This window comes from Natronobiforma cellulositropha (genome assembly GCF_025629245.1).
GTDB classification, from domain to species: Archaea; Halobacteriota; Halobacteria; order Halobacteriales; family Natrialbaceae; genus Natronobiforma; species Natronobiforma cellulositropha.
The window spans coordinates 1-57,671 of the sequence record NZ_JANZXN010000003.1; the positions used below are offsets into that span (position 1 = coordinate 1).

General features: G+C 65.9%; 38 protein-coding genes (1 of these 38 running past the window's edge). 11 read left to right on the plus strand and 27 right to left on the minus strand.

Going from position 1 to position 57,671, the window contains the following annotated elements:
• The 4 genes from N0B15_RS00140 to N0B15_RS00155 all read right to left on the minus strand — a co-directional run.
• On the minus strand, window positions 1–3,365 hold a 3,365-nt coding region (locus tag N0B15_RS00140; protein ID WP_263004920.1), incomplete at its 3' end, for a cellulase family glycosylhydrolase.
• Window positions 3,366–3,862: 497 nt separating this feature from the next.
• Window positions 3,863–5,788, minus strand: coding sequence for a glycoside hydrolase family 5 protein (locus N0B15_RS00145; protein WP_263004922.1), 1,926 nt, complete (start codon window positions 5,786–5,788; stop codon window positions 3,863–3,865).
• A 257-nt stretch (window positions 5,789–6,045) separates the two neighbouring features.
• On the minus strand, window positions 6,046–6,651 hold the full coding sequence (locus N0B15_RS00150; protein ID WP_263004924.1) for a hypothetical protein: 606 nt from the start codon (window positions 6,649–6,651) through the stop codon (window positions 6,046–6,048).
• Window positions 6,652–6,676: 25 nt separating this feature from the next.
• Window positions 6,677–8,179 (minus strand): glycoside hydrolase family 5 protein, encoded by a 1,503-nt coding sequence (locus N0B15_RS00155; protein ID WP_263004926.1) that lies wholly within the window; start codon window positions 8,177–8,179, stop codon window positions 6,677–6,679.
• A gap of 367 nt (window positions 8,180–8,546) precedes the next feature.
• Between N0B15_RS00155 and N0B15_RS00160 the strand changes: the two genes are divergently transcribed.
• Window positions 8,547–10,316, plus strand: coding sequence for a vanadium-dependent haloperoxidase (locus N0B15_RS00160; protein WP_263004928.1), 1,770 nt, complete (start codon window positions 8,547–8,549; stop codon window positions 10,314–10,316).
• Between the two features lie 70 nt (window positions 10,317–10,386).
• Here N0B15_RS00160 and N0B15_RS00165 read toward each other — a convergent pair whose 3' ends face one another.
• The 15 genes from N0B15_RS00165 to N0B15_RS00235 form a co-directional block, all read right to left on the minus strand.
• Window positions 10,387–12,093, minus strand: coding sequence for a hypothetical protein (locus N0B15_RS00165; RefSeq protein ID WP_263004930.1), 1,707 nt, complete (start codon window positions 12,091–12,093; stop codon window positions 10,387–10,389).
• 132 nt (window positions 12,094–12,225) lie between these two features.
• Window positions 12,226–12,990 carry a hypothetical protein gene (locus N0B15_RS00170; protein ID WP_263004932.1) on the minus strand — a complete coding sequence of 255 codons (765 nt, stop codon included), beginning with the start codon at window positions 12,988–12,990 and terminating at the stop codon, window positions 12,226–12,228.
• Window positions 12,991–13,200: 210 nt separating this feature from the next.
• Entirely contained in the window at window positions 13,201–15,228 is a 2,028-nt protein-coding gene (locus N0B15_RS00175) for a glycoside hydrolase family 9 protein (protein WP_263004934.1), read from the minus strand.
• A 68-nt stretch (window positions 15,229–15,296) separates the two neighbouring features.
• Window positions 15,297–17,702 carry a hypothetical protein gene (locus N0B15_RS00180; protein ID WP_263004936.1) on the minus strand — a complete coding sequence of 802 codons (2,406 nt, stop codon included), beginning with the start codon at window positions 17,700–17,702 and terminating at the stop codon, window positions 15,297–15,299.
• Between the two features lie 144 nt (window positions 17,703–17,846).
• Entirely contained in the window at window positions 17,847–19,445 is a 1,599-nt protein-coding gene (locus N0B15_RS00185; RefSeq protein WP_263004938.1) for a glycoside hydrolase family 5 protein, read from the minus strand.
• 155 nt (window positions 19,446–19,600) lie between these two features.
• Complete coding sequence (locus N0B15_RS00190) at window positions 19,601–21,061, minus strand: glycoside hydrolase family 18 protein (RefSeq protein WP_263004940.1); 1,461 nt, start codon at window positions 21,059–21,061, stop codon at window positions 19,601–19,603.
• 143 nt (window positions 21,062–21,204) lie between these two features.
• Window positions 21,205–22,734 (minus strand): glycoside hydrolase family 5 protein, encoded by a 1,530-nt coding sequence (locus N0B15_RS00195; protein ID WP_263004942.1) that lies wholly within the window; start codon window positions 22,732–22,734, stop codon window positions 21,205–21,207.
• Window positions 22,735–22,889: 155 nt separating this feature from the next.
• On the minus strand, window positions 22,890–24,632 hold the full coding sequence (locus tag N0B15_RS00200; RefSeq protein ID WP_263004943.1) for a glycoside hydrolase family 5 protein: 1,743 nt from the start codon (window positions 24,630–24,632) through the stop codon (window positions 22,890–22,892).
• A gap of 148 nt (window positions 24,633–24,780) precedes the next feature.
• On the minus strand, window positions 24,781–26,727 hold the full coding sequence (locus tag N0B15_RS00205) for a cellulase family glycosylhydrolase (protein WP_263004944.1): 1,947 nt from the start codon (window positions 26,725–26,727) through the stop codon (window positions 24,781–24,783).
• Window positions 26,728–26,922: 195 nt separating this feature from the next.
• Entirely contained in the window at window positions 26,923–29,445 is a 2,523-nt protein-coding gene (locus N0B15_RS00210) for a glycosyl hydrolase (RefSeq protein WP_263004945.1), read from the minus strand.
• Between the two features lie 218 nt (window positions 29,446–29,663).
• Window positions 29,664–30,218 (minus strand): hypothetical protein, encoded by a 555-nt coding sequence (locus N0B15_RS00215; RefSeq protein ID WP_263004946.1) that lies wholly within the window; start codon window positions 30,216–30,218, stop codon window positions 29,664–29,666.
• A gap of 388 nt (window positions 30,219–30,606) precedes the next feature.
• Window positions 30,607–32,706 (minus strand): glycoside hydrolase family 9 protein, encoded by a 2,100-nt coding sequence (locus N0B15_RS00220; RefSeq protein ID WP_263004947.1) that lies wholly within the window; start codon window positions 32,704–32,706, stop codon window positions 30,607–30,609.
• A gap of 221 nt (window positions 32,707–32,927) precedes the next feature.
• A complete protein-coding gene (locus N0B15_RS00225) occupies window positions 32,928–34,868 on the minus strand; it encodes a glycoside hydrolase family 9 protein (protein WP_263004948.1) in 1,941 nt (646 codons plus the stop codon).
• 167 nt (window positions 34,869–35,035) lie between these two features.
• Window positions 35,036–37,927 (minus strand): cellulase family glycosylhydrolase, encoded by a 2,892-nt coding sequence (locus N0B15_RS00230; RefSeq protein ID WP_263004949.1) that lies wholly within the window; start codon window positions 37,925–37,927, stop codon window positions 35,036–35,038.
• Window positions 37,928–38,172: 245 nt separating this feature from the next.
• Window positions 38,173–40,488, minus strand: a complete 2,316-nt coding sequence (locus N0B15_RS00235) for a PKD domain-containing protein (RefSeq protein ID WP_263004950.1) — start codon at window positions 40,486–40,488, stop codon at window positions 38,173–38,175.
• Between the two features lie 1,169 nt (window positions 40,489–41,657).
• Here N0B15_RS00235 and pepF point away from each other — a divergent pair.
• The 4 genes from pepF to N0B15_RS00255 all read left to right on the plus strand — a co-directional run bounded on the left by pepF (window position 41,658) and on the right by N0B15_RS00255 (window position 45,775).
• The gene (pepF, locus tag N0B15_RS00240) at window positions 41,658–43,448 is read left to right on the plus strand and encodes an oligoendopeptidase F (RefSeq protein ID WP_263004951.1); all 1,791 of its coding nucleotides are present in this window, start codon (window positions 41,658–41,660) and stop codon (window positions 43,446–43,448) included.
• 111 nt (window positions 43,449–43,559) lie between these two features.
• Window positions 43,560–44,789, plus strand: a complete 1,230-nt coding sequence (gene pan2, locus N0B15_RS00245; RefSeq protein ID WP_263004952.1) for a proteasome-activating nucleotidase Pan2 — start codon at window positions 43,560–43,562, stop codon at window positions 44,787–44,789.
• 45 nt (window positions 44,790–44,834) lie between these two features.
• A complete protein-coding gene (locus tag N0B15_RS00250) occupies window positions 44,835–45,314 on the plus strand; it encodes a pyruvoyl-dependent arginine decarboxylase (RefSeq protein WP_263004953.1) in 480 nt (159 codons plus the stop codon).
• Between the two features lie 68 nt (window positions 45,315–45,382).
• Window positions 45,383–45,775, plus strand: coding sequence for a DUF5811 family protein (locus tag N0B15_RS00255; RefSeq protein ID WP_263004954.1), 393 nt, complete (start codon window positions 45,383–45,385; stop codon window positions 45,773–45,775).
• Window positions 45,776–45,802: 27 nt separating this feature from the next.
• Here N0B15_RS00255 and N0B15_RS00260 read toward each other — a convergent pair whose 3' ends face one another.
• Window positions 45,803–47,110, minus strand: coding sequence for a serpin family protein (locus tag N0B15_RS00260; RefSeq protein WP_263004955.1), 1,308 nt, complete (start codon window positions 47,108–47,110; stop codon window positions 45,803–45,805).
• 104 nt (window positions 47,111–47,214) lie between these two features.
• Window positions 47,215–49,014 (minus strand): translation initiation factor IF-2, encoded by a 1,800-nt coding sequence (gene infB, locus N0B15_RS00265; protein ID WP_263004956.1) that lies wholly within the window; start codon window positions 49,012–49,014, stop codon window positions 47,215–47,217.
• A gap of 163 nt (window positions 49,015–49,177) precedes the next feature.
• Between infB and N0B15_RS00270 the strand changes: the two genes are divergently transcribed.
• Both N0B15_RS00270 and N0B15_RS00275 read left to right on the plus strand, forming a co-directional pair.
• Window positions 49,178–49,423 carry a PRC-barrel domain-containing protein gene (locus tag N0B15_RS00270; protein ID WP_263004957.1) on the plus strand — a complete coding sequence of 82 codons (246 nt, stop codon included), beginning with the start codon at window positions 49,178–49,180 and terminating at the stop codon, window positions 49,421–49,423.
• A gap of 3 nt (window positions 49,424–49,426) precedes the next feature.
• A complete protein-coding gene (locus N0B15_RS00275) occupies window positions 49,427–49,885 on the plus strand; it encodes an NOB1 family endonuclease (RefSeq protein WP_263004958.1) in 459 nt (152 codons plus the stop codon).
• A 97-nt stretch (window positions 49,886–49,982) separates the two neighbouring features.
• Here N0B15_RS00275 and N0B15_RS00280 read toward each other — a convergent pair whose 3' ends face one another.
• Window positions 49,983–51,119 carry a CPBP family intramembrane glutamic endopeptidase gene (locus N0B15_RS00280; RefSeq protein ID WP_263004959.1) on the minus strand — a complete coding sequence of 379 codons (1,137 nt, stop codon included), beginning with the start codon at window positions 51,117–51,119 and terminating at the stop codon, window positions 49,983–49,985.
• Window positions 51,120–51,176: 57 nt separating this feature from the next.
• Window positions 51,177–52,493, minus strand: coding sequence for a glucose-6-phosphate isomerase (locus N0B15_RS00285; RefSeq protein ID WP_263004960.1), 1,317 nt, complete (start codon window positions 52,491–52,493; stop codon window positions 51,177–51,179).
• A 108-nt stretch (window positions 52,494–52,601) separates the two neighbouring features.
• Between N0B15_RS00285 and N0B15_RS00290 the strand changes: the two genes are divergently transcribed.
• Together N0B15_RS00290 and N0B15_RS00295 are read left to right on the plus strand one after the other, a co-directional pair.
• On the plus strand, window positions 52,602–53,123 hold the full coding sequence (locus N0B15_RS00290; protein WP_263004961.1) for a DUF8056 family protein: 522 nt from the start codon (window positions 52,602–52,604) through the stop codon (window positions 53,121–53,123).
• Window positions 53,124–53,193: 70 nt separating this feature from the next.
• Window positions 53,194–53,673, plus strand: a complete 480-nt coding sequence (locus N0B15_RS00295) for a DUF5812 family protein (protein WP_263004962.1) — start codon at window positions 53,194–53,196, stop codon at window positions 53,671–53,673.
• On the opposite strand, the gene N0B15_RS00300 is transcribed toward N0B15_RS00295, so the two are convergent.
• Complete coding sequence (locus N0B15_RS00300) at window positions 53,670–54,035, minus strand: DUF7968 family protein (RefSeq protein WP_263004963.1); 366 nt, start codon at window positions 54,033–54,035, stop codon at window positions 53,670–53,672. The genes N0B15_RS00295 and N0B15_RS00300 overlap by 4 nt on opposite strands.
• Window positions 54,036–54,136: 101 nt before the next feature.
• Between N0B15_RS00300 and secF the strand changes: the two genes are divergently transcribed.
• Together secF and N0B15_RS00310 are read left to right on the plus strand one after the other, a co-directional pair.
• Window positions 54,137–55,018, plus strand: a complete 882-nt coding sequence (gene secF / locus N0B15_RS00305; protein ID WP_263004964.1) for a protein translocase subunit SecF — start codon at window positions 54,137–54,139, stop codon at window positions 55,016–55,018.
• The gene (locus N0B15_RS00310) at window positions 55,018–56,640 is read left to right on the plus strand and encodes a preprotein translocase subunit SecD (protein WP_263004965.1); all 1,623 of its coding nucleotides are present in this window, start codon (window positions 55,018–55,020) and stop codon (window positions 56,638–56,640) included. The genes secF and N0B15_RS00310 overlap by 1 nt, the downstream gene beginning before the upstream one ends.
• Window positions 56,641–56,671: 31 nt before the next feature.
• Here N0B15_RS00310 and rnhB read toward each other — a convergent pair whose 3' ends face one another.
• The 3 genes in view from rnhB to N0B15_RS00325 are tightly spaced (at most 40 nt apart) and all read right to left on the minus strand, a layout consistent with a single transcriptional unit that may run on beyond the window.
• Window positions 56,672–57,328, minus strand: coding sequence for a ribonuclease HII (gene rnhB / locus N0B15_RS00315; RefSeq protein ID WP_263004966.1), 657 nt, complete (start codon window positions 57,326–57,328; stop codon window positions 56,672–56,674).
• Window positions 57,329–57,368: 40 nt separating this feature from the next.
• Window positions 57,369–57,506 carry a hypothetical protein gene (locus N0B15_RS00320; RefSeq protein ID WP_263004967.1) on the minus strand — a complete coding sequence of 46 codons (138 nt, stop codon included), beginning with the start codon at window positions 57,504–57,506 and terminating at the stop codon, window positions 57,369–57,371.
• Window positions 57,507–57,534: 28 nt separating this feature from the next.
• Window positions 57,535–57,671, minus strand: partial view of an RNA-guided endonuclease InsQ/TnpB family protein gene (locus N0B15_RS00325; protein WP_263004968.1) — the 3' portion only. 1,129 nt of this gene lie beyond the right edge of the window; 137 of the gene's 1,266 nt are visible here — the last part of the coding sequence; its start codon lies beyond the right edge, outside the window — the gene reads right to left on this strand; it ends in the stop codon at window positions 57,535–57,537.

The following is a 57,671-nucleotide window of genomic DNA, read 5'->3' on the forward strand; positions in this document are numbered from 1 at the left end:
CCGTCCGCGACGCCGTCTAGGTCGATCGTCGCCAGGTGGATGTCGCTGACACTTCCCGTCAGCGTGCTCTCTAAGTCGACCGCCGAGATCTCCACCACCGAGCCGTCCGCCGCCACGTCGGTGGAGTCCAGTTCGAACTCGTCGCCGGCTGCGGCGCCAGTGATCTCCGCCACCGAACTGTCGACCGTTACGTCGACGCCGAACCCGGACAGGGCGTTCGGTGCGTGACCCAGCACCAACTCCGCCGTCGTCGAGTCACCGGCGTCGATCTCGTCGTCCGAGAGCGTCAGGTTCAGGCCGTCAACCGGCTCTGGCCCTGGGCCGTCGCCCTCGCCAACGGTGAGCGTTGCTGCACCACCAGTGATGTCCTTGAGAACACCATCGTCGTCCTTGATCGCGTCGACGGTCACGACGACGTCGGTGTCACCCTCGCTGACACCGTCGAGGTGAACGGTCGCGAGAGGGACATCTGCCGATCCCGCACCGACCGTGCTCGCGAAGTCAGCACCCTCGAGCGAAATCGAGGAACCGTCAGCCGAGACGGGGTGTGCGATGCTGATCTCGAACTCGGAGTCGATCTCCGCGCCGGTGATCTCGGCGACCGAGCTATCGACGTTGACGTCGATCTGGAAGCCGTTGAGACCGTTCGGAGCGTCGTCTACGATGATGTCCGCCGTGGTGGAGTCACCCTCGTCGATCTCGCTGTCTGCGAGGTCGACGGTGATGCCATCGCCCACTTCTGGAGGTTCGTCACCCGTCACCGAGAGCGAGGTTGAGGATCCCTCGACGTCCATCTCGGTACCGTCGGAGTCTTCGACCGAGTCCACGACGACCGTCACGTCGGTCGTGCCATCGGCGACACCTTCGATCTCCACACTACCGAGGAGAACGCTACTCAGCTCACCCTCGAGCTCGCTTTCTATATCGACCGCAGACAGCTCGATCGACGAGCCGTCTGCAGCGAGCTCCGTCAGGTCCATACCGAAGTTCGAATCGGCCGCCGCATCGACGACCTCCGCGACCGACGAGTCGACTTCCACGTCTACGCGGAAGCCCGACAGCCCGTTCGACGCTTCGTCGAGGATGAGGTGTGCCATCGTCGAGGAACCGGATTCGACTTCGACATCTTCGATATCGATAGTGATCGTCCCCTCCTCTTCCTCTTCCTCTTCCTCTTCCTCTTCGCCACCCTCGCCAACGACGAGCGAGGCGGAGCCACCGGTGACGTCCATCTCGCCACCCTCGGTGTCTTGGACCGAGTCGACGACGACCGAGATGCTGACGGTCGCATCGTCGGCACCTTCGATCTCGACGGTGCCGAGCGAAACGTCGCTCATGCTGTCCTCGAGCGTGCTCATGAGGTCGACCGCCGTCAGCTCGGCCGAAGAGCCGTCCGCAGCAATGTCGATACTGTCGAGTTCGAACTCGTCGTCGATGTCAGCGCTGACGATCGTCGCGCCCGAGCTGTCGAGTTCGACGTCCAGGCCGTAGCCGGAGAGACCGTTCGGCGCCTCTGCGAGGACGAGTTCGGCCTCGGTGATGTCGCCGACGGCGATCTCGTCCGACGAGAGGGTGATGGAGATGTCCTCGTCACCTTCCTCTTCCTCTTCTTCTTCCTCCTCTTCTTCTTCCTCTTCTTCCTCCTCTTCTTCCTCCTCTTCCTCTTCTTCCTCTTCGCCACCCTCGCCAACGACGAGCGAGGCGGAGCCGCCGGTGACGTCCATCTCGCCACCCTCGGTGTCTTGGACCGAGTCGACGACGACCGAGATGGAGACGGTCGCATCGTCGGCACCTTCGATCTCGACGGTGCCGAGCGAAACGTCGCTCATGCTGTCCTCGAGCGTGCTCATGAGGTCGACCGCCGTCAGCTCGGCCGAAGAGCCGTCCGCAGCAATGTCGATACTGTCGAGTTCGAACTCGTCGTCGATGTCAGCGCTGACGATCGTCGCGCCCGAGCTGTCGAGTTCGACGTTCAGGCCGTAGCCGGAGAGACCGTTCGGCGCCTCTGCGAGAACGAGTTCGGCCTCGGTGGTGTCGCCGACGGCGATCTCGTCCGACGAGAGGGTGATGGAGATGTCCTCGTCACCTTCCTCTTCGTCGTCATCGCCGTTCTCCGGCGGTGCGACGACGTCGCCCGCGGGGACCTTGTCGTCTTTGAGGTCCTCGAGCGTCTCGCGGATGTACTCGCCCATGTGGTCGTCGTAGTCACCGACGTCACGGCCGAGGAGGTCCCACTCACACGGGAGGTTGGGACAGTCGTCCGGAATCGGGTCCTCGTAGGGGTGCTCGACTTCGGTGCCCGAGCCCTGGAACGAGCGCTCGAACATCGACGGCAGCCACCAGATGTCTGCACACCAGGCGGTCCAGTGAATCCCGTCGCTGGACTCGAGGAAGTCCATGAAGGACTCACCGAAGCCAGAGGTAGTTCCGCTGAGGAGGTCCTGATCCTGGACTTCCCAGCCGAACTCGGTGACGAACATCGGGTACTCTTCGAAGACACCGCTGGTGCCTCCTTCGGCGTAGGATCCGGCCCACTCCTCTGCCTGACTCACGTCGTGGCCGGGGTAGATGTGGTAGGTGTAGACCAGGTTGTCACCCTCGAACGGCTCGAGGAGTGCGCCCTCGGGAACCTGAGACCAGCTGGGCGAACCGATGAGAATCAGGTTATCCGGTGCGTGCTCGCGGATCGTGTCGACCCACGGCTGTGCGTGTTCGACCCAGTCGTACCAGACCTCAGCAGCCCAGTCGACGGTGAGCGGGTCCTCCCAGATCCCAGGGTTGGTCGGCTCGTTGTACATCTCGTACATGACGTGGGACTCGTCGGCGTACCGGGGCGCGACGGTCTCCCAGAACATCTGGACCTCGTCGAAGAGTTCCGGCTGGTCCCACTCGAAGTCGCCCTCGCCCCAGTGGCGGTGGTAGTCGACGATGGCGTAGACGCCCTTCTCTTTACACTGCTCGATTACGGGGTCGAGGTGGTTCTCGAGGTAGTCCTCGAGTTCCGCCTCGGTGAACGCGCCCGCATCTGGCGGCCCGGCGATGTGGCCGGGCATGTGCTCGCCGATGTCGACCGGCTGCACAGGAATGCGGATCACGCGCGTGTACCAGCCGTCGCTGGCATCGGTGAGCATGTCGACGACCTGCTCTGTGTTCTTCCCGCGGACGGGGGCGAGGGTGTCCATGCGTTTCGGGTCGGCGATGTTGACCCCACGCAGTTTGACCGTGTTCCCCTCCGGGTCTTTGATCAGGTTACCATCGACGTGCAGCCAGGGCGTTGGAATACCCCCCTCGGCAGCGGCACTTCCCGACAGCCCCGCCGATAACCCCGTTGCGACCGCACCGGCACCGACTGCCGACGCCTTCATGAAGTTACGGCGCGACGTCGACGTGAGCCGTTGTCGTGTGTGGTCACTCGACTGTTCCTCTCGACCGGATTGCTTCCTATTATCGCTCATGTTTTGTCGAAGGCCCTCCGTCTGGAGCGCCACCTGTGAACACCGCGACCATGGCGCGTTAGTCAACGCGAATCGTGGACGTGCGCGTGGTGCAGTATACGCCTCTAATTAGAGACTACCTGCACATAAAATTTTTCATAATGGTATTACATAATATGAAGGGGTAGAGAGAAGAGAGGAGAACGGTCCGCGAAAAACCGAGACGACGTCAGCGTGTGGTCCCTGGGCGCTGGCGGCGGTGATGGTCCCGAGCTGCCGCACAGCACGCACACCGACTGACACGCCCCCACGGTCAGTGGTGTGCACGCCAACGAGGTCCGGTGGCGTTCACGTCAGACACTCGAGCGGAGTGCGCTCGAGGTCGTCCGGATCGATACGAGGTGCGTTCGGAGTGGAGTTTCCGACGCTTACAGCATCTCGAACAGCGCGACGACGTCGTTGAAGCCGACGCTGCCGTTGCCGCTGAAGTCGAAGTTGCTGGCGTTGCTCTGGACGACGTCGTTGTTGTGTTCCTCGAAGAACGTCACGACGTCGTTGAAGCCGACGTTGCCGTCGCCGGTGATGTCCTCGTAGAGACCGTCGCCCGAGAGGTCCTGGGCGTCCATGCCGTTGCCGTTGACGTCGAGACCGGATGGTGGTTCTGGTGGGGTGCCGTTGGGGTCCATCTCGTAGGCGTCGTCGTACTCCGACGGGACGGGGTCGTAGCCGATGTGGAGGCTGTTCTTGCTGTTGTCAGCGTCCGGGTACGGCGCGCTGCCGGGGTTCGGGTCGTCGCGGTCGCCCGCGAGGTCCTGGTTGAGGTCGTGCCACCACTGGCCGGGCGTGTGGTCGTTGAGGTGGTCCATCCAGTCGTCCGCACCGGGTGCGCCGGCGGCGCCGCCTGGGCCGGGGTCTCCGTGCGAGAAGAAGTTCGGCTCCCAGGTGTGGTCGAAACACCAGGTCTGTGGGTGGACATCGTAGTCGTAGAGGAAGTCCGTGTACTCGTCGATGAACGGCTGACAGTCGGCAGTGGCCGGGTCGTCGTTCTCCTCCGTGGTACAGTCCATCCACGGGGTGTCGACGAGGAGACCGCCGCCTTCGATCCAACCGAACTCGCTGAAGAAGATCGGCACGTGCTCGGAGGGCTGGCCGAAGTACTCCGAGAGCGGTCGGAGGTCGCCCTGCGTGTAGACGTGAGCCGTGTAACACATGTTCTCGGCTTCGAACTCGTTGAACGGTGCCCAGTAGGTGTACTGGCTCCAGCGCGGGTTCCCGATGGTGACGAGGTGGCCCGGGCCGTTGTCCTCTGCCGTGTCGACCCACGGCTGAGCGCGGTCGCGGAACAGGTCGTACCAGACCTTGTTGTCCGGGTTCGCGACGTCGAAATCACCTTCTGGGTCATCGATCAGTGACAGCTCACCGGCCGGACGGGTCGGCGAACCCCAGTCACCGCTGTAGGGTGCCGTCGGCTCGTTGTAGATGTCGAAGATGACGTTGTCCTCGCCCGCGTAGCGGTCGGCCATGACCTCCCAGAACGTGTGGAGTTCGTAGTCGAGCGCGTTGGAGACCTCTGCTGGCTCGGTGTAGAGCTCGTTACCATCTGCGGCGAGGGCCTCGACGAGACCCTGGTCTTCGGCTGCCGCGTGGATGTCGTCGACCTGGTCCTCACCGTGCCACATCGTGTCTCGCTCGCCACAGACTTCCGGGTGTCGCCAGTCGTAGTCGGGCGTGCTCGAGTCACAATTCCAGACGTCGCTGGGGACGCCGTGGTCTGCGTGCTCGGCCTGGTGGAAGATGGGGTAGTGACGGTGGTAGTCGATCATGACGTACGCGCCACGGTCCTGACCGGACTGGACGATGTCGTCCATGTAGTTCTGGCAGTACCACTCGACGTCGCTGGCGTCGAAGCCACCGGGCATGAGTGGACCCCAGTCGTCACCGTGGGGGACCTGGTGTGGTTCCGGGTCGTCGACGCCGGTCGCGACCTGCGTCGGCTCGACGGGGACACGGATACAGCGCTGGTACCAGCCCTCGCTCTCGTCGGTCGCAAGCTCGAACGTCTCGAGACCGGTCTGGCCACGCCACGTGCGGCTCTGCTTGGCGGGGTCTGCCGTGTTGGTCCCACGGAGGATGACTTCCTCACCCTGTGGGTCGACGATCTTGTTCCCGTCACGCGCCAGCGGCGCGATGGTGATGTTCTGCGCGCTCGCGGTGCCGGTCATACCCGCGGTGAAACCGGCCGCGACTGCCCCCGCAGCGGCGGTCGTCTTGAGGAAGCCACGTCGGGTCGATCCCGTACTTCCGTGGTTGCTCGACTGTCCTGCTCGGTCGTGTTGCCTGTTATTGTCGCTCATTGTTGCTCGAAGGCACTCCGCAGGGAATGCCACCTGTGAATACCGCCCCCATGCTACGCAGGCCGTCCGACGTAGGTGTGGTGGACGTGCGCGTGGCGCGGTACACAATGACTATTTACAGACTACCCACTAATAAAAATTTTCATAATCGGCTTATATTATAGTTCGGCTGTCAGCATGTGACAGTCGTAAAACCAATCGAAAGAGAAGGAGTGCGCGCTCGCGTCCGCAAGTGACACTCGTCGAGTGCCCACGCGTTAGCTTCGGTAGCGCGCGACCAGCCCGGCTACCACGAGCAGCGCCAGTCCACCGACGAGGACGCCGGTCTCGACCGCCAGCCCGTCGTCGTCGCCACCGGCCGACGCACTGGCACTCGAGCCCGTCACGGTCACCGAACCGTGGCCGGTCGCGGTGTCGAACACGTTGCCCTCGTCGTCCTCGATGGCGTTGACGGTGACCTCGAGCGTGCCGTCACCGGGGTCGACACCGCGGAGTTCGAGGGTCGCCAGGTGGACGGGGTCGTCGGTCGGACCGACGTCCCGATTGATGTCGACCGCGGTGAGTCCGACCTCGCTGCCGTCGTCGGCAATGGTGGCACCGCCGAGTCCGAAGACGTCGTCGACGGCCGCGTCCGTGATCTCGACGGCGCCGTCAGTCGAGACGTTGACGGTGAACCCGGAGAGACCGTTCGGTGCCTCCGAAATCGTGAGGTCGACCGTCGCGGTCCCATCGGGGTCGACGTCGGCGTCGCTCACCGAAATCGTCGGTGCGCCGTCGGCAGCAGCAGCAGGGAGGGTGCCGACGAGCGCGAGTGACGCGACGACGGCGAGTGCAACGGTGAGTGTGAGCAGTCGTGTATGCATACGTGTATGGTTAGTTCGTCTCATCTTAAATCATCTCGAAGAGGGCGACGACATCGTTGAATCCGACGCTCCCGTTGCCGCTGAAGTCGAAGTACTCGACGTTATTCTGGACGACCGTGCCGTCGTGTTCCTCGAAGAACGTCACCACGTCGTTGAAGCCGAACTGGCCGTCACCGGTGACGTCCTCGTAGAGACCGTCGCCGGTGAGGTCCTGGGCCGGGTTGCCGTCGCCGGTGACGTCGAGAACGGGGTCGTCCCCGTTTCCACCCTCGGCACCCGGCAGGTCGTCGTTTCGCTTCTCGTAGAGGTACTCCTGGACCCACTCGCCCCACTCGTTGCCGACCTCGTAGTCGCGGTCGACCATCGAGGGGTTCCACTCGAAGTCGAACACCCAGGCCGTCCAGTTGACGCTGTCGTACTCCTCGTAGAACTCGTAGAAGTCCTCGCCGTGTTCCTCTCTGGTGCCGACCAGATACGGCGCGCCGTCGTAGGGCTGGAAGCCGAACTCGGTCATGAACACCGGCACGTTCTCGGAGGTGTCGCCGAAGTAGGTCCCGAGCGGGCGGAGGTTGTCGTGGCTGTAGACGTGGCCCGCGTAGGCCAGGTTCTCGCCCTCGAACTCGTGTTTGTCCGCCCAGTAAGTGAACTGCGACCACCGCGGCGAGCCGATGATGATGATGTTCCGCTCGGCGTGTTCGCGGATCAGGTCGACCCAGGGCTGGGCCGTCTCGCGCCAGTAGAGGTAGTTCTCCTCGGTCTCCTCGCCGCGGACCGGCACGTCCGTCGTCGGGTCGTTCGCCGCCGGATACGGTGTCGTCGGCTCGTTGTACACCTCGTAGATGACGTGTGACTCGTCGGCGTACCGTGGCGCGACGACCTCCCAGAACAGCCGGATCTCCTCGTCTAACTCCGGGTCGTCCCAGTCCGGACCCTCGGGGTAGTGGCGGTGGTAGTCGGCGATGACGTACATCCCGATCTCTTTGCACTTCTCGACCGCCGGATCGATGTGCGTCTCGAGGTACTCGACTAACTGGGCTTCGTCGAAGGCGACCGGGTCGACCGCCCCCGCGCCGTGGTCGCCGATGTCCTGTGGCTGCATCGGCAGCCGGACGATCCGCGAGAACCAGGTCTCCTCGTCGGTCATCAGCTCGAGCTGGTCCTCGATGAACATCGTGTTGTACGGCGCTTCGCCGTTCGCCCGCGCCGGATCGATCGTATTCACCCCGCGCAGGACCACCTCGTTCCCGTCAGGATCCCGCAAGAGGTTGCCGTCGACCTCGAGCCACGGCGTCGGAATGCCGCGGTCGTCCTCGTCCTCGGCCGTGACGCTCCCGACGGCAGCCGTCGAGAGACCCGTCCCGGCGACGAACGCCCCGGCGGCCGACGTCTGCAAGAACGAGCGCCGGGTCGCCCTCGGCGTCTCGCCCGCTCGTCGCTGTGTTGGCTGTCCATCTGCCGTCGTCTGGAGGGCGTCGGTACTCGTATCGGTCCGTTCGAAGTCCCCGCCCCCTCGTGATCGGTCGTTCATGTCGCGCGTGGCCGTCGATACCCTGCTATTGTACACCACTATTAATTAAAGCTTTCTGCTGGATCGGGAAAACAACCATCGTCGGCGCTGAACGCAGTTAATTTTGGGGGATAGACGGGTGGCGAGACGACAGTGAGCGTGATTCGTCACAGCAGGTGAAATTAAATCACGGGTGAAACCCAAGATAAATATGACAAAATATAAGTGAAAACTGTTTGAACAACCAGTCGCAATGTCCAATGGAGATTCCCGTTACGCTGGCATGCCTGGTGATCGGGCCGCGGCGTACGACGAAAGCAATGGTGCCGAGAATTCGAACGAAGAGCGGACGAGCCGGTTGCAGCACATAGTGAGTCGGCGGCGCGTGATGCAAGGAGTCGCGATGGCCGGCGGGATGAGCGTTCTCGGATTCCCAAGTGCGTCCGGAACAGCAGCAGCGATCCAGAGTGGCAGACTCGCCGACGCACAGCAGCGGCGGGAGGATACACGAGACGACCTGCTCGATGAGTTCACCGGCGATATCGGCCACGACTCGAACGACGACGAGGACGTGGTAGTCGGAAGCCAATCGCCGGTACGGCCGTACGCCTACACGAAAGCCGTTGCCGGCAGCGACGGCGGGTTCGTGGACGAAAGCCAGTACGACGTGTTCGTCAGCGCAATCGAGAGTGAAACCTGGACGGCGATTACCAAAGAGAACGAGCGGCCACTCGTGAGTCCTAACTCGAGTTTCGAGTTCGGGACCGAAGGTGTCGATCCGTGGGTCGGGACGATGCCACCCGCACCAGCGTACGACAGTGATCGGACGAAAGCAGAGCTGGTCGACCTGTACTGGATGGCGTTGGTTCGAGACGAATATCTCGAAGATTTGCGCATATATATTGACAGCTACGACCTAGGCGACAGAGACGATGATCTAGACCAGTTCAACGATACTGAGTCGCTGTTTCGTAGATACAACCTCGGATCGAGCAACGCGTTTGAAGGGCAGTTCCACCACCCCGGCGGATCAGTCATCGGACCGCCGGTGAGTCAGTTCCTACTCGCCGACGTCGACGTCGGAGCGATGACCTCGACTCCCGAGATCAGGTACTTCTCCGAGACGGATTACGGAACGAGTAGTAGTGAGTGGGAAGAAATTGTGACCGGAGTTAGGGGTGGTGCAGAACCAGGACCCGGGCAGACGCCGCCGGAGAACGACGGCAACCTAAGCGTCGACGATCCCGAGTCAGGGGAGACGAGATTTATCCACACTGGCCGAGACCTCGCGGCCTTCACACGAGGAGATCCGTCATACGAACCGTACATGCGTGCAGCACTGTACCTGCTGAACCGTGGTGCCCCACTCGACCCGGCACTCGCGTACGTCGACGACGACGACATCTTCCCGTACATCGATCACGGGGCCGTCGCCGTACTCGACCTCGTCGCGAGGGTCGCACGAAACGCACTACAAGCCGCCTGGCACCACAAGTGGGCGGTTCACCGCCGGCTCAGGCCCGAGACGTACGCACAACGCGTCGAGTACTACGACGGTGCTGGAAGTCCAGCCGAACTCACCGGAATCGAGGCGACGAACGCCTACAGTGAGCTGCAATCGATCAGCGAGTACGAAGACAGTTACCTCCCACTCGCCTTTCCAGAAGGGTCGCCCGCTCACCCGGCGTATCCGAGTGGACACTCGACACTCGGCGGTGCCTGTGTAACCGTACTGAAAGCACTCTTCGAGAACGAGTCACTGTCTTCGATCGATGGTCCGTACCACGACGTGACAGACGAGGGAGAGCGGGTGACGACGTTCCCGCAGGCGATGACCGTACACTGGGAGCTGAACAAGCTCTTGCAGAACATCGGTCTCGGCCGTTGTTGGGCCGGAGTGCACTTCCGGACCGACCACGTCTACGGCGCACTCCTCGGCGAACAGATCGCTATTGCGACGCTCCTCGACCACTTCGAGTACAACAACAACGAGACCAACACACAGGGCAGCAGTGAAGACGAACGGCTGACGTTCTCGCCACTCGTCGACGACGAATTCGATAGTAGCGACATGTACGGGTCGAACGATTGGCAAGTCGCCGTCTCGTTCGATACGCTGGAAACATTGCGCACACAGGCGCGAAACGAGCCGATCTGATCGCTCGAGAGTAACAGACCACCGCCAGCGGCGTCGAAAATGTCCGCAGCGAAAAAACTCGTTCGCGGATCTAGTTCGACATCCGGTTGCGCATGTCGAGCGCGTCGAGGAAGTCGTCGTTGCGGTCCATGTCCGTCTCGATCTCGACGTGACAGGTGTTGACCATCGTCTCGACGAGTTCCTGGCGTGCGTCTGGGTCGTCCTCGTAGTAGTCGGGGACGGTCATACCCTGCTCGAGCGACCAGAGCTGGTTCGGGTAGGCCGTCCGCATGTTGTACGGCTCGTCGTGGAACGCGATGCGCACCGCCCACGCCGAGAGCATCTTCTCCTCGTCGTGGAGCACTTCGATGACGTCACGCTGTGGGTGGCCCCAGCCGGGCTGTGGGCGCTGTTCGTTGTTGTAGTGGCCCGTACGGAGGTTGCCCGCGTTCTGGCCGGATGGGCCGATCCACATCACGACGGCGGCGTTGAGGTGGTACGGGACGTTGCTCAGGTTCTTGAACTGAAGCAGCTGGTACCAGAAGCCGCCCTCGTCGTTGATCCGGGCCTCGACTTCCATCGGCGCGTTGGCGGTGAAGCCGTCGCCGCCGAGTGGCTCTTCGGTGACCGGGTGCAGTCCCTCGGCGAGGAGGTGAATCGGGTTGTCCGGGTCGTTGTATCGGTCGTCGTCGAGGATGTCATTCTCCGTCCAGCCCTCCATGTTCTCGTGGTGGAGCTGGTCGTGGGCGCGGTCGCGAATCGCGACCTCGTCGGGGTCGTACGAACGTGCGTCGAGCGGCCAGGGGTCCTGGATCAGCTGGTCGGGGTCGTTCGTCGCCTCGACCGGCCCGTAGGTCTCCGGGAACCAGTTCTCGCCCTGGTGATAGGTCGGGTCCTCGGTGTCGTGGGGCAGCATGATCAGCCGCGGCAAGAGCATCGCGATCGACCGGCGCGACATGCCCTCTGCGAGGTACTGGTTGACGTGGTCGAGGACGACGTCACCCATCTCGCCGAAGGTGACCGAGCCGTCTCGAGCGCCGTCGCGGATCGCATCCAGGTCGACGTTGAAGTGAGCGGCCTTCTGGTCGTCCGGCCAGTTGACCGCCGAGTGGTCGCCGTGGCCGTCGCCGTCGGAGATTTCGCTCGGGAAGTACTCGTCGATCTCGATGGCGTCGCCGTAGCCGCCGTACTCGTAGTCGGGCCAGAGGTCGAGCAGCGTGTCGTCGGCGGTGATCTCCTCGTAGTCGCCACCACCGCTGCTGCCGTCGCCCTCGCCGACGAACGCGATCTCTTCGATCTCGACGGCGCCGCTGCCCTCGTGCCAGAAGCCGAGTCGGACGAGTTCGACCGAGGACTGATCGACGCCCGCATCCGCGAGGTCGATCGACAGCGTCGAGGAACTCGTTCCGATCGAGTCGCTCGTCAGGCTCGCGAGCGAGTCACGGACGTCACCGACGCGGATGTCGATGTCGTCTTCCTCGCCGCCTGCGTCGCCGCTGATGGTGATCTCGAGTGTGTCGTACGCCGAGACGTCCGCGAAGACGTTGGTGGCGAAGAAGCCGCCGTCGTCGTACTCGAGTCGGAGCGCCCCGCCCGAGACGCCGCTGTCGTCGAAGGCCGCGTCGCCAGTCCACTCGCCCAGTTCGTTTGCCCCCGGATAGCCCGCACCGAACTCGTTGACGACGAGTCCGTCGCCGTCGTGTGAGGATGCGCTGGCTGTGTTGCTGGCGGTCAGGCCGACCAGCCCAGCCGTTCCGAGAACGATGCCGTTTTTCAGAACGGTCCTGCGTTTGACCATGTCGATTTATTCAGGCGTACAGCCTATTAAGTATTATTATTAAAAGTATACAACATTGTTTCCGAGCGGCTGCTATCCGAAGAATCGAGCGGACCGGATGTGTGTACAGCCGACCCAGTGAGGTGGACGCCCTCAGATCATCTCGAACAGTTCGACCACGTCGTTGAAGCCGACGCTCCCACTGCCCGAGAAGTCGAAGTACTCGACGTTGTTCTGGACCACCGCGCCGTTGTGTTCTTCGAAGAACGTCACGACGTCGTTGAAGCCGAGGTTTCCGTCGCCCGTGATATCCTCGTAGAGACCGTCACCCGAGAGGTCCTGGGCGTCGTAGCCGTTGCCGTTGACGTCGAGACCCTCGCCGGGAGGCGTCGGCTCCTCACCGACGATCGAGATCGAGTCGAGTTCGATCGCACCGCTGCCAGCGCCCCAGAAGGTGAGCCAGATGTCCTGGACCATCGAGCGATCGACACCCGCATCGACGAGGTCGACCGTCACGGTCGAGGAGGAGGTGCCGATGGAGTCGTCGGTCAGGTTCGAGAGCGTGTCGCGGACGTTGCCGATCTCGAGGGTGATGTCGTCTTCTTCACCGCCGTCGTCGCCGGTGACGGTGAGGACGAGTTCTGCGTAGTCGGAGAGATCCTCGCGGACGTTGCTGAGGAACCAGCCGGCGTCGTCGTACTCGAGTCGGAGCGCGTCGCCCGACACCGTGCCGGAGCCGCCGCCGTTCTCGAACTCGCCAGCGCCGGTGAACTCGCCGAGGTCGTTCTCGTCCGACCAGTCGGAGAAGTCGTCGACGGTGCCTGCGGGCACCGAGACCGCCGAGGCGGAACTCGAGGCCGCCAGCGCGACGCCCCCCGCAGCCAGCCCTGCAGTAGCGATGGTTCTGTGGTCAACCATGGATAATAGTTACGCTCCAGAACTATAAAAATACCCATTGTTCGGTAGATATTAACCGCGACCGACGGCCCAGGTGGAGAGTGGGCCAGCCACCGTTGGTCCTCGAGTGTCGGGGCGGCTCTCGAGGGCTGCGGAACGGTCGTCTCGGGTGCTCGAGCGTCCGTGAGACGCTCGAACGACGCAAAGCAGGGATGTGCTCGCGCGAACGCCCTACAGGCGTTCGAAGAGGGCGACCACGTCGTTGAAGCCGACGCTCCCGTTGCCCGAGAAGTCGAAGTTGCTGGCGTTCGACTGGACGACGTCGTTGTTGTGTTCCTCGAAGAACGTCACCACGTCGTTGAAGCCGAGGTTGCCGTCGCCCGTAACGTCCTCGTAGAGACCGTCACCCGTCAGGTCCTGGGCGTCGTTGCCGTCGCCGTTGACGTCGAGACCGGACGGCTCAGGACCGTCGTCACCGTCGTCGGATTTGCGGCCCTCCCAGTTGACGACTTCGGCGACCATGAGCACGACGGGCGCTGAGTAGTTGATCGCCCACTCGTTCGTCGAGTACGAGTCGGTGACGTCGACGTACGAGAGCGCAGGTGGCGTCGTCGACGGGTCGAAGTAGTTCGTCGAGCCGTCGTTCGCTGGCTCGTTGTTCGGTCCACCCACGACCATGCCGGGGAGGACGGTGCCCGTGCTCTCGACGATGCGGTCGTGGGGGTTCTCGGGCGTCAGATCGCCCAGTTCGGTCACGTAGCTGTAGCCGGTCGCGCTCCGGCCGAACGCGTGGTGGAGCTGGTCGAGTGCGGCGTCGACGTACGCCTGGTTCGGCTGGATCTCGTTCGCCAGCAGGAGGATGTGCCCGCGGCCGACGCCGTTTTTCACACAGCCCCAGTAGTAGGCCTCGAGTGCGTTGTTGTAGCCGTCCTCGTCGATGTGCTCGAGGAGGTCGTCGGCCCACTCGAGGATCGCGCCTTCGATCTGGCTCTTGCGGCTCTCGTCGGCCGCGTCGGCGGTGAGGTAGGCCCACTGGCCGATGGTGAACCCGGAGGTCCAGTCGTAAGAGTTCGGCTCCTCGCCGAACTCGGCCGAGACGGCAGACTCGAGGTAGTCGTTGTACCTCGAGTCGCCGGTCGTCTTGAGCAACTCGGCGGCGAGCCAGAACCGGTCGTTGTCGTCGTTGCCCGAGCGCGTGTACGGCCCGGAGCCGTCGTCCTGGCCTGGGTCGGTCCGCCAGACCACGCTCGGGTTGTCCTCGATGAAGGCGAAGGCGTCCTCGGCGCACGCGAGCATCTCGGCGGCGAAGTCGGGGTCGTGGTCCTCGTAGAGGCGGGCGGCCTGGGCGAAGGTCGCCCCGGCCATCGCCGTTCCTGCAGAGGAGAGTCCGAAGACGTAGCGCTGCTGGGTGTCCTGCTCGGGGCGGACGTTCATCCCCGGCCAGTTCTGTCCGGAGACGATGTAGTAGAGACCGCCGTCGGGCCGTTGCATCTTCTGGAACCACTCGAGTTTGGTCCGACACTCGACGAGCACGTCGGGCATCGTGCCGACGTACGGGTCGTCGATGCTGTCGGGAATCTCGAACTGGCCCTCGGTGAACGCGCCGGGGTTGCGCTCGTAGGCGAGCAGCAGACAGCCGACGGTGATCGCACTCGGGGTGACGTACTTGCCGTAGTCGCCCGCGTCGTACCAGCCACCGGAGACGTCGAGCGTCTCACCCTGGGAGTAGTACTCGTCGTCGGGTGCGGCCATCTGCGCCTGCGCGTCCTGGGTGTGGCCGGGACCGATGTCGATCCCCGTGATGGGATCGGCGACGTGCGTGGCGGCGCGCTTGAGCGTGAACAGCCGCCCCATCTCCGCGAGCGCGTCGTCGAAGACGTCCTCGCCGATCTCGAACGGGTGGGAGGTCGCGCCGTCGACGGCGATGACGTACTCGCCGTCGTCGGTCAGTGCGGAGAAGTCGGCGTGTCTGACCGTCTGGCCCGATGGCTCGTCGTCGACCGGCGCGGAGAGGTCGCCCTCGTAGACGGTCGTTCCGGTCGCTGCGTCCTGTACCTCGAACGTCGACGTGTCGGCGAGGACGACCGCCATCTTCGACTCGTCCGGGAGATAGCCGAGCTGGTTCACGCGAACCGGCGTCTCGTCGACGATGTACTCCGCGGCCGCCGTCCCCGGAAGTGTCCCCAATGCGGCGAGTGCCGCGAGACCACCGGTTGCCTTCAGTACGTCTCTCCGTCCAGTCGTGACTATCCGTGCCATGGGACTAATTTCACCCGCTACGTGATAAAAATAGTGACACCGGAAGATCGAACGGGAAACGCCGTCGGTCAGTGACAGCCGTGGCAGGTCACGTCCGGGTCGCTCGAACTCGACGCCGCACCGAGGTCCTCGAAGCCGCTCTCGAGGAGGTGCTGGTAGACGCGGGCGTCGGTCCACTGGCGGCCCGCGCCGACCGCCATGAACGTCCGCTCGCGCTCGAGCGACACCGTGTTCGCCTCGGCGTCGAGTTCGAGTGCGAGCGAGGAGACACCGGTGTCCGCGTGCTCGCTCGACCAGACGTCGCCGCTGTCGCCGAGGACGCTCGCGTCGCCGACGGCGCTCTCGTCGGTCCCCTCCGGAACGGTGTAGTACGGCGCGTGGACGAACCGGTGGACCAGTTCGTGGGCGATCGTCGACGCCGGGTGGTGGTCCTCGGGGTCGGTCCCCGGCGCGGCGGTGGGATCCTCGAGCGCGATGACGGCGCTGTCGTCGAGCGTGGGGGCGATGCCGTGTTCACCGTTGTTGTGGTAGTCGAAGTAGTGGCCGGCGCCGTAATCGAAGGGCGCGACCAGGACCGTCGCGTCGAACGTCTCGATCGGTCCCTCGCCGGCGAGGAGGTCGCTCGCTGGAATCTCGCCCTCGCGAGCGGTCTCGAGGTAGTCGGTGAGCACCTCGTGGGCGGCCAGCGCGTCGCGCTGGTAGGACGCCTCGCCCGAGTCGTCGGTCCCTTCGATCGGTTCGGGGTGGACGTACGCCCGGACTTCCGTCGTCGGATAGGTCGCCTCGAGATAGGCGACGGCGGTCTCGACCGTCTCCTCGAGTTGCGGCGGGTTGGCCGCCGGCCCGTCGTCCTGAGGGTGGAGGTCCGGCCCGTAGTTCCGCCCGTGGCCCGAATCGTAGACGCCGACGAAGCCGAGTCGTAACGGTGGCGTGGCGACGACCTCCGGTGCGTAGCCCGTCTTCCGGTCGCCGGTGACGCTCGCGTGGCCCGGAACGACCGTCGCCGTGGGTGCGCCGAAGCCGTCGTGCATCTCCTCGACGAGCGGGTCGGCGGCGGTCTCGAGTGCGCGGTAGGAGCCGTCGACGTCGTCGAACAGCGCCACCTCACCGTCACGGACCGTCAGGAGGTCCTCGTCCACCGCGCCGAGGTCGATCACGCAGTCGTGGTCGACCGTCCCGTCCTCGGTGCGTTCGCTCACCCGTACCGCCACCGTCGCCCCCGAGAGGAGGTCGGTGAGGTCGACCTGATCCAGGTCGAGCAACGGGTTGACCTCGCACTCGAGGTCGAACGCGACCGTCGAGGCGACGCCCTCGGCCAGCCGTGGCGTGTGTGGCTCGCGGTAGACGACCTCGCCGTCGGTCTCGGCGACCGTGTTGTCGACCACCTGCACCCAGCGTACGTCGGAGACGGTGATCGAGAGTACGTCCTCGAGGTCGGCGAGCGGGACGACCCCATCCGCCGGGGCGGTCCGTGACCGGTCGTCCGTCTCCCGAACCTCCCAGAGAGAGCCATCGTGGTAGATCACGTCTCCGGGGTCGTGCGCCTGCTCTCCACCCCAGGTTCCGACGGAGACCGCCTGCCACGCCGGACTCGCTCGAGACGGTTCCTCGCGGACGAACCAGTCCTGGCACTCCCAGATGCGCCCCTCCCAGGAGACCAGGTCGTCGGGGTAGTAGAACGTCCCCTCGCGCCACGGTACGAGCGTCCGGCCGAGACGCTCCCAGGCGTGGTTTCCCTCCCGCGGCTGGACCGCCCAGACGGTCTCCCGGGCCTCCCAGGTCCCGCCGAACCACTCGGTTAACTCCCCGGGTGCGTAGGCGACGGCCGGTTCCCAGGTCTCGAGCGGGAGGTCGAACCCGGGAAACGACACCCGCTCGAGGCGCGTCCACGACGGGTCGTCGGCGCTCGGCACCACCTCGTAAGTCGCCCGCGTCGCCTCCCAGAGCGCACCGCGCCAGACGACGAGCGCACCCACGGGGTAGGTCGTAAACGGCTCCCACCGCCCGACCGACTCGAGCGACGCCTCGGGTTCCCACTCCGCGTGCGTCGGTGTCGGCTCACCCGAGGGCAACGCCGTACTCGCCCGCCACAAGTGCCCGTTCCAGACTACCGTCGACCCCTCGAGGTAGGCCGCTCGCGGGTCCCAGGCGTCGAGCGCCTCCGGAACGTCACCGACGTGCGCCCAGTCGCCGTTCTCCAGTGTCGGCTCACCGCTCGAGAACGCCTCGAGCGCCTCCCAGACGGCCCCCTCCCAGGTGACCAGCGCACCCGCGCTGTAGGGTCCGCCAGACTCCCACGCCTCGAGCGAGTCGCCCGACGTCGCCTCACCGTCGGCGGCCACGCGCCCGACAATGCCGGTCCCGAGCGTTCCCGCCGCGAGCAGGCCCAGCAGGTGCGTCCGACTCGAGTCTTCGAGTCCGCACGATCGTTCGCTACCGTCACGTCGTCGCCAACACGAATCACCGTCAGCCATTCGTTCAGAGATGGAAATACCTGTATAATAGATGTTTTCATTTCCGAGATGGTGAAAATATCAGCGCGGCGGCACGATCTGGACCGTCACCCGCTCGAGTCCGAATCGTCTACCACCCCGAGCGGAGGGCTGTGGCTCGAGCGCTTACAGGCGTTCGAAGAGGGCGACCACGTCGTTGAAGCCCACACTGCCGCTGTCCGAGAAGTCGAAGGCGTCGACGTTCGACTGGACGACGTCGCCGTCGTGATGCTCGAAGAACTCGACGACGTCGTTGAAGCCGAGGGTGCCGTCGCCCGTAATGTCCTCGTAGAGACCGTCACCCGTCAGGTCCTGGGCCGGGTTGCCGTCGCCGGTCACGTCGAGGTCGGACCCCTCACCGTCGCCGTTCTCGTCACCGTCGCCGTCGCCGTTCTCGTCACTGTCGTCCTCGTCGTCACCCGCTGGAATATCGTCGTCTCGCTTCTCTTTCAGGTAGTCTCTGAAGAACTCACCCTGGTAGTCGTCGCCGCCGAGGAGTTCCCACTCGTGGGTGCCGTCGTCGAAGTCGAACATCACCGGCTCCCAGAACGGGTCGAAACACCACGCCTGCCAGTGCATGCTGTCGTACTCTTCTAAGAAGTCCCGGAACTCCTCGCCGTGTTCGTCGGTCGTCCCGATGAGGAAGTCGGCGTTGTGGTCGTTGGTGTAGCCGAACTCCGAGAGGAACACCGGCACCTCCTCGGAGGCGTCGCCGAAGTAGGTCCCGAGCGGCCGGAGGTTCTCGTGGGTGTAGACGTGTGCCGCGTACGCCAGGTTCTCGCCCTCGAACTCGTGGTACGGTGCCCAGTAGGTCCACTGGGTCCACCGCGGCGACCCGATGATGATGACGTTCCGCTCGGCGTGCTCTCTGATCGTGTCCACCCACGGCTGGGCAGCCTCGCGCCACTCGAGCCAGGTCTGCTCGCCATCGTCGTCGAGGACGTCCCGGTCGTCGTTCTGGCCCTGGCCCACGAACGGCCCGATGGGTTCGTTGTACACCTCGTAGAGGACGTGTGAGTCGTCGGCGAACTCCGGGGCGACCGTCTCCCAGAACATCCGGACCTCCTCGTCTAAGTCGGGGTCGGTAAACGGCAGGTTCTGCATCGTGTGGCGGTGGTAGTCGACGATACAGTAGACGCTACACTCGGCACAGAAGTCCACCGCCGGCCGGAGGTAGTGCTCGATGTACGCCTCGAGTTGCTCGCGCGTGAACTCGCCGGGTTCGACCTCGTCGACCGGCGAGTCCATGATCGATCCGTCGTCCGGGTCGACGTTCGCGATGTCACCGGTCTGGACCGGAATGCGGATGATCCGCGAGTACCAGTCGCGCTCCGGGTCGGTCGCGTGCTCGATGTTCTGCCAGAGCGGCGAGCGCCACAACAGCGACTCCGCGCGCGCCGGATCGGTGACGTTCACCCCGCGCAACACGACCTCGTTCCCCTCCGGGTCCCGGAGGAGGTTACCGTCACGCTCGAGCCACGGCGTCGGAATTCCGCGGTCACCGATCTCGACCGAATCGCGCGGAATCTCGTCGTGGTGGGCGCTCACGCTCCCGGTCCCGACACCGAACGCCAGCGCGCCCGCGCCGACACCCGCTGCCCGCAGGAACTCACGCCGTGACGGGCCCGAGAGCGAGCGAGCGCGTTCTCGAACCCGCTCGAGCCCATCGCCTGCCGTTCGTACGTCTGTACTCCGTCGCTCTCGCCGCTCGTTCGTATTGCTCATGCTCGTGACTCGTGAACACGAGACGCCTCACCCATGACCCATCACTCGCGAGACGCTCGCTCCAGCATAAATTGAGCGTGATATTTCTTGAATCTATGGGTCTCGCGACGAGTCGCCGACACAGTCACGACGACGCGCCCCCACGCTCGAGCGCCTCACACCCGCCCGAAGAGGGCGACCACGTCGTCGAAGCCAACCCGACCGTTCCCGCTGAAGTCGAAGGACGCGACGTTCCCCTGGATCACCCCGCCGTCGTGGTGCTCGAAGAACTCGACGACGTCGGCGAAGCCGAGCTGGCCGTCGCCCGTAATATCCTCGTAGAGACCGTCACCCGTCAGGTCCTGGGCCGGGTTGCCGTCGCCGGTCACGTCGAGGTCCGGGCCGCCGACCCCACCTGCGAGGCGGCCGGTGACCACCGCGAGCAGGTCGCCGTCGGGATCACCGGCCTGCTCCCAGCACATGACGCCGCCGAAGCCCTCCTCGAGTGCGTACTCGACGGTCAGCCCGATCGAGTCTGGGTCGTCGTAGCTGACGAAGGTCTCCTCGTCGGCGTCGTAGAGCCAGGGGGCGGCGGCCGCCTCGTCCCAGCCGTAGGTGACGGCGTCGGTATCCGACCGGGACTCGAGGTCGTAGCGCTCGCGGAGTTCGTCGTAGAGGATCGACGCCGCCGCGGTGAACGGCTGGCCGAACCCGTCGTCATCGGCGGGAACGTCCTCGAACGCGCGGCCGTAGAAGGGGAGCCCGACGAGTAGTTTCTCGCGCGAGATTGGCTGGTCGGCCCACCAGCGCATCGACGCCTCGACGCTGAACTCCTCGCCGTACAGCGGGGCGTTGTGGCCCGTCTCCGTGCTCCACTCGCCTGCGAAGTCGTAGGTCATCACCGTCACGTACTCGAGATACGGTTCGATCTCCTCGATCAGGAGGTTGCCGGCCGTCGCGGGACTCGCGCTGGCGGCCATCGTGATCGCGTACTCGGTCTCGTCTGCGGTCTCGGCGCCGTCGAGTTGGGCGCGCAGTTCCTCGAGCAGGAGGACGTAGTTCTCGGGGTCCTCGGGACGGGTGACGTTGCCCGCCTGCCCACCGCCGCCGGGGTACTCCCAGTCGATGTCGATGCCGTCGAACTCGTACTCCCGCAGGAACTCGATGGCCGTCTCGGCGAAGCGCTCGCGGGTCTCGGCGGTGGCCGCCGCATCCGAGAAGTACGTCGACTCCGTCCAGCCACCGATCGAGAGGTAGTAGTTGGTCTCGGGGTAGTCGGCTTTCAACTCCCGGAACGCAGCCAAATTCTCCTGGTCGCCCCACTCGTCGACGTACTCGACGGTGCCGTCGGAGGCGACGGTGAGGAAGGCGTAGTTGAGGTCCGTCACCGCTCCCAGGGGGACGTCCTCGGGGAAGTACTCGCGCGTGTAGCGCGACCACCCGCTGTAGTAGGTGACGACGCGAGGCTCACTCGAGTCGCCCGCAGTTGCGGTCGCGGTCGCGGTTGCACTCGCCAGTGGCGAGAGCGCGGCAGTCACACCGGCGATGCCCGCCCCGAGGAACCACCGGCGAGAGCGCCGCGGCGGTGATCGGTCGGTCGGTACGTCGGTCGGCGTCGGTCTCGTATCTCGTGTCATCGATCAGCGATCGTCGTGGGTACTCGTCTCGAGCGACCACCCCCGCCGGTGGGACACGGCCGAGACACCGTGGGAGCATCGCTCGGTCCTGTGCGTCTCGCCCCATCTCGACGTCCTCGAGCGGAGCGGGGTGCTCGAGCGGCTTACAGGCGTTCGAAGAGGGAGATCACGTCGGTGAAGCCCACGCTCCCGCTGTCGCTGAAGTCGAAGTACTCGACGTTACCCTGGACGACGTCGTTGTCGTGTTCTTCGAAGAACGTCACGACGTCGTTGAAGCCGAACTGGCCGTCGCCGGTGACGTCCTCGTAGCGCCCGTCGCCCGTCAGGTCCTGGGCGGGGTTGCCGTCGCCGGTGACGTCGAGTTCGGGTCCATCGCCGTCGCCGTTCTCGTCGTCTCCGCCGTCGCCGTCACCGTTCTCGTCGTCTCCGCCGTCACCGTTCCCGTCGTCTCCGCCGTCGCCGTTCCCACCGCCGACCGGCGGCGAGTCACTCGGCGCCTGCGGGAGGTCGTCGTCACGCCACTCCTCGAGGTGTTCCTGTACCCACTCACCCCACTCGTTTTTGATCTCGTAGTCACGAGAGAGCATCGAGGGCTCCCAGTCGAAGTCGAAACACCACGCCGTCCAGTGCATGCGGTCGTACTCCTCGTAGAGGTCGCTGAACTGCGCGCCGTGGACCTCGCGGGTGCCCTCGAGATACGGCTGTGGGCCGCCGAAGCCGAACTCGGTCATGAACACCGGCACCTCCTCGGAGGGCTCGCCGAAGTAGGTCCCGAGCGGCCGCATGTCCTCCTGGGTGTAGATGTGGGCGGCGTAGGCGAGGTTCTCGCCTTCGAACTCGTGGTGGGGTGCCCAGTAGGTCCACTGGCTCCACCGCGGCGAGCCGATGATGATCAGCGTATGTGGGGCGTGTTCGCGGATCAGGTCGACCCAGGGCTGGGCGGTCGCGCGCCACTCGAGCCAGGTCTCCTCGGCCTCCTCGCTCTCCATCTCGACGTCGACGCCCCACTCCTGGCCGGCGTAGGGTGTCGTCGGCTCGTTGTACATCTCGTAGATGACGTGTGACTGGTCGGCGTACCGGGGTGCGACGACCTCCCAGAACAGCCGGATCTCCTCGTCTAAGTCCGGGTCGTCCCAGTCCGGCCCTTCGGGGTAGTGGCGGTGGTAATCGAGGATGATGTACGCCCCGACCTCTTTACACTTCTCGACCGCCGAGTCGACGTGCGTCTCGAGATACTCGAGTAACTCCTCCTCGGTGAACGCCACCGGGTCGACCGCGCCGGCCCCGTGGTCGCCGATGTCCTGTGGCTGCATCGGCAGGCGAATAATCCGGGAGAACCAGGTCTCCTCGTCGGTCGCGAGTTCGATCTGGTCCTCGACGAAGAGTTTGTAGTACGGCGCGTCGTTGTTCGAGCGGGCCGGGTCGGGGATGTTCACCCCGCGGAGGACGACCTCGTTGCCCTCCGGATCCTTGAGCAGGTTCCCCTCGCGGTGGAGCCACGGCGTCGGCATGTTCGCCTCGGCGGCGGCCGTCCCGGTTCCAGCGGCCGAAAGCCCGCCGACCAGCGCCGCCCCGCCCGCGGCCTTCAGCACGCTCCGGCGGTCCCAGCCACCGCTCGCACCCTCGTTCTCGCGTCGGTTCCGTTCGTCCGTCTCGTGTGTAAACTCGACCATTGTTGCTGTGCGTCCGCGCACCCTCCGCATTGTGTTCGTACTCCCTACGAGTACAATACAGTAATAACTGTCCTACAAGAAAGTAAGAGTTCTGGTGTGGTGGTCCGCTCGAGTCGCCGTCGAATCAGCCAGCCAGAAGTGTGTCGCAGACGCCGTCAGAGCCGCTCGAAGAGGGCGATCACGTCGTCGAAGCCGACCCGACCGTTGTCGCTGAAGTCGAAGAACGAGGGATTGTTCTGGACGGCGTCGCTCTCGAGGTTCTCGAAGAACACCGTCACGTCGTTGAAGCCGAGATCACCACTGCCGGTGACGTCCTCGTAGAGACCGTCGCCCGTCAGATCCCGAGGTGGGGCGTCGCTCTCACCGATCACCGGGAGGTCGGCCGTCACGTCGGGGTGGTCGTGGTGGCGCGCCTCGAGGTACTCGTACCACCACTGCCCCGGCGTCGAGTCAGAGAGGTAGTCCATCCAGTGTGGGTGTGAGACGGCATCGCCCGGAATCCCCTCCGGGACGTCCTCGAAGAACATCGGGAGCCAGTTGTCGTCGAACGTGGTCGCGACCGGGTGGACGGGGTGGTCGTCGAAGAACGCCTCGAACTCCGGGGCGAACTCCTCGGTCGTCCCCTCGAGCCAGACGTGGTCTTCGCCCTCCCACTCGACGTCTTCACTCCAGCCGAACTCGGTGACCAGGACCGGCACCTCGGCCGCGGGCTCGCCGAGATAGGTCTCGAGCGGCCGGATATCCTCCTGGGTGAACGCGTGTGACGCGTAGGCGAGGTTCTCGCCTTCGAACTCGTTTTCCGGGACCCAGTAGGTGTACTGGTTCCACTGGGGAGCACCGATGACGACGACGCTCTCGGGGGCGTGCTCGCGGACCGTGTCGACCCACGGCTGGGCGCGGTCGACCCAGAGATCCCAGTACGGCTTCGCGTTCGGCCCGTCGATGCTGCGGTCGGGGCGGTCGGGACCGATCTCGAACGATGGGTAGGTGGGCGACCCCCAGTTGCCCGCGTGCGGTCCGGTCGGCGCGCTGTACAGTTCGAAGAGGACGTGTGGCTCGCCGCCGTAGCGGTCGGCGACCGTCTCCCAGAAGAGTCGAACCTCCGCGTCGAGGGCGTTCGTGATCTCGGCCGGTTCGGTGTAGGGTGCCTCCTCGCCGTAGTAGCGCTCGAACTCCTGTTCTTCGGCGAGCGCGAGGAGATCGTCGACCTGGTCCTCGCCGTGCCAGAGCACGCCGCGCTCACCACACACCTCCGGATACCGCCAGTCGTCGTCGGAATCCGCCCCACACTCCCAGCGGTTCCGTGACCAGTCGAACCCCTGGTGTTCGGCCTGGTGAGAGACCGGGTGGTCGCGCTGGTAGGTGAGTAAGACGTACGCCCCGCGCTCGGCACACAGCGAGACGAGCGGGTCGACGAAACTCTCGAGGTAGTACTCGAGGTCGTCGCCGTCGAACTGCCCCGGCAGGAGCGGGCCGCGCCCGTCGCCGTGGGGGATCTCACCCGGCCCTCGGGCAGCGACGAACTCCGGGCGCATCGGCACCCGGATCAGCCGGTTGTACCAGCCCTCGCTCGTCCGGGTGGCGAGGTCGACCGCTTCCGTTGCGGTGTGTGACGACCAGCTCCCGTAGGTGCTTCCCGGGTCGGCGATGCTCACGCCCCGCAGGGTGATCGGACGGCCCTCCGGGTCGACGAGGAGGTTGCCCTCGCGCTCGAGGCGCGGCGTCGGGATGAGTCCATCCCCGCCCGCACTCGCACCCGCGAGGGCGGGAACGCCGCCACCGGCGACGACGGCACCCGTCAGCGCCGCCGACGCCAGAAACCGCCGTCTGGTCGTCGCGCTCGCTCGCCGGTGGCTCGTCCGTGCGGTACGTCCGTCGGTGGGTTGGTGGCTCGTCATAGGTGTCTCACACTACTGGTTCGTCGACGGACAGCCGTCCGCGACCGGTAGTAGCTGTCAGTACAACGTCTTTTAATAAATACTATTCGGAGTCGGCAGTAGGAAAATAAGACGAGGGACGCTGGAGCGCTCAGTGCGCCCCGAAGCGTCACAGCCGTTCGAAGAGGGCGACCACGTCGGTGAAGCCGACCTGGCCGTTCCCGCTGAAGTCGAAGGACGCGACGTTGTCCTGAACGACCGCGCCGTCGTGTTCCTCGAAGAACGTCACCACGTCGTTGAACCCGAGTTGGCCGTCACCCGTAATGTCCTCGTAGAGCCCGTCGCCCGTCAGGTCCTGGGCGGGATTGCCGTCACCAGTGACGTCGAGGTCGGCCGGGTCGCCGCCGCTTCCGTTCTCGTCGCCGTCACCGTTCTCACCCTCGTCGCTCTCGACGCCCGTGCCCACGATTTCGACGAACGACCAGGCGTAGCCGGACTCGAAGCGGGGTTCGTCGTCGTCGGTGTACCACTGCGCCTCCCAGACGATGCCGTCGTGGACGACCCGGTCACCGTCCTCGTAGACGTCGCCGGAGACCCACTCGGGGTAGCCGACGTTCGTCTCGTCGACCGTCGTTGCGCTCGTCGTCGTCAGGTCGGTCTCCTCGCCGCCAGCGCCGACGGCCGCAACGCCGACCTCGTACTCGAGTCCACCCTCGAGTCCGCCGACCGTCGCAGCCGTCTCCGCGGTGGTCTCGACGGCGTCGCCATCGAGGGAGACGACGTACTCGCTGGCTTCGCTCACCCGGCTCCACTCGACGGCGATGGCGTCCGCGCCCGTCTCGACGACGACGCTCGAGGGCGGGTGCAACGGCGCGCCGCCGAGGGCCTCGCTCTTCGCGCGGGCCGCCTCGCGGTAGACGTCGAGGACGTCGCCCGACTCGTCCTGATAGACCTGAAACCCATCGTGGTCTTCGGTTCCGTCGACGACGATCTGCCAGATCATCGCCGCGTTGGCGTTGGAGGCGTCGAGCGCCTCGTACCACTCGGCGAGCACCTCGTGGCGCGTCTCGAGACCGCTGGTGGCGTTGACGTTGAACTCGCCGCAGTAGCCGGGCATGCCGAGTGTCTCGTGGGCGTCGCGGATGTGCTCGGTGATCCAGACCGTGCCGTACTCGTGGGGGAAGTCCCAGTGGTAGGGGTAGAGGTGGAACGAGGCCGCATCGATGGTGTCGATATCGTGGTGGCGGAGGAAGTCCTGGCCAGTCCACTCGTTCTCGAACCAGTGGCTCGAGCCCTCGCGCGTGTAAAAGCCCTCCATCCCCGTCGAGACGAGGTGGTTCGGATCGATCTCTTTGATGAACGCGGACATCTCGGCGATCCAGTCTTCGAGAATCGAGGCGCGCTCCTCGTAGCCGGGGTCTTCGTCGCCGAAGCCGTCCCCCTCGAGACGCGGTTCGTTACAGAGTTCCCACATGGCGATCGTCGGATCCTCGCGGTACTCGAGGCCCGTGACGGTGTTCTCGCGGGTCAAGACCTCCTCGACGTGCCAGCGGTAGAGGTCCTTCGCGTCCTCGTCGACGTAGAAGTCGCCGTGGTGATCCGCCCCGTCGATCCACTCGATGTACTGGGGGATGCCGCCGTTGTGGTCCCAGTTGTCCGCGAGGATCAGAACCAGCCTGATGCCGTGGTCGGCCGCCCGCGCGACGAGGTAATCGAGCGTCCGAAAGCCCTCCTCGGCGTGAACGTACGGCTCCGGAATGTAACAGCCCGCACTCCCACCCTCGCAGGTGACGAACGTCCGCAGGAAGGTGATCCCCATCTCCTCGAACAGCGCGAGGTTCTCGTCGATGTACTCTTCGGTACCCCGGTAGGCGTCGACGATCCAGAAGTTGTTCGCGCCGTGGAAGTAGATCGGCTCACCGTCGACGACGAAGTCGGTACCCTCGACCTCGACGAACGCCGTCGGGTCGCCCGCCGCACGCACGCTCGAGGCACCGGCCGTCCCGAGAAGCGACCCGGCACCGACCGCCCCCAGGAATGTGCGACGGCTGATCCCCGCGTCTCGAGGCTGGTCGTCGATCTGTGCGCGTCGGTCGGGTGCTGGGTAGCGTGTCATGGCTCGAGTGGTCTGTGACCGTCCGCGGCGTACGGTCGACGTACTGACCGTGCTACGCAGCCGTCAGGCAAAAAGTTACGTTTTTCATCGTGAAGTAATGGTGGCGTGTGGGGCCGCTCGAGCAGCCACGGCGGGCCGGTTCGAGACGGCAGACCCACGAACACCCCTGAGCAGAGGCCAGCGACCGCGAGTGCCTTACAGCCGGCCGAAGAGGGCGATCACGTCGTCGAAGCCCACCCGGCCGTTACCGCTGAAATCGAAGTGGGCGGGGTTCTCGGTGATCGTCGGGTGGTCGAGGTGGTCGAAGAAGGTGACCACGTCGTTGAACCCGAGCTGGCCGTCACCGGTGACGTCCTCGTAGCGCCCGTCGCCCGTCAGGTCCTGGGGCGTGTAGCCGTTCAACTCGAGGTCGGGAGCCGCGTCACGGGTCGTCTCGAGGGTGTGGGGTGGGACCGAGAGGGTCGTCCCGTCGGAGAAGGTGACGGTGGTCTCGCTCCCGCTGGCGTTGTAGGCGGCGTAGGTACGCTCGCCGCCGTCGGTGAAGACGGCGTACAGTGGCGTGTCGGCGGTCACCGACGGGTCGGGTGAGCCGAGTTGGTCGAGCGTCGAGAGCCAGAAGTAGGTGTGGGCGCGCTCCTGGGCGGCCTCGGGTTCGTAATCGTCTTTGCGAGCCTCGAAGCGCGCGAGGGCGTCGGTGCTGTCGGAGAACGCCCGGTACATCCAGTGGACGTCCGGCCAGTACTCGAAGCTGTCGCCGGTTTCGTTGAGCGCGACGAGCTGGTCGAAGGTGTCGGCGGCGAGGTCGGGGTCCCGGCCGAGGTGGAGCGAGTAGCCCGACAGCGGCAGCATGTTGATGCCGAAGATGGCCTCGGTGTCGGTCGTCCACCAGGTCGAGAAAGCGTAGCCGTTGCCCCAGACGATGCCCGCGAAGTCGGCTGCCCACTCCTCGGGGTGATTCTCGTCGTCGCGGTCGAACCAGTACTCCTCGACGGCGCGGACGTGCGTCGCGTAGAGGTAGATGCCGAAGTCGCGGATCTCCTCGTCGCCGGTGTACTCGCCCCACTCGATCAGCGCCGCGTAGGCCATCAGCGCCTCCGAGGAGGACTCCTGGTTGTTCCCGAGGGCGAACCCGGCCGAGCCGTGCGCCCAGGCGTGGCCCGCGTAGACGCTGAAGTTGCGGCTGAAGGGGTAGCGCTCGTCGTCACGGCGCGGGTTGGCGTAGTCGCGGATCAGCTCCTCGACCATCGGTCCCCACTCGTCGGCCCAGTCGGGGTCGTGGCGCGCGAGTCGCGCGGCCGCCCAGACGTAGTGGCCGAAGTGGAAGTGGTGGTCGTTGAGTTCGGAGACCGAGCCGTGGCTCGCGGGCACCCCCTGGAGGACGCCCAGCGAATCGTCGTAGTAGAAGGTCGCCTCCGCACTCGGCGTGAACCACGCCTCGAGCCCCTCGCGGACGCTCTCGAGGAGGGCGTCGCGGACCGACTCCGTGCCGACCTGGTCGGCGACGGCGGCCGTCTTCGCCAGCCGACTCGCCACGTCCTTGCCGAACCAGTAGGTATCCTGCTCGATGCCGCCTGCGATGGCGGTATCGACCGCCGCGAGGTAGCCCGCGAGTTGGTCCTCGTCGTAGCCGCCGACGTCCGGCAGGAAGGGGAGCAGTCCGCCGTAGTCGTAGCTCACGGTGAACGACGCGCCCTCGAGCAGGCGCAGTTCGCCGCGTGCGGAGGGATAGGTCGCCTCGAGCAGGTCGCTCTCGGCGGCGAGGTACTTCCACTGGTGGGGGTAGAGCGCGCTGAGTGTCCCATCGGCGTCGCCGCCGTCGACGGTCTCGGTGTGAAAGCTCGAGGTGACCGTCGAGACCGCCCGGTCGTACGCCCACTCGACGCGGGTGTCGGTGATCCGATTCTGAGCGTAGCGTGCGAAGCGCTCGAGGTGGCTCTCGCTCGCCGCGGGCAACACGGCGACGGTACAGGCGTCCGCGTAGGTGGTGATCGTCGCCGAGCCGAGACCGTCCCAGGACGCTCCGTCGGGGGCGAACAGGCCGTAGGCCGTCTCACCGACGGAGACGCCGAGGGTACCCTCGCGCTCGGCCCAGACCTCGGGCGTCGCGTCGAAGGCGAGTTCGCCACCGCCGCCCCCACCCTCGAACTCGAAGAAGGCGAACGGCGAGCCCTGTGCGATGGTCGCCCGGAGCGTCGCCGGGCCGCCCTCGTCCCAGCAGACGCGCGCCGACCAGTCGCCGTGGTCGTCGAGGGCGACCGCCTCGAAGTCCGACGCGCCCGCGTGGCCGACCGTCAGGTCGAGTCCAGCGTCCATCGAGGCGTCACCGACCAGGTCGCCGTGGTCGAAGCCCGAAGTCCACGTCGTCGGGTGGCCGACGCGCAGCCCCTCGGGACGGGTCTGGAAGCTCAGCGGGTGGGCGAAGATCACCACCTCGTCGGTGAAGCCCTCGAGCGGAATCGCCGAGTACCAGTCGTTCGTCGGGACGGGCCGGTCGCCGAACGCCACCGTCGTGTGGCGGCCGTAGTCGTGGGTCTCGGCTCCCGGCGGCGGGCCGTCGTGGTAGCCACCGCTCCCGGCCGAAACCGTCGCGGCGACCGTCTCGCTCGCGCCCGCCCCCGCCGCGAGACAGGCGAGGAGGGTACAGTACGCCCGCCTCGAGTACGCGCCGAATTCGTCTTCCGCTGTACGCCTCGCCAGGTCTGTATCGTCTTCGCTCATAGTGGGTCAGCGATCCGGCGGTCTCGAGCGCCCAGTGGGCGCTCGGCGCTCGTCGGATCGAGTTAGCTCACACTACTGGCTCGTGACTAATATCGTTGTGGACGGCTGCAGAAAATATCGACGCAGGCAGGGTCGTCCGATCGCGGTTCAACGGAGGATGAGTCAGTCCACACGAGCGAAGTCGGACGGCCCTGCCCGCGTCGGCCGCTCGAGTGCGATCAGAGCGACTCGAAGAGCGCCATCACGTCGGCGAAGCCGATGGTACCGGTTCCCGCGAAGTCGAACTTCTCGACGTTCCCGGTGATCAGTGGGTCGTCCATCGTCTCGAAGAAGACGATCACGTCGTGACTGGCGACCTCACCGTTCCCGGTGATGTCGCGGTGGAGTCCGTCTCCGTTCAGATCCATCGGCGTGTAGGTGTCGCCGTCGAACTCGAGTTCACCGGACCAGTTACTGGATCCGTCTTCGTCGGTCCAGTTGTCCGAGTCGGTCTCGTCGGCCCAGTTTTCGGGCTTGACCGTAAGCGATGTAGGAATGATCTCGGGCGAGATCGACGTGCCGGAGTCGTCTTCGATCCGGTCGAGTGTAACGTCGACAGTCGTCTCGCCGTCATCGATCCCTTCGAGCGTGACCGTCGCCAGGTCGACATCCGTCGAACGCGACAATCTCGGGGTCGTCAGCGAACGCGAACACCGGGCCGGTGCTCGTCGCGACCGACGCGTCACCGGCGGTGGCGTCGAGATCGTCTCCGGAGAGACCGGTGGGAACTGCATCGAGGGGGAATGTCGCGTTGCCGCCGATGCACTCGCGGCCCGAGTTGCCGCCGATGCGTGGTTCGCCTGTCATCGTGTAGTCGACCGTTGCCGACCAGGGGTGATAACGTATTTTCAAACTCTCCGCATGATCGGTGTGAACACTCTCTAGAATCTCTCCAAAATCGAAACGTCGAACAGAAATCGAAGGGGGACCTCGAGTGGACCGGGCCGACTCGGAGACCACCGGCCGAACTCGACGGGTGTGGCCGACAGCCGCAGAGAGAACGAGAGGTGTCCTCGAGCGCCTTACAGCATCTCGAACACTCCGAGACAGGGGTCTCGTACGCCCGAGCGTCTTACAGCATCTCGAACACTCCGAGACAGGGGTCTCGTACGCCCGAGCGTCTTACAGCATCTCGAACAGCGAGACCACGTCGTTGAAGCCGACGCTCCCGCTGCCGCTGAAGTCGAAGCTGCTGACGTTGTTCTGGACCACGTCGCCGTTGTGCTCTTCGAAGAACGTGACGACGTCGTTGAACCCGAGGTTGCCGTCGCCCGTGATGTCCTCGTAGAGACCGTCACCCGTCAGGTCCTGGGCCGGGTTGCCGTCGCCGTTGACGTCGAGTTCGACCGGGTCGACCGGGTCGTCGGAGCCGTCGGTATCGAGCGTCGTCGCTTCGGCGAGCAGCCAGAAGACCGGCGCGGTGTAGTTGATCGCCCACTCGTTGACGTCGTAGCGCGCCTGCTCGTCGACGTAGAGGTGGGCGACGCCGGGGTCGTCGTACGGCGCTTCGTTGAACGACATCCCCATTTCCGGCCACTGGTCGCCCCAGTTGGGACCGCCGACGACCATCCCGGGCAGCAGCGTCCCGGTGCCGTCGACGAGACGGTCGTGGGGGTTCTCCGGGTAGTAGCTACCGACGCGCGTCACGTAGGAGTAGCCGGTGGCAGAGCGTCCCAGCACGTGGTGGAGCTGGGCGAGTCCGGCGTCGACGTAGTCGGGGTTCGGCTCGATGGCGTTCGCGAGCATGAACATCACACCGAACGAGGCACCCTTCTGTGCCGACGCCCAGTGGTAGTCGCGCTCGACGAGGGCGTTCTCGAAGCCGTCCTGCTGGACGTGCTCGAGTCGGGTGTCGGCCCACGAGAGGATAGCGTCGGCGACGTCGTCCTGGCGGGCAGGGTCGCCTGCGTCGGCCGTGTAGTAGGCGTACTGGCCGAGGACCAGACCGTTGTACCAGTCGAAGTCGATCGGTTCCTGGGTGAAGACGTGTGCGAGGTCGGCTTCGAGGTCGTCGTTGTACGAGGAGTCGCCGGTCGTCTTCAGCAACTCGGCGGCCGCCCAGAAGCGGTCGAACTCCTCCATCGCGTAGCCGTCGATGCTCGGGTCGGACATGCCGTCCTCCTCGAAGCGGTTCGGGTCCTCGAACTCGGGTCCGCGGTGGTACGGCCCGGAGCCGGCGTCCTGTTGTGGGTCGACCCGCCAGACCATCTCCGGGTTGTCCTGCAGCCAGGCGTAGGCGTCCTCGGCGCACGCGAGCATCTCGGCGGCGAAGTCGGCGTCGTAGGCCTCGAAGAGGCGCGCCGCCTGCGCGAAGTTCGCACACGCCATCGCCGTCCCCGCAGAGGAGAGTCCGAAGACGTAGCGCTGCTGGGTGTCCTGCGCCGGTGGCGCGAAGGGTGCCCAGTTCGTCCCGGCGACGATGAACCACATCGCCCCGTCGCGTCGCTGGGCCTTCTGGAACCACTCGAGTTTCCACTTGATCTCGGCGAGCACGTCCGGCATCCGCCCCGAATCCTCCTCGGAGATGCCCGGCGGGAAGTTGTAGTCTAAGTCCTCGAACGCGCCCGGGTTGCGCTCGTAGGCCCACATCTTCGCACCCAGCGTGATCGCACTCGGTGCGGTGTACTTGCTGTAGTCACCCGCGTCGTACCAGCCACCGGTGACGTCGACGGTCTCACCCTGGTCGTACTCGGGATCGTCCCACGCCACCACCTCGGCTTCGGCGTCCTGCTGGTGGCCCGCCTGGAAGGAGAGACCCGTCTCCGGGTCGTCCATGTCGACGCCCACGCGCTTGAGCGTGTAGAGCCGGCCCGCCTTCCGGAGCGGGTCGACGTAGACGTCGTCTCCGATCTCGAACGGGAACGACGACTCACCGCCGACCTCCACGACGTACTCGCCCTCGTCTTCGAGGGCCGTGAAGTCCGCGTGGCGTACCGTCCGGTTCGAGTTCTCGTCGTCGACAGGCGCAGAGAGGTCACCGCTGTAGGCGACGCTCCCGCTCGAGTCGACGACCTCGAAGGCGGTCCCCGACACCCGGTCGTCGATCACGACGGCGACTTTCGTCGCTCCCGGGAGGTAGCCGACCTGGTTGACGCGAATCGCGCGATCGTGTTCGTGTGCCCCGACCCCGCCAACTCCCAGCGAACCGAGCGTGGCCATCGCCGCGAGACCACCGGTCGCTTTGAGCAGCGTCCGTCTGTCTACCGTGCGCTGTCTACCCATACCACGTAAGACGCGTACCCGGCGGCATAAAAATTTATTGTTTTTCGTGACGGTCACAAGGCCCGTTCGGCTCCGACGGGTGCGAGAGCGCAGTGAGCCACGGGGGTGATGCGCGCTCGAGTTCGGGGACGAGCAAACGGGTGCGACGAGCGGTCCGCCCGCTCGAGTCGCTTAGATCATCTCGAACACTCCGAGACGGGAGTCTCGTACGCCCGAGCGTTTTACAGACGCTCGAACAGGGAGACGACGTCGTTGAAGCCGACGCTCCCGCTGCCGCTGAAGTCGAAGTACTCGACGTTCGACTGGACCACGTCGCCGTTGTGCTCCTCGAAGAAGGTCACGACGTCGTTGAACCCGAGGTTGCCGTCGCCGGTCACGTCCTCGTAGAGACCGTCGCCCGTCAGGTCCTGGGCGGGGTTGCCGTCGCCGGTGACGTCGAGGTCGCCTGGTTCGCCCGGTTCGCCGGGGTCGCTCTCGCCCCACGGCAGTTCGTCGGGTTCGTTCCAGTACTCGTCGGGCAGGAAGTCACGGGGTTCGTCGCCCTCGCCGTAGTAGGTGTAGAGTCCAGCGAGCGCGCCGACGAGGCCGGTGTTGAAGTCGATGGCGACCTCGTTCAGCGTGTAGTCGGCCGTGTCGTCGATGTGGTTGTCGCTGGCGTCGGGACCGCCGACGAGCGCGCCGTAGAGGGTGTACTCGTGTTCCGGTGGCACACTCGGCATCCCCGAGTCGGTCCCGTGAGCGGCGTCGTGGTGAGGCCGCTCGGCGTGGCTGTCGGTGAAGCCGACGATGAGCGAGTAGCCGAAGGGGTTGTCGCCCATGATGTACTCCATCTGGCCGAGCGCCCAGTCGGTGACGTCGCTGTTGCCGGTGTAGTTGCGGTAGACGGTCGCCATGAACTGCGCCGCCGCGTTGTACCGGGCCGATCCCCACTCGTTCAGGAAGGAAAAGCCCGCGGGCGTCGTCTGGATGTAGTCGCCCCACGAAGCCTCGTGAGAGACCTCGCCGCCGCTCCAGTACGCGAGGTTCCAGAAGGCGAGTTCGCGCCAGCGCTCCTCGCCCGTGATGTCGTAGAGTTTGAGGAAGACCCCGCTCCAGACGGAGTCCCACGACTGCACCCAGGTGTTGTGCCAGTCGTCGTGGACCGAGGTGAGGATGTCGCTGACGTGACCCGTGTAACTGTCGCCGCTGACACCGGCCGCGTCCTCGAGATAGGCGTCCTCGCCCGTGGCCTCGTGAAGCCAGATGGCGGCCCAGCAGAGGTGGTCGGCGTCGTTGGTCGACTCGTAGTACGGCGCGGCCGTCTGGGGGACGCCGCGGTGTTCGTCGGCGAAGGCGTAGAGCGCTTCGGCCGCGTCGAGACACTCCGCGGCGTAGTCGGGGTCTTCGCTCTCGAGCACCAGCGAGATGACGGCGAGCGCCGCGGCGGCGGCCGCCGACCGGTCGCTCGCCGGGTCGTCCGCGGTCGCGAAGTAGGCCGGACGGGGCGACTGCTCGGGGTCCTGTTCCTCCGGTGGTCCCCAGTAGTTGTGGTCGAAGCTCCCGCCGCCGTTGCTCACCTGGTAGCAGAAGGCGACGACCTCGCCGCTGTCGTCGCGGAAGATGCACTTCAGGAAGTACTCGGCGAAGCGGTGGAGGTGGTGGAGGATGTGGTCGTAGCTGCCGACGTCACGGAAGGCGTCCTCGAACTCGAGGACGGCCCACGCGAGGTTCGACGCGCTGAAACTCTGCGGGAGACCGAACTTGACGTGGTCGCCCGCGTCGTGGAAGCCGCCGCTGACGTCGACGGTGCCGGTGCCGTCGGGATCCAGAATGTCGCTGTACTGGCTGATGAAGCCCGACGAGAGGTCCGTCCCGCCGTTCGAGACGGCTTCCTCGAGCGGCACGGCGGCGTCCTCGTCGTGGCAGGCACCGCGCCAGGCGAGGCGGCCGTCGCCCGCGTCGGGACCACACCGGTTCGCGTCGAAGAAGTACAGCGACTTGTTGAGTGCCGACGCCAGGTTGTAGGAGTGCTGGTGGGCGCTGGCGGTTCCGGGACCAGCCCCGAGGGCGAACAGGCCAGCCCCCGCTCCCGCCGCCTTCAGCAGGCGGCGACGCGAAGGGTGGGCGAGACTGGTCGTTCGGGACGGTGCAGAACGGTCCGTGGGTGGTGTGTCGTTGGTCATAGTTCCTCTGCGTAGGGGTGGGCACACGCGGGCCGCATCGGGGTGTGCATGAGTGATACTAACATCGATATACTCATTAAATCTTCTGTATTGTATTTGGAAACATAGAACGCAGGTGTCGGTGTGCGAACCGAGGTCCGAAAACCGCCGGCCGACGGCGGCGTGCGCTAGATGCGCTCGAAGAGGGCGACCACGTCGTTGAAGCCGACCTGGCCGTTGCCGCTGAAGTCGAAGCGCTCGACGTTGTCCTGGACCACGTCGCCGGTGTGTTCCTCGAAGAAGGTGACCACGTCGTTGAAGCCGAGGTTCCCGTCACCCGTCACGTCCTCGTAGAGTTCGTCACCCGTCAGGTCCTGGGCGGGGTTGCCGTCACCGGTCACGTCGAGGTCGGCCGGTTCGCCGCCGCCGTCGCCGGTCTCACCGACCACGGTCGCCACCGTCGACTCGAGCCCGTCTGCCGAGACCGCGACGACGCCGAACTCGTAGCTCGAGTCGGTCTCGAGACCGGTGATGGTTACGGTCGTCCCGCTCGTCTCAGTCTCGAGCGAGCCGTCGAGGTACACCTCGTAGCCGGCGGCGTCGGCGACGCTGCCCCAGGCGAGGTCGACGCTCGAGTCGGTCGCGGAGACGACCGTGAGCCCGGTGGGCTGGGCGGGAGCCGTCGGCTCCGGTTCGTAGTCGACCGTCGCGTCGCGCAGCCAGAGGGCGTCGATCTCGATCGCTCCCGTGCCGCCGTGGTCGAAGCCGAAGCGAAGCTGACCCGGGTCCTCGAGGTCGCTCTCGCCCGCCCCCGAGAGGTCGAGCGAGACGAGGCTCATACGGCCCGCTTCGATGTGGCCCTCGGCGACCTCCGAGAGGAGACCCTCGAATCCGGCGAAGGCGACGTCGACCTCGGCTTCCTCGCCGCCGTCGTCACCGCTGACGCGGACCATGAGGTGTGAGTACCGGGAGATGTCCTGGGCGACGGCGGTGCCGTACCAGCCGCCGTCGTCGTACTCGAAGCGGAGGGTGGCGTCGCCGGTGACCTCGTTCGCCTCGAAACCGTCGCCGCCGATCCAGTTGCCGAGTTTGTTCGCCTCGGGCCACTCGGGGTCGCCCTCGTAGTCGTTGATCACCAGGTCGTTCGCGTGCGGGCGGTCGGCCTCGGTGCGCACGGCGATGGTCTCGCTCGTCGCCGACTCGTTCTGGGCGAAGTCGACCGCCGAGACCGCGATCTCGTAGGTCGTATCCGGCAGCATATCAGTGAGCGTCGTGCTCGTCGTCCCCTCGCGGATCTGGACGGTCTCCTCGCCGTCGACGTAGAGCCGATAGTGGTGGAGTCCGGCCGGGCCGCGGTCCTCGACGCTGCCCCACTCGAGCGTGATCGTGCGGTGGGTCTTCTCGGCCACGGCGAGGTCGTCGGGAACGTACGGCGGTTCGTCGTCGTCGAACGGCTCGGTCGTCACCGTCACCGTTCCCGGCGCGCTCTCGTTGCCGGTGCCGTCCTCTGCGGAGACGCCGATCTCGAAGGTCTTGTCGGCGAGGAGGTCGACCAGCGTGACGCTCGTCTCGCTCCCGGGGACCTCCGTGTGTTTCACGCCGTCGAGGAAGACGTTGTAGTGTGAGAACGGCGAGTCGCCGGGGCTGTCGACGGTGTCCCACGCGAGTTCGACCGTCGTCTGAGTCACCTCGAACACCTCGGGGTCCGGTACCTCGGGTGGCTGGTCGTCGAACTCGACGGTCGGAATGCGGTCGTCGCGGTTCTCCTCGAGGACGTCCTGGATGAACCCGCCCATGAAGTCGTCGTAATCGCCCTCGTCGCGGCCGAGGAGTGACCACTCGCAGGGCAGTTCGTCACAGTACTCCGGAATGTCGTCCTCGTAGGGGTGGCCGATCGAGTCTTCCTCGTCGGTGTGATCGACCGGAGCAAACGGGCGGTTGAACATGACCGGCCGCCAGGTCGGGTCGGCACACCAGGCTGTCCAGTGGAGACCGTCGTTCTCCTCGAGGAAGTCCATAAACGGCTCTCCGAACTCCGAGGTCGACCCGCGGAGGTAGTCAGAGCGGATGTCGTTCTGCCAGCCGAACTCGGTGACGACGACCGGGGCGTCCTCGTGGACGCCCTGCATCCCCTCGGTGTGGTCGGTGTCCCAGGCCTCGTTCCGGCTCACGGTGTGGCCCGGGTAGATGTGGTAGGTGTAGGCGAGGTTCTCGCCGTCGAACGGCTCGACGTAGTAGCCTTCGGGGTTCTGCGTCCAGCTCGGCGAGCCGACGAGGATCAGGTTGTGCGGCGCGTGCTCGCGGATCGTATCGACCCACGGCTGGGCCGTGTCCTTCCACTCGAGCCAGATGTCGGCGTCGTTCTCGAGGGTGGTCCACATGCCGGGTTCGGTGGGCTCGTTGTACACCTCGAAGATGACGTGTGACTCCTCGGCGTAGTGGGGGGCCATCGTGTCCCAGAACATGTCGACCTCGTCTGCGAGGTCGGCCTGGTCCCACTCGAAGTCGCCGTCGCCCCAGTGGCGGTGGTAGTCGACGATGGCGTAGACGCCGCGTTCTTTACACTTCTCGACGACGGGGTCGAGGTGCGTCTCGATGTAGTCCTCGAGTTCCGCCCGGGTGAACGCCACCGCGTCCGGCGGGCCACCGGTGTGGCCGGGTTCGTACTCGCCGATGTCGATCGGCTGGACCGGAATCCGGATCACGCGCGGGTACCAGCCGCGGCTCTGGTCGGTCAGAAACTCGACGACCTGCGGGGCAGTCATCCCGCGCGCCGGTGCCGTGACGTTGATCCGTTTCGGATCCGCCATGTTCAGCCCGCGCAGTTTGACCTCCTCGCCGAGGGGGTCTTTGATCAGGTTCCCCTCGACGTGGAGCCACGGCGTCGGAATCTGTTTCTCCGTGGTCGCCGTCGCGGTGCCCGTCGCTGCGCTCCCGAGCGCGAGCGCGCCACCGGCAGCACCCGCGACTTTCAGGAAGTCCCGGCGGGTCGCCCCACCGACTGTACCCTGCGCGCTGTCACTACCCGGGGGGTGAGCGCGCTCGTCCGTCCGTTCGTCAGCCTCAGTCTCGTGTCTCATGGTATGTCTCGTGGTCCGTATCCGGGCGTCCACACACCCACCCCACCGGCCGCCGACGGCGCGGGACGGGGACCCTGTCCCGTCCGACCCGAGCGCGTCGCGTCCCGGCGAGGCTCGGACGCGGTTTCCGAACACGTGCTGGGAGGGTTGTATTCACTCACACATAAACACTGTGTAAATTACCAGTGGCCAGACGCCACCGGAGTGGTCTCCGCGAGCACGCGGCTTCCAGCAGCCCGAACGCCTTACAGCCGTTCGAAGAGGGCGACGACGTCGGTGAAGCCGACCTGGTCGTTGCCGCTGAAGTCGAAGCGCTCGACGTTGCCCTGGACCACGTCGCCGGTGTGTTCCTCGAAGAAGGTGACGACGTCGTTGAACCCGAGGTGGCCGTCGCCCGTCACGTCCTCGTAGAGACCGTCGCCGGTGAGGTCCTGGGCCGGGTTGCCGTCGCCCGTCACGTCGAGGTCGGCCGGCTCACCGCCCCCACCACCCTCGCCGGTGCCGGAGAGTGCGTGCCCGGCGATTTCGACGGCACCGACGTCGGTACTCGCGAACGACTCGAGCCAGTCGACGCCGTCGAACTGGACGGTACAGAGTTCGCTCGGCGCGTTGGCGCTGACGAACAGGCCCACGTAGAACTCGTCTCCGAGCGCGACCTCGCCGGTCTCGATCTCGGTCCACTCCTCGCCGTCAGTAGAGAAGAGACCGGTCATCACGCCGTCTGCGTACTCGAGTCTGAGCCACAGCGGCGGCGCGTGGTCGTCGTAACGCCGTTCGCGCCAGGTGGGCGTCGTTTCGTCGAACGCGCGGACGATCTCGGTCCCGGCGCTCGGCGTAACGGCGACGCCACCGACGGCGCCGTCGGCGTCGAGGTCCTCGAGCGCGACGATGCCGGCCTGGGCGTCCGGATCGGTCGAACTCATCGAGGCGACCTGCGCCTCGAGCGTGATACTGCCCGAAGCCACCCGGGAGGCGACGTGGAACTCCGCGAGATCGTCGAACAGTCCTTCGCCTGCGCCCTCGACGAGGATCGAGTCCTCGGGAAGTTCGACGACGGTGACGGTCTCGGTATCGGTGGCGCTCGCGCCCGCCTCGTCGGTGACGGTCAGTTCGACCTCGTACGCGCCCGGTTCGTCGAAACGGTGGCGGACGGTCTCGCCGGTCGCCGTCGTCCCGTCGCCGAAGACCCACTCGTAGCCCTCGAGCGAGCGCCCGCCGCCCGTCGAGTAGGCGGCGCTGAACCGGCCCGCCTCACCCACCCGGAGCGTCCCCGGCGAGGTGGCGTCGGCGAGCGGGCCGCCGGTGGCCGCGCCCGTCTTCGCCGCCACACGCTCGCCGTAGGACTCGAGGATGTCGCCCGACTCGCTCCGATAGAGCTGGAAGCCGTCGTGGTCGTTCGTGCTCTCGAGGACGACCTGCCAGGGCAGCGGCGCGCCGATGTCGTACTCGTCGAAGAGATCGTACCACTCCTCGAGGAAGTCGTTTCTGGCGTCGAGACCGCTCACGCGGTTGACGTTGAACTCGCCGCAGTAGGCCGGCTTGCCGAGTTCGTCGTGGGCATCGGTGACGTGTTCGCGGATCCACTCCGCGCCGTGTTCGTACGGGAACGGTGATCCGCCGTCCGGATCGTTCGGGTCCGGGTGATCCCAGTGATAGGGGTACATGTGGAACGAGCAGGCGTCGATGGTGTCGATGTCGTGGTGGCGGATGTAGTCCTGCCCGGTCCAGTCGTTGTAGAAGAACTCGCTCGCGCCCTCGCGGGTGTAAAAGCCCTCCATGCCGGTCGAGACGAGGTGGTTCGGGTCGAGCTCCTTGATGAACGCCGACATCTCAGTGATCCAGTCGGTGAGGACGCCCTGGCGGTCGTCGATGGTCTCGGTGTCGTCACCCTCGAGTCGGGGTTCGTTCGCGAGTTCCCAGAGCATGATCGCGGGTTCGTCGCGGTAGTCGATGCCGGTGATCGTGTTGGTTCGGGTGAGGATGGTCTCGACGTGGTTCTTGTAGGCGTCACGGCACGCCTCCATCGTGTAGAAGTCGCCGCGGTCTTCGGCGCCGTCGATCCACTCGACGTACTGGGGGATGCCGCCGTCGTGGTCCCAGTTGTCCGCGAGGGCGATGATCAGGCGGATGCCGTGTGCTTTCGCCTTCGCGACGACGTAGTCGAGGTGCTGGAGACCCTCCTCGCTGTAGACGCCGAGTTCAGGCTGGAGACAGTGGCCGTCTTCGCCCTCACAGTGGGCCCACGTCCGGAGGACGTTCAGCCCCATCTCGTCGAACAGTTCGATCAGGTCGTCGACGCGCGCTCTGGTGGCGTGGTTGTCGGTGATCCAGAAGTTGTTCGTCCCGTTGAAGTAGATCGGCTGGCCGTCGACGACGAACTCGGTGCCGTCGGTCTCGACGAAGTCGGTCAGCTCGGGCGTCGCCGTGGCGGGGACGCTCCCCAGCGTCGTGATCGCCGCCCCCGCGCCGAGAGCCTTCAGAAACGTTCGACGGTTCGCAACGGCACCGGTTCCGGTGCGTTCGGCCGCTGAGTCACCCGATCTGCGGTGGTTCGTGGTCATAGTAGTGTGGTGGGCCATCCGAGGCGTCTCGAGTGTCGAATGTGCGCTGGGTCGGGCACGCGACGCCAGCCACGATCTCACTCGGATATCCTACACATACAGACGAATATGAAATAAACGTTCCGCCACCTCGACGAGCGCCGAACCGGCCGGCGAGGGCGTGAGAACACACCACAGGCCATCAGTATCGGAAATAGAGACGAACCCCGTTCCTTCGGCGCGAGAGAACGCGCCAGCGGGGACGCCGACGACGCGTTCGTCTCGAGCGCGGCCGAGAACCACCCGTCGGGGAAAAATTCAGCGAGAAATTATAGAATTTATTCTAATCGGGCGAGAGTGATAGCTTCGTGAGTGCGGTCCCCGGTCGCGTCCGGGAGCCGGTTCGGAAGGCGGCAAAGCGGGACGAATTAAAAATGATTTAATATAAAATTCAGGAACATTCCGCAGGAGCGCACGGAGCAGCAGGATTCGGAAGACGGGGTGTGAAAATAGTGTTATTTCCCATACAAGTGTGCGAGGATAAAACAAATACACGATAAGTCCAGGAAAAATATGTGATCGGAAGGCGAACGGCCCGTTGCCGGCTGTTGATCGGTAATTTCCAGGTATGGACGCGGTGAAACCGTCGTATGTGTCACGATAGATCACCAGATAGATGTGATACGACGATAATGATAATTCAACGGTAGATGGTCACGAACGTCCGTAGAAGTTACAATCGTATGGTTGTAACGGAATTGTTGGCGAGCGGATCGACCGCTGTCTATCGGTTCGAAGGCGGAAGCAGTACGTCTTCGTATACATACCAAATTCGAATATATGGTGAGTGTTAAATATATCTTGTGGAAGGGGCGAAGCGACCAGAACGAGGGTGTGAAGCGATTCTCCGCCACTGGCGTGTAGTATCCCACGCTCGAAGAGTTCGGCCCTCGCACCGACCACGAGCAGAGAGTGGCAGGGAGACACAGGCGATATTGAGGTTGTGGACGGCCAGAGGGACGGAATTCGGGACTTCAGTGTCACAGGAGTAAAATTCGGGAGAAATACTGTTAAATCGGAGAGGTACCCAGATAGCACCGATCGTTGAGATTATCCGCGCGACCAGTGTGGTGAACGACCGGGCGTAGCCCTTCGGCAACCTTTACCCCACTGGTTTCGAAACGAGCGGTATGAGTTCCGTTCCCGATCGATCCGAGATCGACGAGGGCTATACCTGGGATCTCGAGAGCATCTACGCGAGCGAGGACGACTGGGAGGAGGCCTACGAGAGGGCAGCGACACGGGTCGACGACCTCGCCGCCTACGAGGGGCGGGCGACCGAAGACGGTGAGACCCTCCTCGAGGCACTCGCGTGTCGCGACCGGTTGATGCGCGAGGTGTCGACGGTGTTCTCCTACGCGCGAATGCGCCGCGACGAGGACACGACCGACCAGACCTACCAGGCGCTCTCGGCGCGCGCCCAGTCGCTCGCGGCGAGTGCGAGCGCGACGGCGTCGTTTCTCGAACCGGAGATTCAGTCGCTGACGCGCGAGGAGTTCGACGCGATGCGCGAAGAGACACCGGATCTCGAGACCTACGACCACTACGTCGACGACGTGTTACGCCTGAAACCGCACACCCGCTCTGCGGAGGTCGAGGCGTTGCTCGCCGACTTCGGCGAGGTGCTCGGCTCGACCGGCGAGGTCTACGACCTGCTGTCGAACGCGGACATGTCGTTTCCGAGCGTCGAGGACGCCGACGGCGACGCCGTCGAGATCACCCAGAGCAACTTCGTCAACCTGCTCAGACGCCCCGACCGCGACTTCCGACGGCGCGTCTACGAGACCTACTTCGACGAGTGGGAGGCAGTCAGGAACGCGGTCGCCGCCGCCTACAAGAACAGCGTCAAAGCCGACGTGAAGGTGGCCAGAGCGCGCAACTACGAGACCGCCCGGGAGGCCGCCCTCGACGGGCCGAACGTCCCGGTCGCGGTGTACGACACGCTCGTCGAGACCGTCCACGACAACATCGGTACGCTCCACCGGTACGCGGACCTCAAGCGCGAGGCGCTCGGCGTCGACGAACTCCGGATGTGGGACCTCTACATGCCGCTCGCGGGTGACGAAGGTCCCGAAATCACCTACGAGGAGGCGGCCGACTACATCCTCGAGGCCGTTTCCCCGCTCGGCGAGGAGTACCGCTCGCGCGTCGAGGCGGGCTTCGAGGCGCGCTGGGTCGACGTCTACGAGAACACGGGCAAGCGCTCGGGAGCCTACTCCGGCGGCACCTACGACACCCAGCCGTTCATCCTGATGAACTACCAGGACGACGTCTCCTCGATGTACACCCTCGCCCACGAACTCGGCCACTCGCTCCACTCCGAGTTCACCAAAGAGCAACAGCCGTACATCTACTCGAACTACGAGATCTTCGTCGCCGAGGTCGCGAGCACCGTCAACGAGTCGCTGCTCACCCACCACCTCCTCGAGACCGTCGACGACGAGGCGTTCAGAAAGCACGTCCTCAACGAGTTCTTAGAGCGCGTCCGCTCGACGCTCTTTCGCCAGACGCTCTTCGCCGAGTTCGAACTGCGCACCCACGAACTCGAGGAGGCGGGCGAGGCGCTCACCGCCGACCGCCTCGACGAGGTCTACTACGACCTCAAACGCGACTACTACGAACCCGCCGCCGTCGACGACCGCATCGCCATGGAGTGGATGCGCATCCCCCACTTCTACAGCGCCTTCTACGTCTACCAGTACTCGACTGGCATCGCCGCCGCCCTCGCCATCGTCGACGACATCGTCGAGCGGGGCGACCCCGCCGCGAGCGACTACCGCGAGTTCCTCCGCCGGGGCTCGCGAGCCTACCCCCTCGAGTTACTCGAGGTCGCCGGCATCGACATGAGTACGGCCGATCCGATCGAGCGCGCGCTCGCGACCTACGAGGAGCGCCTCACCGAGTTCGACACCCTGCTCTGAGCCGCCGTTAGCGTCGCTGGGGGTGATTTTCCACGGTGGCGTCGCTCCTCGAGAAAACCGACGGGACCCAAAGACACATTTACGGTCCGCGACTTATCGGTGGACGTCAGGATGTCTCGAAGCCCCTCTCTCCCCGATCGACCCAACCGCGACATCGATCCAGATCTCTCCGGACCCGAGCGTCTCGAGGCGCTGCGCGCCCACTACGAGGACATCGTCGCGATCCACGACCAGCTAGCGGCCCAGCTCGAGTCCGCCGAGCACCGCCGTGAGGACCTCCGCGAGGAGGCGGACCGCGTCGAACGCGAGAACAAGACGCTGAAGAGTTCCTCGCTGTACGTCGCGACCGTCGAGGACGTCCTCGGCGACGAAGTCGTCGTCAAACAACACGGCAACAACCAGGAAGTACTCACCGAGGTCGCTCCACAACTGCGCGAACGAGTCGACGCGGGAACGCGCGTCGCCGTCAACGACACGTTCGGTATCCAGACCGTCCTCAGTGCCGAGACCGACGCCCGTGCACAGGCGATGGAGATCCAGGAACGGCCCGACGTGGGCTACGAGGACATCGGCGGCATCGACGAACAGATCAGGGAGGTTCGCGAGGCGGTCGAACAGCCACTCACTCAGCCCGAACTGTTCGAAGAGGTCGGCATCGACCCACCGAGCGGCGTCTTACTGTACGGCCCGCCGGGCACCGGCAAGACGATGCTCGCGAAGGCCGTCGCCAACCAGACCGACGCGACGTTCGTGAAGATGGCCGGCTCGGAACTCGTCCGGAAGTTCATCGGCGAGGGCTCACGGCTCGTCCGCGACCTCTTCGAACTCGCCCGCGAACGCGAACCCGCCATCATCTTCATCGACGAGATCGACGCCGTCGCCGCCACCCGCACCGAGTCGAAGACCTCCGGCGACGCCGAAGTCCAGCGGACGATGATGCAACTACTCAGCGAGATGGACGGCTTCGAGGCCCGCGGGGACATCCGCATCATCGCCGCGACCAACCGCTTCGACATGCTCGACAGCGCCATCCTCCGCCCCGGACGCTTCGACCGACTCATCGAAGTGCCCGCACCCGACCGCGAGGGGCGCGAGCGCGTCCTCGAGATCCACACCCGCGAGATGGCCGTCGACGGCGACGTCGACTTCGACACCCTCGCCGACGAGACCGCGGGCTACTCCGGCGCGGAACTCGAGAGCCTCGCGACCGAGGCCGGCATGTTCGCCATCCGCGACGACCGCACCGACGTCCGCATGGTCGACTTCGAGGACGCCCTCGAGAAGATCGAACGCGACGACTCGAGCGAGATCGTCGCCTCGGCGAGTTACTTCTACGACTAGAGGCGGATCGCAACGCCTTACGCGCTCGATCACCGAGAGCCGTCTATGAGCACGATTCGAGTCGTCTGGGGGTCGGCCTCCGCACCCACGCGGATGTCGTCGTACGACGCGGCGCTCGCCGAGGCGGGGATCTGTGATTACAACCTGGTGGCGGTCTCCTCGGTGATCCCGGCGGGCGTCGAGGTCGACCCCGTCGGCACCGCACCCGACCTCGGTCCCGCGGGCGAGCGTCTGACCGTCGTCGAGGCGCGCGCGAGCACCGCCGGACCCGGCCGCGCGAGCGCCGCCCTCAGCTGGGTCCAGTCGGCCGACGGCGGCCCGGGGCTGTTCTACGAGACCTCCGGCGAGATGGACGCCGACGACGTCAGAACTCGCGTCCTCGAGGGACTCGAGACCGGCATGGGCCTGCGCGAGTGGGAGTTCGGCGAGGTCCACGACCGGGTCGAGAGCGTCGAGGCGAAGTCAGGTGCCTACACGACGGCCATCGTCGTCGCCGTCTACGGCGAGAGCGAGCCGATTTTCTAGGTGTGTGAGTGTCTCTCGAGGCGAACCCTTTTTACTGCGCGACTCGATAGCACGCATATCGACTTCTCATGAATGGAAACACGCCGTACGGAGGGCTGCCGGGTGAAACGCAGGCTGGCCAGCGAGCGGCGGCGGACGTCCCGACGATCACGGGCGACCAGAAACGTGTCTTACACCGGGACGTCTCGCGGATCGCCGCCCGCACCCGCGAGTTCCTCCCCGACGAGTACGTCGTCGACGCCGACGTCCAGTGTGGTGTCAGCGGCCCGCAGGTCCGCGTCGCCGTCCAGCCACCGGTCGGCCACCCGGTCAGCGCCGGGTTCGCCCCGGAGATGGAGGAGACCCCGGAGGAGATCATCGGCGCCGACGAGCGTGACGAAGTCGCGCGCGGCCTGGCCGCCAGCGCCGCCTTACAGGTGAAACAGGCGGTCGAAGACAACGTGACGCCGACGGCGCGATAGCGCGGACACCGCCGTTTCTGCGCACGCTTAGTTCTGCGCAGCACCTGCGTCGCCGACCCGTCCGAGAAACAGCACCGAGTCGGTCTCGTCGTCACAGATGGCGACGAGAAACGGCCGGTCGACGGTCACGTCGAACGTCTCCGTCGGGGCGCTCGTCGGCATCATCACCGCACCCGTCGCGGCCGCCGCCTCGGTTCCCTCCTCGTCGACGGCGACGTAGGCATCGTGGTAGACGTCGTCGACGAAAAGGCGCTCGGCGTCGGTCATCCCCGAGAAGTCCGCCGCGTCGGTGAACGCCGTCTCCATCCCGAGCGCCGAGAGCGTCTCCTTCAGACTGAGCGAGGTCTCGAACTCGAAGCGCGGGAAGGCGAGGTCGCCCTGAGCGTCGCCGGTCGCCTCGAGCAGCTCGCCGAAGCGTGCGGCATCCAGGTCGGCGCTGAAGTCTTCGAACTCGCCTGCGGCCGGGAGGAAGACGACCATCCGTGCGTCGCCTGCGTATGGTAACTCGAGGACCTCGTGGCCGTCGACGGCGGCGTAGTTCGTCCGGAGGTTCTGGTGCATCATCGCCACCATCGACTCGCTCCCGTCGAGGGCGGTGAACGTCCCGTCCTCGGTCCGATCCTCGTCGAACGGCGACTCCCAGTTCGCGAAGAAGTAGATGGCGTTCGTCAGCACGAGGCGGACGTCGTCGGTGATCGATCCCTCCGGGAGGAGATCCTCGATGCGGTCGTCGGTCTCCTCGGCCACCCAGTCGTTGATCGTCGCTCTGGCCGCCTCGGGGTCCTCTCCGAAGTCGAGCGTACGAAGGCCCGCCCCGTAGTGGCGCGCCAGCGTCTCGAGGAAGTCGTCTTCGAACGGATAGCCGTCCTGGCCCCAGATGGCGTTCGCGAGGCGGAGGGTGAACTCCTCGTCGTCGTCGCCGTCGGCCGCCTCGAGCGTCCGCCAGAGCGCGTTGAACGCCGGGTGCAACGCCTCCTGGCCGTGCGGGAACGCGAGCGCGTCGGCCATTTCGGATTCGGTCTGGCCGGCGGCCCCCGCCCACGTCATCGCGAGCGCGAGCGAGATGCTGATCGGCGAGACGAACAGGTTGGTCTCCTCGGTCTCCTCGAGCAGCGAGAGCGCGAACGCGGTATTGCCGGCGACGAGTGCCTCGAGGTCGGCGTCGCCTACCGACGGCGAGGCGCGTTCGATATCGGCCGAGAGGACGCGCATCTGGGCGGGTTCGCCGTCGTCGTCGCCGTTCGAGGGATCGTCACCACCGCCGAGACAGCCAGCGAGACCGGCGAGGGCGAGACCGGAGAGCGTGAGCATCGTGCGTCTGTTCGTGGAGGACATACCTGAAGATACGCCCGGTGGGATAAGTCACCTCCCCTAGGTGAAATCGGCGTGTGAGCTAAGACAGCGAGAGACGACCAGAGGCGACTGGCGGTCTCGAGCGCTCACTTCCCCCAGAAGGGGTCGCGCTTTCGCTGGCGGTCTAAGTACATGTTGAGCGCCTCGAGTTCGTCGCCGGGGATCTGACTCGAGAGTTCCTGCTCGAGGATTTTGGCGTGTTTCTCGGGGAGGTCGGTCCAGAGTTCGTCGTCCTCGTCGATCTGTCGGCCGACGGTCGGGCCGTCGATGGCGACGGAGACGCGTTCGCCGACGCGGGCCTGGTCGACGTCCTCGCCCTGTTCCTGGATGCCTTTGACCTGGCCGACGCGGGTCGGCTCGTTCTCCTCCCACTTCATCACGAAGGTGTTGTTCTTCAGGGTGCCCGAATTGACCTCGACGCCGACGACCGCGGGATCGTTCTGGCGGAAGACGTGATCCGGGAGGATGCGAACGCGGGCGGGCCGGGTGATGTTCTCTAAGATGGTGTCCTGCTGGGAGCGCTCGAGGTCGTCGACGAACTCGGTGTACTCCTCGATGAGCTGGTAGATGACGTCGTCGGTGAACAGCCGGACGTCGTCGATCTCGGCGCGCTGGGCGGCGTCGGCGAGCACGTCGACGTTGAAGCCGAGGATGGTCCGGTGGATGTGTTCGTCGGCGGTCGAGGCGACCGAGACGTCACGGGGGGCGACGTCGCCGACCTCGGCGCGGACGATCGGCACCTCGGCTTCGTCGAGCGCGTCGGCCATCGCCTCGAGACTGCCGAGGGTGTCGGCTTTGACGACGACGCCCTGCTCTGCGGTCTCGACGGCGATGTCGGCGAGTTCGGCCTCGACCTCCGCGACGACCTCCTCGAGCGGGCGGTCGCGGACGACGCGGACCGGCGCCCCCGCCATCGCGTCGTCTAGGTCGGGCGCGGCGACTTTGATCCCGGCGGCGGCCGACACTTCGTCGACTTTCTCGAAGCGGTTCTCGGTGCGAATCTCGGCGAGCGGGCGGGGCTGGAGGAGCGCGCGCACGTCGGTGACGATGGGGTCGTTCATCCCACCGACGACGAGCTGGTCGTCGGCGCGGACCGTCCCGTCGTAGAGGACGGTGTCGATGGTCGTCCCGAAGCCCTTCTCCTCTTTGACCTCGAGGACGGTGCCGACGCCGGGTCCGGCGACGTCGATCTCCATCTCCTCTTTCATGTAGCGCTGGGAGAGACCCATCATGACCGCGAGGAGGTCGGGGACGCCCTCGCCGGTCATCGCCGAGACGGGGACGACGCCGACGTTTCGCTGGAAGTCCTGGACGCGCCAGTAGAGGTCGGCGGAGAAGCCCTCGTCGGAGAGTTCGCCGATGATCTCGTAGAGGCGGGTGTCGAGGTCGCCACGGGCGCGGTCCGACTGGGACTCGTAGGTGCCCATGATCGGGGCGTCCTCGTTGGGGTTCCAGCCCGGCACCGTGTCGACCTTGTTCGCGGCGACGATGAACGGCGTCGAGGAGCGCTGGAGGATCTCGAGCGCCTCGATCGTCTGGGGCTGGAAGCCGTCGCCGACGTCGACGACGAGGATGGCGAGGTCCGCGAGCGCGCCGCCGCGCGAGCGGAGGGTGGTAAAGGAGTGGTGTCCCGGCGTATCGATGAAGAGCAGGCCGGGGAGGTCGAAGTCGTCGGGGTTGACGAGATCGCCAGCGATCTCGGAGACGACGTCGAGCGGGACGGCCGTCGCGCCGATGTGCTGGGTGATCGCCCCGGCTTCGCCCTCGATCACCGCCGAGCCGCGGATCTTATCGAGCAGGCTAGTCTTGCCGTGGTCGACGTGTCCGAGGACGGCGACGATCGGCGTTCTGAGAGAGGTGAGGTCGCGTGTATCCGTGTCCGACATGGTGAACCACCAGAGAAGGTTATAACTAGTCGTCCGTTCCGCGGTAGTTAAAGCCATCGTCACGGCCGCGAGCGCAGGCGACGTCCCCGACGAGACGACGGAGGGCCGACGCCCGTCAGACACCCCCGTGGAGTTTAATAGTGAGAAGTAAGAACGGGAGTACATGAGCGACATACTCGCTGAGAACCTCTCGGGGAAGTCCGTCATGGGCTCGGACGGCACCGAACTCGGCATGCTCTACAACATCACGATGGACCTCAAATCCGGCAAGCTCCACGACCTCATCGTCGATCCCGACGAGGAACTCCCGATCCGGTCGGTCGACTTCGAGCGAAACGACCGTGGCCGACTCATGGTGCCCGTCAGCCGGGTCCAGGCCGTCAAAGACTACATCGTCGTCCAGCGCTAGGACATGCACGTTCTCGACTCATCGGCGTTTATCCACGACTTTCACACCACCGAGCAGATGGCCACGATCCCACTCGTCAGAGAGGAACTCGAGGGGGAGAGCGTCTACCGCTACGACGCGATGGAAGGCTCCGGCATGCACATTCACATTCCGAACGACGACACCACCGAGACGGTTCGCCGCGCCGCACGCGAGTCGGGCGACCTCGAGGTGCTCTCGGAGACCGACATCCGGCTGGTCGCGACGGCGTTCGAACTCGACGGGACGCTCGTCACCGACGACTACGCGATGCAGAACGTCGCCGAGAAACTCCACGTCTCCGTCGAAGTCATCGCTCGAGAGGGCATCAGCGAACAGCGCTCGTGGGTGTTCAAGTGCCGCGGCTGCGGGCGCGAGTTCGACGACCACAGAGACCGCTGTCCGATCTGTGGCTCGGAGCTGAGCCGGAAGAATCCCGCCTGAGAGGGACTCGAGGGGAGCCACACGAGGGAACGACGACCGCGAGCACGGGCGGCGACTCGAGGGGGGCGTCGGCCGCACAGTCGACGGGAGGCAGCTCTCAGGCGTAGGCGAGATACAGGTTCGCGAAGAGAATCGCGTCGTAGATGCCGTGGACGAGCGCCGGGACGACCAGGTTGTCGGTGCGCTCGTAGAGGACGCCGAGGACGAGCGAGAGACCGAAGACGACCATCAGACTCGCGAGAATCGCGCCGGGGGCCGCGCCGCCGACGCTGTAGGCGAAGTAGTGGACGGCGGCGAAGACGACGCTCGCGACGACGATCGCACCCCCTCGAGAGAAGCGTTCGTAGAGCGACTTCTGGACGACGTTTCTGTAGAGCAGTTCCTCGAACGGCCCGATGAGCAGGATGGCCGCCGGGATGAGGACGTACATGATCTCGGGACTCTCCTGGACGCGATCGGTGACGCCGTGGCTCGAGCTCTCGACGCCGGTGGTGGTCATCAGCACCGAGATGGCGAAGAGCGCACCGAAGATGGCGACGGTGCCGCCGACCGTCCAGCCGAGGTCGCGAAGCGTCGGCACCCGGAGGTCGATGAACGACCAGTCGCGCTCGGTCAACTGGAGGAAGGCAACGGCGACGGTGAGCGCGCCGAGTGCCATCCCGATCTGTTCGATCGCGACCAGTTGAAGCGGGGTGAACCCGCCGTAGACGAGCACGACCGGCAGGGCGAACAGCACTATCCACACCGATGCCGCCAGAAAGCCGAAGGCGGCGACGATCGTGAGCAACACCGTGAGCTGGCTTCGAGCGAAGACGCCAGCCGTCGAGAGCGAGTAGTGGTCGGCGAGCGCCATCGCGAGCGCGCCACCGGCGGCCAGGAAGGCGACGAAGACCAGCGGAACCGAGCGCTCGAGGAGCGGAATCCCGACCGCGGCGTTCACACCCTGGTTCAGCACGTAGCCCGAGAGCGCGAGCACCGAGAGGGTGGCACCGACCGCGACCGGCGCACCGTAGACCCGGCCCAACCCGCCGTGGCGGCGAGCGAGGAAGACGACGAGGGAAACGGCAGCGAGCGCGAGGGCGGCCAGGACGAGCGGGTCCGTACTGCCGCGGCGGACGGGGACCGCCATCGACGCCATCGCGACGCCCGAGAGGACGGTCCCGGCAGCGGGAACGAAGCCGTCCCCGACCTGCGGCTCCCCACCCTCGCTACCGGTGTGCGTCAGCTCACTCATACTCGAGGGTTCGCCTCGAGGGCCAAAGCGTCTCCGGGTTCGGCCGTGGCTCGCCCATCAGCGCTCGACGCGGAGCGTCGTCTTCTCGGCGACGGCGTCGGTCTCGGCGAAGCGCCCGCCCGACTCGTCGCGCCCGCCGAGTAAGCCGCGTGTGGCCTGCTTCGCCCACTCGACGGCCGGCTGGTCGAAGGCGTCGACGCCCGCGAGTTCGCCCGCGAGGATACACGCCGCCTCCATCCCGTAGAGGACGCCACCGATCGAGGCGGCGTCGACGCGCTCGAGTTCGACGCGGACGTTCGGACGGCCAGCGGCGGCCAGACTCGCTTCAGTGGCCCGGAACTCCGCCTCGAGCAGTTCGCCGAGGGTCGCCCCGCCGAGGTAGGCGAGGTCCGCGACGTCGGTGTCGGGAATCGGCCGGTCGGGACGCTCGCGGGCGGTGAGGAAGGTGACCATCGTGTTCCGCGGGCCCGCCCGGTAGAGCTGGAGCTGTGAGTGCTGGTCGGTGACGCCCATCGCGCGCACCGGCGTCTGGCCGAGACCGTCCTTGCCGAGGCTCTCGGCCCACAGCTGGGCGATCCACTCGGCGTAGGTCTCGAGCGACTCGGCGTAGGGCATCGTCGCGTTCACGGTCGCCCCGCGGACGGCGAGGGCGTGGCTCGTCGCGCCGTAGGCGTAGGCGGGACACTCGAAGAGCGAGCCGGTGAGCGTCTCGCGCTCGGCGTGTGCGCCGTCGAGCAGCGCCTCGAGGTCGACGCCACAGACCGCCGGTGCGAGCAAGCCGACGGGCGAGAGCGCAGAGAAGCGTCCCGGCACCCCCGGCGGCACGGCGAGCGCGGGCAGGTCGTGGCGCGCGGCCAGGTCCGCGAGCGGGCCCGACTCGCCGGTGGTGACGACGGTCCGCTCGCGCCAGTCTGCGCCCGCGGCTTCGAACGCCTCGCGCACCACGAGGAAGTTCGCGAGCGTCTCGGCGGTCGTGCCAGAGCGCGAGACGACGTTGATCGCCGTCCGCTCGAGCGGGAGCGACTCGAGGTGGCGGCCGACCCACGCCGGGTCGACGTTGTCGAGGAAGACGGTCTCGGGCGCGTCGGGGTCGGCGAGTGCGTCGACGAGCGTCGCCGCGCCGAGGGCGCTGCCGCCGATGCCGACCGTCACGAGCGCGTCGACCTCGCCGAGGGCGGCGGCGGCCGCGTACACCTCGTCGAGGTCGGTCGTCTCCGGGAGGTCCAGCGCCGCGTAGCCGTGTTCGCCCTCGGCGCGCCCGGTCTCGATCCGCTCGTGAGCGTCCGCGACCCGTTCGTCGAGGCGCTCGAGTGCGTCCCTCGAGACGCCCGGTGAGGCGACGTCCGTCAGCGCGTTTCCGATGTCGACGTCCATGCGAGGGGGACCAACGGCCGGGGCTAAAGGCGTTCCGTCACGGTGAGCGAGCCGTCACCTCGCTGTGCATCGGATGGCTTATTCGCGCCCGCTCCCAACGGTCGGCCGATGACTGCGGAGACCGAGCGGACCTACAAGGGCCTCCCGGGGGCGTTTCGCTACGCCTTCGTTCAGAGCGACTCCCTGGTGTTCAGACTCTACGTCCTCGTGAGCGCCCTGCTGGGGCTCCTGGTCGGGATCCTCTTTGCGTTTGCGCTCATCGTCCTCGTCGCCGACACGCTCGCCGCGCCGGAAGGATCGCTCTCGCTGTTGCGCTCGTTTTTCGTCCTCGTCGGCCTGCTCGTCGTCCTCCCCATCGTCGCACCGGTCCTGTTCGTCGCGAGACGCCACCGTCGGAAGGTCGGCGACGACGCCGGCTACGACCGACAGCTCGCGCTGACGGGTCTGTTGTTCATCGCGAGTCTCTTCGTCGGACTCGTCATCTCGACGCCGCCGGACCAGCAGGCGTCGACCGACGGTGTACTCGGCCCACTGCTCGAGTTGCTGTACGCCCTCCCGGCGACGGCCGGGTTCGTCCCCCCGGTCGCGACGGCGGCCCTGATGTACCTCGTCCACCGTCGCTCGCGCTGAGGGGACGCGCTCGCGGACGGCGGACCACGGAGTCGAAAACACGAAAGCCACCGCCAGCGAAGGATCGGCTATGAGCGAACACACCGGGACGTTCGTCGTCACCCACGCCGAGACCGAGTCGGCGGTCGTCCGCGACGTCGAGACCGCTCAGGTGCACACCCTCTCGTCGAACCCCGGTCTCGAGACCCGCGACGTCCTCGCGGCGACACTGGCACCCGAACCGCCGCTCGAGGTCGCCTGGCAGGTCGTCGACGTCGAGGAGCGCCGGCGCGTCGAACTGATCGACAGCGACCTCGCGCCGACCCAGCGCTCGCGAGCACTGGCGAGTGAGATAGACGTAGGCGAGATCGACAGGGTCGAGCGCGCCGGCCGCGGCGAGGTTCACGTCCTCGCGGTGCCGAAGACGGCGGTCGAAACCGTCGCGAGTGACGTCCTCGAGGACCTCGAGACGGTCGCCCGCGCGGCACGGCTCGACGCCGTCCGCGTCGAGGTCAGACGGGCACTCGCAGACGACCACGGCGTGGTGAGCGTCCGCTACCTGCCCGACTAGGCGCGCGAGGGACCGCCTTCGCTCTGGACGCGCCAGCTGCCCTCGACGCCGTCGGGTCCGCGCGCGACGTACTCGAGGTCGGTCTCCTCGTCGAGACGCGGGCCACCCTCGACGCGCTCGACCCGGAGGGTGACGTCGAGACTCGAGCCACAGCAGCCCACGTCGACGAACTCCTCCCAGCGGTCGCCCTCGTGGGCTTCGTCGTACACCTTGGTGAGAAACGCCCGGTAGGAAGACTTCTCGAGCTGGAACTGCCCCCACGAGGAGAGGTCCTCGGGATAGGAGACCACGACACGGGTCGCCCGGTCGTCGCCACTCGAGCGCTCCGACCCAGTGGTTTCGGTCCCATCAGTATCGACCATAGGGGGGCTAGCGTCTCGAGTCACAAAGCCGTAGCGGGCAACGCGTCAGCGCGTCAGGGATTGAGAAGGCTTACTTAGCTCGCATACAAGGTGGCGCACATATGAGGGCTTTCGACGTACCGGAGATCGATTACACCCGGTACTCAAACCGCCAGCTCGCGGCGGTGCCGCTCGCGATGCTCGCGCTGGCGCTCGCGATTCTCGGCGGCTGGTACCTGTTCACCGGCATGCCGGTCGCCGCCGGCATCGAGTTCGTCGGCGGCAGTGAACTGCGGATCGACACCGCCAGCGACGAGGCGGAGATTCCGGGCGCGTTCGAGGAGCAGCCGGAGTCGATCCAGGCAGTGCAGGCCGAACAGAACAGCTACATCGTCCAGTTCACCTCGACCGACGAGACGGCACTGACCGACCAGGCTGAAGCGAACCTCGAGCCGCTCGAGGGGAGCGACGGCGTCGTCCAGTCGGTCTCCTCGACGTCGGCGAGTTTCGGTGCGCAGGCACAGCAGACGGCGATACTCGCGCTCGTCGCGGCGTTCGTCGGCATGAGCATCCTGGCGTTCATCCTCTTTCGGACGTTCGTCCCCTCGGTCGCCATCGTCGTCTCCGCGTTCTCCGATCTGATGATCCCGCTGGCGTTCATGAACCTCGCGGGGATTCCGCTCACGCTCGGGACCGTCGCCGCGCTGTTGATGATCATCGGCTACTCGGTCGACTCCGACATCCTGCTCAACAACTCGATTCTGAGACGGAGCGGCGGCTTCTACGAGAGCGCGAACCGCGCGATACGGACCGGGGTGACGATGACGGTGACGTCGATGGCCGCGATGCTCGTGATGGCGATCACGGCGACGCTCTTCGGCGTCGAGTTGCTCGCCTCGATCGGGCTGATCCTCTTCGTCGGCCTGGCGGCGGACCTGATGAACACCTACCTGCTGAACTTCAGCCTGCTTCGCTGGTACAAGTTCGAGGGGGTGAACCGCTGATGGGTGCGCGCACGTTCGTCCGCGCCAACTGGCGGGTGCTGTTGCTCACCGTCTTCGTGACCGCCGCCCTCGTCGCGCTGTTCATCCCCGGCGGCGTCCTCCCCGACGACAGCCTCGGCGCCGACGAGGAAGCGATCGACAGCCCGCTCGTCGACGACGACGTCGAGACCGTCGAACGGAGCCAGGGCTGGACCAACATCGTCTACGGTCTCAGCCTCGACGGCGGCACCCGGATCAGCGCGCCCGTCGTCGGCATGACCGTCGACGAGGTCGAAATCGACATCGAAGCCGACCAGGCCGACGCCTTCAGCGCCGAGCTCGCCGACGAGCTCGGCATCGACGCGACGAACGCCTCCGTCCGCTACGACCAAGGCAGCGGTCTCTCCGACGTCGAGGTGTTCACCCGCCAGGTCACCGCCGCAGAGTTCGCCACAGCCTTACAGGAACTCGGCGTCGACGTCGACGAGAGCGAGGTCCGCAACGGCGTCACACAGGCGACTCGAGACGAGATAATCGACACCATCGACACGATGATCAACGCCGCGGGTCTCTCCGGCGGACGCGTCTCCCAGCAGGAGGTCGGCGGCGAGTTCTACATCGTGACCGAAGTCCCCGACAGGACGCCGGAACAGCTTCGAGCGATACTCTCCGAACGGGGCATCGTCGAGGTCTGGGCACACCACCCCGACGGCGAAGGCGGTCAAGCGAACGAGACGGTCCTCACCCGCGAGGACTTCGCCCAGGTCGACCCGGCCGACTACAACGACGAGAACGGCCACCACGTCCCGGTCGCGATTCGCACCGGCGAGCCCGCAGAGCGCTATCAGGAGCGGATGAACGAACTCGGCTTCACCCGCGAGGGCGTCGGCCAGTGTCGCTACGGCGAACCGGAGTTCGAGGGCCAGAACTACTGTCTGCTCACCGTCCTCGACGGGCAGGTCGTCGACGCACACTCGATGGGCGACCTCGCAGAAGGGATGCGAACCGGACAGTGGGCGAACAACCCGACGTTCATCATGGGCGCACCGAGCCAGCAGGACGCCCAGGCGCTCTCGATCAACCTCAACGCGGGCGCGCTGGCCGCCCCGCTCGACTTCGAGAACGACCAGGTGCTCCAGATCCAGCCCGCACTCGCCGAGCAGTTCAAGAACTACTCGCTGCTCATCGGCATCGTCTCCATCCTCGCCGTCAGCGGCATGGTCTACCTGCGCTACCGCGACCACCGGGTCGCCCTCCCGATGATCGTCACCGCGCTCTCGGAGGTCGTCATCCTCCTCGGCTTCGCCGCCCTGATCCGCTACCCCATCGGTCTCCCCGAAGTCGCCGCGTTCGTCGCCGTCGTCGGGACCGGGGTGGACGACCTCATCATCATCGCCGACGAGGTGATGTCGGAAGGCGACGTCAACTCGAGACGCGTCTTCGAATCCCGGTTCCGGAAGGCGTTCTGGGTCATCGGCGCGGCCGCCGGGACGACCATCGTCGCCATGTCGCCGCTGGCACTCCTCAACCTCGGCGACCTCCGTGGGTTCGCCATCATCACCATCCTCGGCGTGCTGATCGGCGTCCTCGTCACCCGGCCGGCCTACGGTGACATCCTGCGACGGCTGCTGACCGACCGCTGAACCGAGGGCGGTTTCTACACCGTCCCAGCGCTCAGAACTCGCCCAACCCCGTCTGTTCGACGCGCGCCAGCGCGTCCGCACAGGTCGACCACGACGCCCGCGCGAACGGCGGGAGCTCCCGGTGGTCGGCGACGTACGACTCGAGAAACGCCCGCGTCGTCGGATCGCTCGGATAGCCGCTGCCGACCTCGCCGTAGCGCTCGGCGATGGCCGCGACGTGCGCGTCGCGTTCGACCTTCGCGACGATGCTCGCCGCCCCCACCAGCGGACTCTCGTCGTCGGCACCGTGACGCGCCGTCACCGACACTGGCGGCTCACAGGCCGCCTCGACACGCCGGGCGAAGCGCCCGGCGTCGGTGTCACAGGCGTCACAGAGTCCGGAGACGCCCGCTTCGGCGACCGACTCGAGTGCGTCCCCGATCGCGCTCGCGTGTGCCTCGACGGTCAGCGTGTTCATGTCCGTTTCGGGATCGTCGATGGTCGCGGGCGTCACCTCCGCGAGACCGACCGAGACACCCGCTGTCTCGCGGAGGCGGGCCGCGAGGTCCTCCCGGCGCGCCGGAGAGAGCCGCTTCGAATCGCCGACGCCGTCGGGCAGCCGCGAGCGGTCCTCGACGAAGACCGCCGCGGCGAACATCGATCCGAACACCGGTCCCCGGCCAGCCTCGTCGACCCCGAAGCGTTTCATGACCGGAGTGCTCGCGGCGATACCAAAGCCGTTCCGACGCTCACCGCTCGTCGTGGCGGGACTCGAGTGCCTCCGCCTGGCGCTGAACCTGCGCTAGCGACTGTTCCTGTTCGTCGCGCTTGACATCCTCCACACGGCTAAAGCCGTGGGATTCCTCGCGTTGGGGGTCTCGGCTCATGCCGAACCACCACGCAAGCGACATTCCCCTACGCGTATAGGGTACTCTGGTCTGTGCGCTGTTCGTTGGGACTCTCGTGAGAGTGTGGTATCTCCGACCAGTTGTGGTCGTCCCACTTGAACCGCACGGGCCATGCCATTGGCCTGTCTACCGATTTGTGCCGTC

Bases quoted from the DNA above. Each gene is read 5' to 3' on its own strand.
- N0B15_RS00145 (WP_263004922.1), bottom strand. From the start codon at position 5,788: ATGAGCGACAATAACAGGCAACACGACCGAGCAGGACAGTCGAGCAAC.
- N0B15_RS00150 (WP_263004924.1), bottom strand. From the start codon at position 6,651: ATGCATACACGACTGCTCACACTCACCGTTGCACTCGCCGTCGTCGCG.
- N0B15_RS00155 (WP_263004926.1), bottom strand. From the start codon at position 8,179: ATGAACGACCGATCACGAGGGGGCGGGGACTTCGAACGGACCGATACG.
- N0B15_RS00160 (WP_263004928.1), top strand. From the start codon at position 8,547: ATGCAAGGAGTCGCGATGGCCGGCGGGATGAGCGTTCTCGGATTCCCA.
- N0B15_RS00165 (WP_263004930.1), bottom strand. From the start codon at position 12,093: ATGGTCAAACGCAGGACCGTTCTGAAAAACGGCATCGTTCTCGGAACG.
- N0B15_RS00170 (WP_263004932.1), bottom strand. From the start codon at position 12,990: ATGGTTGACCACAGAACCATCGCTACTGCAGGGCTGGCTGCGGGGGGC.
- N0B15_RS00175 (WP_263004934.1), bottom strand. From the start codon at position 15,228: ATGGCACGGATAGTCACGACTGGACGGAGAGACGTACTGAAGGCAACC.
- N0B15_RS00180 (WP_263004936.1), bottom strand. From the start codon at position 17,702: ATGGCTGACGGTGATTCGTGTTGGCGACGACGTGACGGTAGCGAACGA.
- N0B15_RS00185 (WP_263004938.1), bottom strand. From the start codon at position 19,445: ATGAGCAATACGAACGAGCGGCGAGAGCGACGGAGTACAGACGTACGA.
- N0B15_RS00190 (WP_263004940.1), bottom strand. From the start codon at position 21,061: ATGACACGAGATACGAGACCGACGCCGACCGACGTACCGACCGACCGA.
- N0B15_RS00195 (WP_263004942.1), bottom strand. From the start codon at position 22,734: ATGGTCGAGTTTACACACGAGACGGACGAACGGAACCGACGCGAGAAC.
- N0B15_RS00200 (WP_263004943.1), bottom strand. From the start codon at position 24,632: ATGACGAGCCACCAACCCACCGACGGACGTACCGCACGGACGAGCCAC.
- N0B15_RS00205 (WP_263004944.1), bottom strand. From the start codon at position 26,727: ATGACACGCTACCCAGCACCCGACCGACGCGCACAGATCGACGACCAG.
- N0B15_RS00210 (WP_263004945.1), bottom strand. From the start codon at position 29,445: ATGAGCGAAGACGATACAGACCTGGCGAGGCGTACAGCGGAAGACGAA.
- N0B15_RS00215 (WP_263004946.1), bottom strand. From the start codon at position 30,218: ATGCAGTTCCCACCGGTCTCTCCGGAGACGATCTCGACGCCACCGCCG.
- N0B15_RS00220 (WP_263004947.1), bottom strand. From the start codon at position 32,706: ATGGGTAGACAGCGCACGGTAGACAGACGGACGCTGCTCAAAGCGACC.
- N0B15_RS00225 (WP_263004948.1), bottom strand. From the start codon at position 34,868: ATGACCAACGACACACCACCCACGGACCGTTCTGCACCGTCCCGAACG.
- N0B15_RS00230 (WP_263004949.1), bottom strand. From the start codon at position 37,927: ATGAGACACGAGACTGAGGCTGACGAACGGACGGACGAGCGCGCTCAC.
- N0B15_RS00235 (WP_263004950.1), bottom strand. From the start codon at position 40,488: ATGACCACGAACCACCGCAGATCGGGTGACTCAGCGGCCGAACGCACC.
- pepF (WP_263004951.1), top strand. From the start codon at position 41,658: ATGAGTTCCGTTCCCGATCGATCCGAGATCGACGAGGGCTATACCTGG.
- pan2 (WP_263004952.1), top strand. From the start codon at position 43,560: ATGTCTCGAAGCCCCTCTCTCCCCGATCGACCCAACCGCGACATCGAT.
- N0B15_RS00250 (WP_263004953.1), top strand. From the start codon at position 44,835: ATGAGCACGATTCGAGTCGTCTGGGGGTCGGCCTCCGCACCCACGCGG.
- N0B15_RS00255 (WP_263004954.1), top strand. From the start codon at position 45,383: ATGAATGGAAACACGCCGTACGGAGGGCTGCCGGGTGAAACGCAGGCT.
- N0B15_RS00260 (WP_263004955.1), bottom strand. From the start codon at position 47,110: ATGTCCTCCACGAACAGACGCACGATGCTCACGCTCTCCGGTCTCGCC.
- infB (WP_263004956.1), bottom strand. From the start codon at position 49,014: ATGTCGGACACGGATACACGCGACCTCACCTCTCTCAGAACGCCGATC.
- N0B15_RS00270 (WP_263004957.1), top strand. From the start codon at position 49,178: ATGAGCGACATACTCGCTGAGAACCTCTCGGGGAAGTCCGTCATGGGC.
- N0B15_RS00275 (WP_263004958.1), top strand. From the start codon at position 49,427: ATGCACGTTCTCGACTCATCGGCGTTTATCCACGACTTTCACACCACC.
- N0B15_RS00280 (WP_263004959.1), bottom strand. From the start codon at position 51,119: ATGAGTGAGCTGACGCACACCGGTAGCGAGGGTGGGGAGCCGCAGGTC.
- N0B15_RS00285 (WP_263004960.1), bottom strand. From the start codon at position 52,493: ATGGACGTCGACATCGGAAACGCGCTGACGGACGTCGCCTCACCGGGC.
- N0B15_RS00290 (WP_263004961.1), top strand. From the start codon at position 52,602: ATGACTGCGGAGACCGAGCGGACCTACAAGGGCCTCCCGGGGGCGTTT.
- N0B15_RS00295 (WP_263004962.1), top strand. From the start codon at position 53,194: ATGAGCGAACACACCGGGACGTTCGTCGTCACCCACGCCGAGACCGAG.
- N0B15_RS00300 (WP_263004963.1), bottom strand. From the start codon at position 54,035: ATGGTCGATACTGATGGGACCGAAACCACTGGGTCGGAGCGCTCGAGT.
- secF (WP_263004964.1), top strand. From the start codon at position 54,137: ATGAGGGCTTTCGACGTACCGGAGATCGATTACACCCGGTACTCAAAC.
- N0B15_RS00310 (WP_263004965.1), top strand. From the start codon at position 55,018: ATGGGTGCGCGCACGTTCGTCCGCGCCAACTGGCGGGTGCTGTTGCTC.
- rnhB (WP_263004966.1), bottom strand. From the start codon at position 57,328: ATGAAACGCTTCGGGGTCGACGAGGCTGGCCGGGGACCGGTGTTCGGA.
- N0B15_RS00320 (WP_263004967.1), bottom strand. From the start codon at position 57,506: ATGAGCCGAGACCCCCAACGCGAGGAATCCCACGGCTTTAGCCGTGTG.